Source organism: Aureivirga marina (assembly GCF_015767265.1).
Taxonomy (GTDB): domain Bacteria; phylum Bacteroidota; class Bacteroidia; order Flavobacteriales; family Flavobacteriaceae; genus Aureivirga; species Aureivirga marina.
The window spans coordinates 115344-172315 of sequence record NZ_JADPIB010000009.1 but is presented as its reverse complement, the minus strand read 5'-3'; the positions used below and the strand labels follow the sequence as shown (position 1 = coordinate 172315).

General features: G+C 28.8%; 52 protein-coding genes (1 of these 52 only partly in view). 20 read left to right on the top strand and 32 right to left on the bottom strand.

Annotated features, from left to right (window positions below):
- Positions 1–949 precede the first annotated feature (949 nt).
- Positions 950–1624: a hypothetical protein gene (locus I1A51_RS16525; protein ID WP_196895933.1), complete on the bottom strand. Its 675-nt coding sequence runs from the start codon at positions 1622–1624 to the stop codon at positions 950–952.
- 162 nt (positions 1625–1786) lie between these two features.
- Here I1A51_RS16525 and I1A51_RS16520 point away from each other — a divergent pair, with 162 nt between their 5' ends.
- Complete coding sequence (locus I1A51_RS16520; protein WP_196895932.1) at positions 1787–2545, top strand: response regulator transcription factor; 759 nt, start codon at positions 1787–1789, stop codon at positions 2543–2545.
- On the opposite strand, the gene I1A51_RS16515 is transcribed toward I1A51_RS16520, so the two are convergent.
- The 3 genes from I1A51_RS16515 to I1A51_RS16505 form a co-directional block, all read right to left on the bottom strand.
- Complete coding sequence (locus I1A51_RS16515) at positions 2542–3297, bottom strand: ThiF family adenylyltransferase (protein WP_196895931.1); 756 nt, start codon at positions 3295–3297, stop codon at positions 2542–2544. The two genes, I1A51_RS16520 and I1A51_RS16515, sit on opposite strands and share 4 nt — an antisense overlap.
- Before the next feature lie 192 nt (positions 3298–3489).
- The gene (gene mfd, locus I1A51_RS16510) at positions 3490–6825 is read right to left on the bottom strand and encodes a transcription-repair coupling factor (RefSeq protein ID WP_196895930.1); all 3336 of its coding nucleotides are present in this window, start codon (positions 6823–6825) and stop codon (positions 3490–3492) included.
- Positions 6826–6882: 57 nt separating this feature from the next.
- The gene (locus I1A51_RS16505) at positions 6883–8058 is read right to left on the bottom strand and encodes an aminotransferase class I/II-fold pyridoxal phosphate-dependent enzyme (RefSeq protein WP_196895929.1); all 1176 of its coding nucleotides are present in this window, start codon (positions 8056–8058) and stop codon (positions 6883–6885) included.
- A 204-nt stretch (positions 8059–8262) separates the two neighbouring features.
- Between I1A51_RS16505 and I1A51_RS16500 the strand changes: the two genes are divergently transcribed.
- From I1A51_RS16500 to I1A51_RS16475, 6 genes are all read left to right on the top strand, one after another.
- A complete protein-coding gene (locus I1A51_RS16500; RefSeq protein ID WP_196895928.1) occupies positions 8263–8670 on the top strand; it encodes a hypothetical protein in 408 nt (135 codons plus the stop codon).
- A gap of 56 nt (positions 8671–8726) precedes the next feature.
- Positions 8727–9314 carry a penicillin-binding protein activator LpoB gene (locus I1A51_RS16495; RefSeq protein ID WP_196895927.1) on the top strand — a complete coding sequence of 196 codons (588 nt, stop codon included), beginning with the start codon at positions 8727–8729 and terminating at the stop codon, positions 9312–9314.
- 99 nt (positions 9315–9413) lie between these two features.
- Positions 9414–10820, top strand: coding sequence for a COG3014 family protein (locus I1A51_RS16490; protein ID WP_196895926.1), 1407 nt, complete (start codon positions 9414–9416; stop codon positions 10818–10820).
- 172 nt (positions 10821–10992) lie between these two features.
- Positions 10993–12441: an MBOAT family O-acyltransferase gene (locus tag I1A51_RS16485; RefSeq protein WP_196895924.1), complete on the top strand. Its 1449-nt coding sequence runs from the start codon at positions 10993–10995 to the stop codon at positions 12439–12441.
- Positions 12442–12446: 5 nt separating this feature from the next.
- Positions 12447–13424 carry a hypothetical protein gene (locus I1A51_RS16480; protein ID WP_196895922.1) on the top strand — a complete coding sequence of 326 codons (978 nt, stop codon included), beginning with the start codon at positions 12447–12449 and terminating at the stop codon, positions 13422–13424.
- Positions 13425–13616: 192 nt separating this feature from the next.
- The gene (locus I1A51_RS16475) at positions 13617–14123 is read left to right on the top strand and encodes a DUF3575 domain-containing protein (protein ID WP_196895920.1); all 507 of its coding nucleotides are present in this window, start codon (positions 13617–13619) and stop codon (positions 14121–14123) included.
- A gap of 57 nt (positions 14124–14180) precedes the next feature.
- Here I1A51_RS16475 and I1A51_RS16470 read toward each other — a convergent pair whose 3' ends face one another.
- The 6 genes from I1A51_RS16470 to I1A51_RS16445 form a co-directional block, all read right to left on the bottom strand.
- Positions 14181–15341: a metal ABC transporter permease gene (locus I1A51_RS16470; RefSeq protein WP_196895918.1), complete on the bottom strand. Its 1161-nt coding sequence runs from the start codon at positions 15339–15341 to the stop codon at positions 14181–14183.
- Positions 15334–16464 carry a metal ABC transporter permease gene (locus I1A51_RS16465; RefSeq protein ID WP_196895917.1) on the bottom strand — a complete coding sequence of 377 codons (1131 nt, stop codon included), beginning with the start codon at positions 16462–16464 and terminating at the stop codon, positions 15334–15336. Before I1A51_RS16465 ends, I1A51_RS16470 begins: the two co-directional genes overlap by 8 nt.
- On the bottom strand, positions 16464–17201 hold the full coding sequence (locus tag I1A51_RS16460) for a metal ABC transporter ATP-binding protein (RefSeq protein ID WP_196889968.1): 738 nt from the start codon (positions 17199–17201) through the stop codon (positions 16464–16466). Before I1A51_RS16460 ends, I1A51_RS16465 begins: the two co-directional genes overlap by 1 nt.
- Before the next feature lies 1 nt (position 17202).
- The gene (locus I1A51_RS16455; protein ID WP_196895915.1) at positions 17203–18129 is read right to left on the bottom strand and encodes a metal ABC transporter solute-binding protein, Zn/Mn family; all 927 of its coding nucleotides are present in this window, start codon (positions 18127–18129) and stop codon (positions 17203–17205) included.
- Between the two features lie 101 nt (positions 18130–18230).
- Complete coding sequence (locus tag I1A51_RS16450; protein WP_196895910.1) at positions 18231–19019, bottom strand: transporter; 789 nt, start codon at positions 19017–19019, stop codon at positions 18231–18233.
- Between the two features lie 4 nt (positions 19020–19023).
- Positions 19024–19683 carry a metal-dependent transcriptional regulator gene (locus tag I1A51_RS16445; RefSeq protein ID WP_196895909.1) on the bottom strand — a complete coding sequence of 220 codons (660 nt, stop codon included), beginning with the start codon at positions 19681–19683 and terminating at the stop codon, positions 19024–19026.
- A 180-nt stretch (positions 19684–19863) separates the two neighbouring features.
- Here I1A51_RS16445 and hflX point away from each other — a divergent pair, with 180 nt between their 5' ends.
- Complete coding sequence (gene hflX, locus I1A51_RS16440) at positions 19864–21072, top strand: GTPase HflX (RefSeq protein WP_196895908.1); 1209 nt, start codon at positions 19864–19866, stop codon at positions 21070–21072.
- A 31-nt stretch (positions 21073–21103) separates the two neighbouring features.
- Here the strand turns inward: hflX and I1A51_RS16435 are convergent, their stop codons facing one another.
- The gene (locus I1A51_RS16435; protein WP_196895907.1) at positions 21104–21853 is read right to left on the bottom strand and encodes a hypothetical protein; all 750 of its coding nucleotides are present in this window, start codon (positions 21851–21853) and stop codon (positions 21104–21106) included.
- Between the two features lie 205 nt (positions 21854–22058).
- Between I1A51_RS16435 and I1A51_RS16430 the strand changes: the two genes are divergently transcribed.
- Genes I1A51_RS16430 through I1A51_RS16415 form a run of 4 tightly spaced genes read left to right on the top strand, consistent with a single transcriptional unit; the run spans position 22059 to position 26523 of the window.
- Positions 22059–22622 carry an RNA polymerase sigma-70 factor gene (locus tag I1A51_RS16430; protein ID WP_196895905.1) on the top strand — a complete coding sequence of 188 codons (564 nt, stop codon included), beginning with the start codon at positions 22059–22061 and terminating at the stop codon, positions 22620–22622.
- A gap of 4 nt (positions 22623–22626) precedes the next feature.
- Entirely contained in the window at positions 22627–23553 is a 927-nt protein-coding gene (locus I1A51_RS16425) for a FecR family protein (protein ID WP_196895904.1), read from the top strand.
- Positions 23554–23560: 7 nt separating this feature from the next.
- Complete coding sequence (locus I1A51_RS16420) at positions 23561–25426, top strand: LA_2272 family surface repeat-containing protein (protein WP_196895903.1); 1866 nt, start codon at positions 23561–23563, stop codon at positions 25424–25426.
- A 53-nt stretch (positions 25427–25479) separates the two neighbouring features.
- Positions 25480–26523, top strand: a complete 1044-nt coding sequence (locus I1A51_RS16415; protein WP_196895902.1) for a glycosyltransferase family 9 protein — start codon at positions 25480–25482, stop codon at positions 26521–26523.
- A 60-nt stretch (positions 26524–26583) separates the two neighbouring features.
- On the opposite strand, the gene I1A51_RS16410 is transcribed toward I1A51_RS16415, so the two are convergent.
- The 7 genes from I1A51_RS16410 to I1A51_RS16380 form a co-directional block, all read right to left on the bottom strand.
- Entirely contained in the window at positions 26584–27054 is a 471-nt protein-coding gene (locus I1A51_RS16410; protein ID WP_196895901.1) for an ExbD/TolR family protein, read from the bottom strand.
- Between the two features lie 16 nt (positions 27055–27070).
- Positions 27071–27694 carry an ExbD/TolR family protein gene (locus I1A51_RS16405; RefSeq protein ID WP_196895900.1) on the bottom strand — a complete coding sequence of 208 codons (624 nt, stop codon included), beginning with the start codon at positions 27692–27694 and terminating at the stop codon, positions 27071–27073.
- A gap of 6 nt (positions 27695–27700) precedes the next feature.
- Positions 27701–28159, bottom strand: a complete 459-nt coding sequence (locus I1A51_RS16400) for a hypothetical protein (protein ID WP_196895899.1) — start codon at positions 28157–28159, stop codon at positions 27701–27703.
- A gap of 9 nt (positions 28160–28168) precedes the next feature.
- Positions 28169–28885, bottom strand: a complete 717-nt coding sequence (locus tag I1A51_RS16395) for a MotA/TolQ/ExbB proton channel family protein (RefSeq protein WP_196895898.1) — start codon at positions 28883–28885, stop codon at positions 28169–28171.
- 398 nt (positions 28886–29283) lie between these two features.
- A complete protein-coding gene (locus I1A51_RS16390; protein WP_196895897.1) occupies positions 29284–29697 on the bottom strand; it encodes a DUF6691 family protein in 414 nt (137 codons plus the stop codon).
- A gap of 3 nt (positions 29698–29700) precedes the next feature.
- On the bottom strand, positions 29701–30252 hold the full coding sequence (locus I1A51_RS16385; RefSeq protein WP_196895896.1) for a YeeE/YedE family protein: 552 nt from the start codon (positions 30250–30252) through the stop codon (positions 29701–29703).
- A 15-nt stretch (positions 30253–30267) separates the two neighbouring features.
- Positions 30268–31512 (bottom strand): 3-deoxy-D-manno-octulosonic acid transferase, encoded by a 1245-nt coding sequence (locus I1A51_RS16380; RefSeq protein ID WP_196895894.1) that lies wholly within the window; start codon positions 31510–31512, stop codon positions 30268–30270.
- 118 nt (positions 31513–31630) lie between these two features.
- On the opposite strand from I1A51_RS16380, the gene I1A51_RS16375 reads away from it, so the two are divergent.
- Positions 31631–32638 (top strand): glycosyltransferase, encoded by a 1008-nt coding sequence (locus tag I1A51_RS16375; RefSeq protein WP_196895892.1) that lies wholly within the window; start codon positions 31631–31633, stop codon positions 32636–32638.
- A 66-nt stretch (positions 32639–32704) separates the two neighbouring features.
- On the opposite strand, the gene tsf is transcribed toward I1A51_RS16375, so the two are convergent.
- From tsf to rplM, 4 genes are all read right to left on the bottom strand, one after another.
- Positions 32705–33526 carry a translation elongation factor Ts gene (gene tsf, locus I1A51_RS16370; RefSeq protein ID WP_196895890.1) on the bottom strand — a complete coding sequence of 274 codons (822 nt, stop codon included), beginning with the start codon at positions 33524–33526 and terminating at the stop codon, positions 32705–32707.
- 120 nt (positions 33527–33646) lie between these two features.
- Positions 33647–34390 carry a 30S ribosomal protein S2 gene (rpsB, locus tag I1A51_RS16365; RefSeq protein WP_196895888.1) on the bottom strand — a complete coding sequence of 248 codons (744 nt, stop codon included), beginning with the start codon at positions 34388–34390 and terminating at the stop codon, positions 33647–33649.
- A 178-nt stretch (positions 34391–34568) separates the two neighbouring features.
- A complete protein-coding gene (gene rpsI, locus I1A51_RS16360; protein ID WP_196895886.1) occupies positions 34569–34955 on the bottom strand; it encodes a 30S ribosomal protein S9 in 387 nt (128 codons plus the stop codon).
- A 3-nt stretch (positions 34956–34958) separates the two neighbouring features.
- Positions 34959–35414, bottom strand: coding sequence for a 50S ribosomal protein L13 (rplM, locus tag I1A51_RS16355; RefSeq protein WP_196895884.1), 456 nt, complete (start codon positions 35412–35414; stop codon positions 34959–34961).
- 508 nt (positions 35415–35922) lie between these two features.
- Here rplM and I1A51_RS16350 point away from each other — a divergent pair.
- Positions 35923–37266, top strand: coding sequence for a hypothetical protein (locus I1A51_RS16350; RefSeq protein WP_196895882.1), 1344 nt, complete (start codon positions 35923–35925; stop codon positions 37264–37266).
- 221 nt (positions 37267–37487) lie between these two features.
- Entirely contained in the window at positions 37488–38036 is a 549-nt protein-coding gene (locus I1A51_RS16345; protein ID WP_196895880.1) for a hypothetical protein, read from the top strand.
- A gap of 93 nt (positions 38037–38129) precedes the next feature.
- On the opposite strand, the gene I1A51_RS16340 is transcribed toward I1A51_RS16345, so the two are convergent.
- The 3 genes from I1A51_RS16340 to I1A51_RS16330 all read right to left on the bottom strand — a co-directional run bounded on the left by I1A51_RS16340 (position 38130) and on the right by I1A51_RS16330 (position 40574).
- Entirely contained in the window at positions 38130–39275 is a 1146-nt protein-coding gene (locus tag I1A51_RS16340) for a cystathionine gamma-synthase (protein WP_196895878.1), read from the bottom strand.
- Between the two features lie 79 nt (positions 39276–39354).
- Positions 39355–39810, bottom strand: a complete 456-nt coding sequence (locus I1A51_RS16335) for a DinB family protein (protein WP_196895876.1) — start codon at positions 39808–39810, stop codon at positions 39355–39357.
- A 65-nt stretch (positions 39811–39875) separates the two neighbouring features.
- Positions 39876–40574: an alpha/beta fold hydrolase gene (locus I1A51_RS16330; RefSeq protein WP_196895874.1), complete on the bottom strand. Its 699-nt coding sequence runs from the start codon at positions 40572–40574 to the stop codon at positions 39876–39878.
- Between the two features lie 94 nt (positions 40575–40668).
- Here I1A51_RS16330 and I1A51_RS16325 point away from each other — a divergent pair, with 94 nt between their 5' ends.
- Both I1A51_RS16325 and I1A51_RS16320 read left to right on the top strand, forming a co-directional pair.
- The gene (locus I1A51_RS16325) at positions 40669–41523 is read left to right on the top strand and encodes an alpha/beta fold hydrolase (RefSeq protein ID WP_196895872.1); all 855 of its coding nucleotides are present in this window, start codon (positions 40669–40671) and stop codon (positions 41521–41523) included.
- Positions 41524–41613: 90 nt separating this feature from the next.
- Positions 41614–42927, top strand: a complete 1314-nt coding sequence (locus I1A51_RS16320) for a cryptochrome/photolyase family protein (RefSeq protein ID WP_196895870.1) — start codon at positions 41614–41616, stop codon at positions 42925–42927.
- Positions 42928–42974: 47 nt separating this feature from the next.
- On the opposite strand, the gene aspS is transcribed toward I1A51_RS16320, so the two are convergent.
- The 3 genes from aspS to I1A51_RS16305 form a co-directional block, all read right to left on the bottom strand.
- A complete protein-coding gene (gene aspS / locus I1A51_RS16315; protein ID WP_196895868.1) occupies positions 42975–44735 on the bottom strand; it encodes an aspartate--tRNA ligase in 1761 nt (586 codons plus the stop codon).
- A 96-nt stretch (positions 44736–44831) separates the two neighbouring features.
- Positions 44832–45542, bottom strand: a complete 711-nt coding sequence (locus tag I1A51_RS16310; RefSeq protein WP_196895866.1) for a LytR/AlgR family response regulator transcription factor — start codon at positions 45540–45542, stop codon at positions 44832–44834.
- Positions 45542–46567, bottom strand: coding sequence for a sensor histidine kinase (locus tag I1A51_RS16305; protein WP_196895864.1), 1026 nt, complete (start codon positions 46565–46567; stop codon positions 45542–45544). Before I1A51_RS16305 ends, I1A51_RS16310 begins: the two co-directional genes overlap by 1 nt.
- Before the next feature lie 223 nt (positions 46568–46790).
- Between I1A51_RS16305 and I1A51_RS16300 the strand changes: the two genes are divergently transcribed.
- Together I1A51_RS16300 and I1A51_RS16295 are read left to right on the top strand one after the other, a co-directional pair.
- Positions 46791–47846 (top strand): ABC transporter substrate-binding protein, encoded by a 1056-nt coding sequence (locus tag I1A51_RS16300; RefSeq protein WP_196895862.1) that lies wholly within the window; start codon positions 46791–46793, stop codon positions 47844–47846.
- Between the two features lie 34 nt (positions 47847–47880).
- Complete coding sequence (locus I1A51_RS16295; RefSeq protein WP_196895861.1) at positions 47881–48759, top strand: substrate-binding domain-containing protein; 879 nt, start codon at positions 47881–47883, stop codon at positions 48757–48759.
- 38 nt (positions 48760–48797) lie between these two features.
- Here the strand turns inward: I1A51_RS16295 and I1A51_RS16290 are convergent, their stop codons facing one another.
- Positions 48798–49208 (bottom strand): ester cyclase, encoded by a 411-nt coding sequence (locus tag I1A51_RS16290; RefSeq protein ID WP_196895860.1) that lies wholly within the window; start codon positions 49206–49208, stop codon positions 48798–48800.
- A gap of 272 nt (positions 49209–49480) precedes the next feature.
- Here I1A51_RS16290 and asnS point away from each other — a divergent pair, with 272 nt between their 5' ends.
- A complete protein-coding gene (asnS, locus tag I1A51_RS16285) occupies positions 49481–50914 on the top strand; it encodes an asparagine--tRNA ligase (protein WP_196895859.1) in 1434 nt (477 codons plus the stop codon).
- Positions 50915–51093: 179 nt separating this feature from the next.
- On the opposite strand, the gene I1A51_RS16280 is transcribed toward asnS, so the two are convergent.
- The 3 genes in view from I1A51_RS16280 to I1A51_RS16270 are tightly spaced (at most 20 nt apart) and all read right to left on the bottom strand, a layout consistent with a single transcriptional unit that may run on beyond the window.
- On the bottom strand, positions 51094–54714 hold the full coding sequence (locus I1A51_RS16280; protein ID WP_196895858.1) for an efflux RND transporter permease subunit: 3621 nt from the start codon (positions 54712–54714) through the stop codon (positions 51094–51096).
- Positions 54715–54734: 20 nt separating this feature from the next.
- Complete coding sequence (locus I1A51_RS16275; RefSeq protein ID WP_196895857.1) at positions 54735–55904, bottom strand: efflux RND transporter periplasmic adaptor subunit; 1170 nt, start codon at positions 55902–55904, stop codon at positions 54735–54737.
- Positions 55905–55922: 18 nt separating this feature from the next.
- Positions 55923–56972: the 3' portion of a TolC family protein gene (locus I1A51_RS16270; protein WP_196895855.1), read on the bottom strand. Its footprint extends 297 nt past the window's final position; 1050 of the gene's 1347 nt are visible here — the last part of the coding sequence; its start codon lies beyond the right edge, outside the window — the gene reads right to left on this strand; the stop codon is at positions 55923–55925.

Genomic DNA, 56972 nt, shown 5'->3' with positions numbered 1-56972 from the left:
ACTTTTTTAAAAATTATTTTTTCAACCTTTCTTAGAACTTTTCGCCTTCATAAACTTGGTTGCCCTTGTTCGTTTTAGCGGTTGCAAATATACGCGCTTTTTATTTCCTCGCAAGCCTTTTTGTAAAGTTTTTGCATTTATTTTTGATCGTTTTTAGAGAAGGTTTGGTTTTCAAATATTTATAAGAAAAAGTTTTTTTGTCTTTTTATTTAATAGTTGATTTTTCTTGGGAATTTGGAGTTTTTGGTGTGTTTGGTTTCTTTTATACTATAATATATATAAGGTAGGTTTGGCTTCGGCTGCGCTCAGCCACCATTTTTTGTTTACTTATATTATGTAGTGAGTGATTTTTGTAAATGTTAGCTTCGATTACGCTCAGCCACCTTTGGATATACATATATAATAAATGAAATTTTCGTTTGAGTTTGGCTTCGACTTCGCTCAGCCATCATTTTTTGTTTACCTATATAGTATATGAATTTTGTAAATGTTAGCTTCGGCTGCGCTCAGCTACCTTTGGACTTATATATTATAATAGGTGAAATTTCTTTTGAGGTTGGCTTCGGCTTCGCTCAGCCTCCTTTAGATATATAATAGGTATGTTTCTTCAAATGTTAACTTCGACTGCGCTCAGCCATCTTTTTTATTTACCTATATAATATATAGTATATAATTTTGTTTGGAAAACGATACGTTAGGGATTGTAGTGAAAAGCTTTTGGTTTTGCAAAATTTAGAATTCTAGGAAACAGAGGCGACCAGAGGAAGCCCACGGATGACGTAGGAATTCTTTTTTACAAAATCAAAACTTGAAGCGGAAAGCCCGACCCGAAGTTTTACGGAGGGAAACGCCATATATAGATTATATAATAAAAAGACATCAAACAATCTCATAGAAAATCGTTTAATGTCTTTAATTTCATTTTTATAGCTATTATTTTGTTTTATATTTAATTATAAAGGTGCTTATCAATAGATAAACTATCTGTAATTAAACAACTTATAGTTGAAAGCGATACTAATTCATTTTCAACTAATGATTTATTTTTAAAATAGAAATTTTTCAATCCATCATAAGTCATTGCAATTGGAATTGTTTCAGATCCTAAATAATTAATAGATTTTCCAATAACAGATGCTTCGATACCTAGAAGATTTAGAATTCTAAGTAATTTACTATCACATTCTGCAAATGCTATTCCTGATTTATTTTCACAAATTGGGGCGATTGCACAAATCATCAACTTTTTGAATAGATTTAAATCTCCAACATCTTTTCTAATAGCGAATCTACCAATGTGATAAATATTTTGCAATTCATCTTTAGGAGTAATTAAAAGAGGATTGATTCCAAAGATAATTTCTAGAGGTAATGTATCTATATAATTCCACTTCAAAACTCTAATTGCTCCAGAAATTTTTCCAAAGTCATCTTTTGAAACAAAAATTTCAGAATTTTTATAAAAAGCCATTTCTTGTTTATAAATACTTTCGATGTCTTTTTTATAATCATTTGGTAGCTCATTTTCAGTATGATGCTTAAAATTTTCCATGACAATAAACTCAGCAAATTTTGACATTTGATGTAACTCTAACCTCTCTAAACTATTTCTTGATATTTCCATAATAAATTTAATTTAATTTTAAATTTATTTAGGTATAAGAGATGTTTCATTACACAATTGTGTAGTTATTTTTAATTTTTATTAAATATTTCTTAAAACAAATATTCTATTGCATACTGTTAAAAAAAAAGATATATTTGGTTACATATATAACTCTTTGCTATGGCTGAAATCAATAATTTTTTCTCATTTAGAAACACCGTTGATAAGGTTTCTAATGATGAATATTCGCAGACTTCTAATTATTTGGAAGCTGTAAAAGCTTTTGCCAGAACCACATATAAAAGTATTTATTTAATTGACTACCAAAAGAAAGGTTTTGAATATGTCTCTGACAATTCGCTTTTTTTATGTGGTCATACTTCTGAGGAAGTCAAAAAAATGGGATATGCTTTTTATTTTAAATATGTAATTCCTTCAGACTTAGAATTACTTCTTAAAATTAATACTGTTGGTTTTGAATTCTATGATAAAATTCCACTTGAAGAAAGAAAAGAACATACAATTTCGTATGATTTTCATATAAAAAATCAAGAAGGAAAAATTATTTTAATCAATCAAAAATTAACACCGCTTTTCCTGACTAAAGAAGGGAAAATATGGAAGGCATTATGTATTATTTCTCTTTCAGCAGAACAAAATTCTGGAAATATTAAAATTTATAAAAAAGGAGATAATAAAGTTTATAAATATGATTTAGAAGGTGAATACTGGAAAGCAACTGAAAAGATAAAATTATCTAACAGAGAAAAAGAAATTTTACAATATTCTACTCGAGGTTATACAATTAATGAAATTGCACAAGCAATTTTTGTATCTCCTGATACTGTAAAATTTCATAGAAGAAAATTATTTGAAAAATTAGAAGTAATTAATATTTCTGAGGCAATTGCTTATGCCACAAATAATAGATTAATCTAATTGTTTAAAATCGTTGAAAGATAAAATTCTGGAAATTTTTTATATTCTTTTTCTGTAGCAATATTAAACAGTAAATGTGTACAAATTCCAGCTAAAATCCATGAGGCGATAGATAATTGTGGAGGCGGTAAGCTTCCATTTTCTTTTTTATACTTATCTACAATTTCATCTATCCATGCATGTGGTGTTCCCCAAAATTTCGAATAACCTGTTGCATATTCTACAACATCTAATTCTGTAAATTTATTAGTTTCTTTTTCTAAAACTTCTAAAGACAATCCTGTTGGACAAATAACTGTAACTAATCCTCCCCAGCCTAAATTATATGGATGTAAAACAGGAATTTCATTCTTTTGGCAAATTTTATCAAATAATAAAGGTACATCAGAAGTAAAATCTAAAGCATTAATTGCAATTTTATGTCCCAAGATAAACAATTCTACATTCTCTTCAGTTAAAAAACAATTATGTACCTTAATATTTGCATTTTCATTTATTGATTTCAGTCTGTTTTCTAAAGCTTTTATTTTATCTTTTGTTATATCTTCAAAAGTATAATTTTGTCTATTTATATTTGATTCTTCTACTTGATCTCCATCAATAATTGTAATATTTTCAAATCCAAGACGAAGGGCACATTCAGCAATAACACTACCAATTCCTGCACCTCCTAAGATAATAGGAACATTTTTAATCACTTCTTGTTCTTGTGCTGATATATATAATCGATTTCTACTATATCTGTTCTCCATTTCTATCAATTTATTTCAAAATTAGTATTTATAAGAAAACTTGTTGCTACACTAAAAGGTAGCTTTTTAATAATGCAATTTATATTTAAAAACAATATCAATTTAATAATAAAAAGCTTCATTCTATTGATATTTATCAACAAACATAAAGCTTTTTTTTATAAAAAATCTTATTAATTTTCAATAAAAATTTTATTTAGAAATAGATTTAATTTTTTCCAACGCTTTATTTACATCCGTTACATTTTCAAAGGTTAATAACAATCTTAATCCTTGTTTTGTTTGTTTTTCTTTCATTTTACAAGCAGTAGGATTCATCTGAACAAATTGTAAGATTTTTGTAAATATTTCCGATTGATAGTAATCTGATTGTTGATCTGATACAAAATATCCAATGAATTTTCCTTTTTTCATGATAATTTTTTCAAATCCTAAATCTTTTGCAATCCATTTTATACGAACCATATTTAATAGATCTTCCGCTTGAGAAGGTAATTCTCCAAATCGATCTTCTAATCGAGTTTGATAAGCAACTAAATCTTCTTCTTTATTTAAAGCGTCTAATTCATTATACAATCGTAATCTTTCTGCAATCACATTAATATAATCATCAGGGAAAAGCATTTCAAAATCTGTATCAATTTGAATCTCTCTTACGTATACTTTCTCTGTTTCTTCAGAAGCATATAAATCTTTAAATTCATTTTCTTTTAATTCTAAAATAGCTTCATTTAAAATTTTCTGATACGTATCAAATCCTATGTCATTAATAAATCCACTTTGTTCACCTCCAAGTAAATCTCCTGCTCCTCGAATTTCTAAATCTTTCATCGCAATTTTGAATCCACTTCCTAAATCCGAAAACATTTCCAAAGCTTGCATTCGTTTTCTAGCATCATCCGTCATCATATGATAAGGAGGCGTAATAAAATAGCAAAATGCTTTTTTGTTTGAACGTCCAACTCTACCACGCATTTGATGTAAATCAGAAAGTCCAAAATTATTTGCATTATTGATAAAAATCGTATTTGCATTTGGAACATCTAAACCACTTTCAATTATTGTAGTTGAAACTAAAATATCAAATTCATTATTCATAAAAGAAAGCATCAATTGTTCTAGCTTCTTCCCTTCCATTTGTCCATGACCAATTCCAATTTTTGCATCTGGAAGTAAACGTTGTAACATTCCTGCAACTTCTTTTATATTTTCAATTCGATTATGGATAAAGAAAACCTGTCCTCCTCTAGAAATCTCATATTGCAAAGCATCACGAATAATTTCTTCATTAAAACGAATCGAATGTGTTTCAATTGGATGTCTATTTGGTGGCGGTGTAGAAATTACAGATAAATCTCTAGCAGCCATTAATGAAAATTGTAAAGTTCTTGGAATTGGTGTTGCAGTTAAAGTCAATGTATCTACATTTTCTTTCACAGTTTTTAATTTATCTTTTACAGCAACTCCAAATTTTTGTTCTTCATCAATAACTAATAAACCTAAATCTTTAAAAGAAACATTTTTTCCAACCAATTGATGTGTTCCGATTACAATATCAATTGCTCCTTCTGAAAGTTCTTTTAAAACTTGATTTTTTTGTTTTGTTGATCTAAAACGATTCAAATAATCTATTCGAACTGGAAAATCTTTTAATCGTTCTGTAAAAGTTTTAAAATGTTGAAAAGCTAAAATTGTCGTTGGAACTAAAATTGCAACTTGCTTTCCATTGTCAACAGCTTTAAAAGCAGCTCGAATTGCAACTTCTGTTTTTCCAAAACCAACATCTCCACAAACCAAACGATCCATCGGATTTTCTTTTTCCATATCAATTTTTACAGCTTGTGTTGCACTAAATTGATCTGGTGTATCTTCATACATAAAACTAGCTTCCAATTCATGTTGCATAAATGTGTCTGGTTGAAATTGAAAACCTTTTTGCAATCTTCTTTTTGCATATAATTCAATTAAATTATAAGCAATATGTTTGATTTTAGTTTTTGTTTTTTGCTTAACCTTTTTCCAAGCTCCTGAACCTAATTTGTAAACTTTTGGTGGTTTTCCATCTTTTCCATTGAATTTAGAAATTTTATGAAGCGAATGAATACTGATGTAAAGAATATCTCTATCTCCATAAACCAATTTAATTGCTTCCTGTTTTTTTCCTTCAACATCAATTTTTTGTAAACCTCCAAATTTTCCAATTCCATGATCGATATGTGTAACATAATCGCCAATTTCCAGTGTATTTAGTTCTTTTAAAGTAATTGCTTGTTTTTTCTGAAAACTATTTTTAAGCTGAAATTTATGATAACGTTCAAAAATTTGGTGATCTGTATAACATGCAATTTTATTATCTAAATCCACAAAACCTTGATACAACGGAAAAACAATTGTTTCATAGGAAACTTCTTCTTCCATATCATTGAAAATATCTTGAAAACGTTGTGCTTGTTTTTCATTTGTACAAAAAAGATAATTCTTAATTCCTTCCGAAGTATTTTTCTGTAAATTTTCAATCAATAAATTAAAATGTTTATTAAAAGCTGGTTGTGGTTTTATATTAAATTTTACATTAAAATGTATATTTTTCTCCGTTTTTTTAGTGAAAATTGTTCTAAAATTAGCAAATTCATTTAAAATCAATTTACCATTACAAAACAATTCTTCTGGTTTTCCATGGTTAATTTCTTTAGAAATATTTTCAAATGCTTCTTCTGCTTTTGTAAATAAATTGTCTAAACGATTGGCAATTAAATCGGCATCTTTATAAAGCAAAATTGTCTTCGAAGAAATGTATGAAAGAAAACTACTTCTCTTTTCTTGAAGCGCTTTATTTTCCACATTTGGCATTATTAAAATCTTGGAAATTTTCTCTTTAGAAAGTTGCGTTTCTATATCAAAAACACGGATACTTTCAATCTCATCATCAAAAAATTCAATACGATAAGGTTCTTCATTTGAAAAAGAAAAAACATCTATTATTCCTCCACGAACTGAAAACTCACCTGGTTCTGTTACAAAATCTACTCTTTTAAAATTGTATTCAAAAAGAACTTCATTTACAAAATCAAGTGTTACTTTTTCGTTTGTACTAAGTTTTAATGTATTATTTTCTAATTCTTTTTTAGTAACAACTTGTTCAAAAATCGCATCTGGATAGGTTACAATAATACTTGGTTTTTTTCTAGAATTTATTCTATTTAAAACTTCTGTACGTAACAAAATATTTGCATTATCAACTTCCTCAATCTGATAAGGTCTTCTGTATGAACCTGGATAAAACAATACATCTTTTTGATTGATTAATTGTTCCAAATCGTTCAAATAATAAGCTGCTTCTTCCTTATCATTAAAAATTAAAAGAAAAGGATTTTCAGTTTTTTTAAAAAGTTGCTCAATAATATAAGAAAGTGAAGAACTAACAGTATTCTCTAATTCTATCTTTGATTTCTCTTCAAGTAAAATCGGAACAATTTCCTTTAACTGTTGCGATTTTTCATAAACGGATGAAATAGTTGTTTTATTCAAAAGATTCGCTTTTCCACAAAGATACATTTCTTTGAAAAAAGAAGAAAATCGAGAATTTTAAGAAACTGTTTCGAAGTTTTCTAGTAAAATTTCTGGTTGAAATTCAAAAATTGCTTCCTTTAAAATAGCACAAGCTTCTTGAATTTCTTCTTTTGTATTATAATTATGAATACAAAAACGCAAACGTTCTGCACCTTTTGGAACAGTTGGTGAAAGAATCGCTTTTACATTTATACTATTTTCCTGAAGCTTTTTGGCAATATTTTTTACAAAATCATTTCCACTTAAAACACAACATTGAATTGGACTTTCACTTTTGATAAATTTTGAAGCTAATCCAAATTCCTTAATTGTTTCTTTAAAAAATTGAATTTTATATTTTAATTCCTCAATCGCTGTTGTCTTTTTTAATTCTTCAAAACTTTCTTTAATTGTCAAAAGAGAATGCGCAGACATAGCAGTTGTATAAATAAAAGAGCGAGAAAAATTTATCAGAAAATCAGTAAGATTTTTAGTTCCTAAAATAACTGCTCCATGACATCCTATTGCTTTACCAAAAGTGTGAATTCTAGCAAAAATTTTATCATTTAAACCAAGAAAATCAACAAAACCTTTTCCATTTTCACTATAAATCCCTGTAGAATGCGCTTCATCAACGATTAAATAACAATTATTTTCATTACAAAATTCAGTAATTTCTCTCAAGTTTGCAGCATCTCCGTCCATTGAATAAATGGATTCTACAACAACATAAACATCTCCTTTTGCTCTTTGAAATTTTACTTTTAGACTTTCTAAATCATTATGTTTAAATCCAAAAGCATTTGCATTTGAAAGACGAATTCCATCACGGATAGATGCATGAACTAATTCATCATATAAAATAGTATCGCCACGTTGCGGAATTGAAGAGAAAAATCCAACATTTGCATCATAACCAGAGTTAAAAAGGAGCGCACTTTCTGTTTGGTGAAAAGTTGCTAAATACTGTTCTAATTCTTGATGTAAAGAACTATTTCCAGAAATCAATCGAGAACCTGTACTTCCATTTATGTTTTGAAAACAATGAACTTTCTCTAAAACTCTTTCTGAAATTCGTTTATTCTTTGAAAAACCGATATAATCATTCGAAGAAAAATCAATACAAAAAGAACTTGTTGATAGCGTTCTAAAAGCATTATTTTCTTTTCTATTTTCTAATTTATCAGTTAATTTTTGTGAAATTTCTCTCATGCAGCAAAAATAAGGAAATCATTTATTCTTTTTCTTAAAACTTAGATTCTTATTTCTTAAAAAATCCTCCACTTTTTATATTAAATTTGAATAAAATATATCCATTTAATGAAGAATACATTTTTAATGAAATTAATTGAGTTTTAACAATGTATTGGCATAAAATTTGGATTTTTAAAAAGGAATTTAACGTAAATTTAGATTATGAAAACTTTACCACTAATAGCGCTTTTTATGACTTCGTTTTTGTTTGCACAACAAAATCGTGAAGCATTGGATTATGATCAAAATCCAAACTATCAAATCAGTCAACAAAAATACATGAAGGAATCGCCAAAATATGTTGCTTTACAAGGAACGACATTACAACAAACTTATAAAGCAATTGATCCTTTAGAAGAAAAAAGAGAATTAAAAGCACTTAAAAAAAGATATCGTGCAGAGCGTTTGAAATGGCGACATGAAGAACGAATGGAAAAATATAAAAATGGATATGTAGAATATTATGATGTTCCTAGATCGTCAATTAATTTTGGATGGGGATGGAATAATTGGAACAATTGGGGAAGATATTACAGTCCTTTTTCATTTAATTACGGATTTTGCTATTAAAAAATAGAAATCGAACATAAATAAATTCATTTATCAAAATTAACAGATAAGTAAGTATGAAAAAAATCATTTTACTAGCTTCATTAAGCTTTATTATAGTATTCTCATTAGAATCTTGTTCAAGAAAAATACAACGTGTAAGTCCAGATCAAACAATTGATATTAGTGGAAGATGGAATGATTCAGATTCAAGAATGGTTTCAGAAGATATGATTCAACAAGTTTTATCAGGAGCTTGGTTAGATAGATATAGAACTAAATTTGGTAAAGAGCCTGTTGTTATTGTTGGTTTAGTAAGAAATAAATCACATGAACATATTGATGCTGAAACTTTTATTAAAGACATTGAACAATCATTTATTAGAAGTGGAAGAGTTCGATTAGTAAAAGGTGGAGCTTTCCGTGAAGAATTAAGAGCTGAAAGAGCAGATCAGCAAAATAATGCTTCTATTTCTACAGTGAAAAAATTCGGAAAAGAACTTGGAGCAGATTTTATGTTACAAGGAACAATTAATTCGATTGTAGATGCACATAAAAAAGAAAAAGTTGTTTATTACCAAATCAATTTAGAATTGACAAATATTGAAACAAACGAAACAGTTTGGATTGGTGATAAGAAAATTAAAAAGTTTATTGAAAACTAAAAAGTCAATAAATTTAAAAATGCAAAAACAGTTCTTATAATTATAATTTACATAAATGCTCTCTTTTTAGAGGGCATTTTTTAAAAAGTATGTAACCTGATGAAATATTTGTACTATAGCTTTAGTCTTTGTTTTTTGTTTTTGGTAAGTTGTACTTCTTATCATGAAAAAAGTGCTTCTTATCAAAGTGCTTTAAACAACGGACAGTATAATTTGGCTGATAAAGAAATTGAAAAGAATAAATTTTTAAAGAAGAAAAGAAATCAGCTTTTATATTACATGGAAAAAGGGACTGTTGCTCATGATTTACATCAATATAAAAAAAGTAATGAGTATTTCAATAAAGCAGATTATGCAATTGAAGATTATCAAAAAAATGTTGGTGAAGAAGCTTTGGCTTTATTAACAAATCCTGAAACAAAAGATTTTGTTCCAGAAGATTTTGAAAAAGTAATGATTCATTATTATAAAGCTCTAAATTATACTTTTTTAAACCAGCCTGATGAAGCCATTGTAGAATTAAAAAGGTTGAATTTACAATTACAACAAATAAATGATAAATATCCCGCAGGAAAGAAAAATCGCTATACAACAGATGCTTTTGCTTTAAATTTTCAAGGAATGTTATATGAATCTACAGGAAATATAAACGATGCTTTTATTTCGTATCGAAATGCTGTAGAGCTTTATGAAAAAAATGGTGGAACTTATTTTGGTGTAAAACTTCCAGAACAATTAAAAAAAGACGTAATTCGAACAGCACATATTTTAGGTTTTACAGAAGAAGCCTTAAAATATGAGAAGAAATTTAATTTACGATATGAAAAACCACAAAATACAGGAGGAGAATTAATAATTTTTTGGGATAACGGATTGGTTCCTTATAAAGATCAAACATTTATTAATTTTTCATTTGTAAAAGGTCAAGGTGGAGTTGTTTCTATTGTAAATGAAGATTTTGATTTAATTCTTCCTGTTCCTCTTCCTGATAATAATCGTTCTGGTCGATTTTCCGATTTTGAAACATTCAATATGGCAATTCCAAAATATGTAGAAAGAAAACCAGTTTATACAAGTGGAAATGCTGAAGAAGGTTTGCATAATTACACCTTTGAAAAAGCAGAAGATTTTAATGTTATCGCTTTTCAAACTTTAAAAGATAGAATGCTTCGTGAAATTGGAAAAGCTGCTTTGCGTTTGGCTGTGAAAAAAACAACTGAATATACAGTTCGAAATCAAAATAGAGATATTGGGGCTGTATTAGGTATTTTCAATGCTTTAACTGAAAAAGCAGATACTCGAAATTGGCAATCTTTACCTAATTCTATTTATTATGTTCGAATACCACTTCAAAAAGGAATGAATACAATTAAAGTAAATGTAAAAGGTAGAAATGGTGAAAACTTAACTGAAACTTATCAAATTGATGGAAATAAACAAGTTCAGTTTCTTGATTTTACTACTTCAAAGAGTTATTCCACTCAACAACAGAGACATAACTATTAAAAAATCTATAAAAATATTCCTAAATTTATCAAAACATGTTATTTTTTATTCAATAACATGTTTTTTTAAGCTATTTATAGTTATTCTTGAACGAGGTAATAATATTCTTTATAAATTTGCCCATTAACTGAATAAAATTTCAATTTAAGTTTTATTCCATTTGAATTTATAAATGATTTTTAACTCCATTGACTTTGCATATTTTCTGCCAATAGTATTTATTTTATATTGGTTTGTAACTCAAAGAAACTTAAAAGCTCAAAACATTCTTTTATTAGTTGCTAGTTATATTTTCTACGGCTGGTGGGATATTCGCTTTTTGACTTTAATCGCTTTTAGTTCAGCCTTGGATTATTTTATTGGTCTAAAATTGGGTGAAACAGAAAATCCAAAAAAGAGAAAATTACTTCTTGGTTTAAGTTTATTAGTTAATCTTGGTTTTCTAGGTTTCTTTAAATATTTCAACTTCTTTATTGAAAGTTTCTCTGATGCTTTTACCTTTTTCGGGGGAAATATTGCAGCTTCAAAATTAAACATCATTTTACCTGTTGGAATTAGTTTCTATACATTCCAAACTTTAAGTTATACCATCGACGTTTACCGAAAAACATTACAACCAACAAAAGATCCTATCGCATTTTTTGCTTTTGTCAGCTTCTTCCCACAATTAGTTGCTGGACCAATTGAAAGAGCATCTAATCTTTTACCACAATTTTATAAAAAAAGAATTTTTAATTATGATTTAGCTGTTCAGGGAGGAAGACAAATTCTTTGGGGATTGTTTAAAAAAATGGTTATCGCTGATAATTGTGCAACGTATGCTAATATCATTTTCAACAATTCTGATGATTATTCTGGAAGTACTTTATTATTAGGTGGTGTTTTCTTTGCTTTTCAAATTTATGGTGATTTCTCTGGTTATTCTGATATCGCAATCGGAACTTCTCGCTTATTTGGTTTTGATTTAATGAAAAATTTTGCTTTCCCATATTTTTCGAGGGATATTGCTGAATTTTGGCGTCGTTGGCACATTTCGCTTTCTACTTGGTTTAGAGATTATTTATACATTCCACTTGGAGGAAGTAAAGGTGGAACTTGGATGAAAATTCGAAATACATTTATCATCTTTTTAGTCAGTGGATTTTGGCATGGAGCAAATTGGACTTTTGTACTCTGGGGATTGGTAAATGCAATGTATTTCTTGCCAATTATGCTTTTAAAAAGAAACAGAAACAATATGGAAATTGTTGCTCATAATAAAACTTTACCTACTTTAAAAGAAGCTTTTTCTATGATTGTAACATTTGTTTTAGCAGTTCTCGCTTGGATTATTTTTAGAGCTGAAAATATAACACATGTAAAAGAAATTTTCACTAAAATATTCTCTTCTTCTCTATTTACTAAACCTGAATTTTACAAAATGGAAGTAGCAAATATCATCCTTTGGGTTGTTGCTATCTTTATGTTAATTGAATGGATTGGAAGAAAACAAGAATTTGCAATTGCAAACGCAAAACTTCGAGTTCCAAGAGTTTTAAACTGGAGTTTTTATTTTGTTTTAGTATTTATGATTTTAATTTTCGGTGGAAGCGAACAAGATTTCATCTATTTTCAATTTTAAAAGATATGAAAAAGATTTTTAAAGATATTGGAATTATTGTTTTATTAGGATTTCTATTTGTAATCTTAATGGACACTTGGTTACGCAATCAAAATTCTATATACAAAGCAAAGTTGACAGGATTAGAAAAGAATATTGAAAATATTGAACTTTTAATTTTAGGAAATTCAAGAGCTGGTTATGGAATTAATCCAACTCTTTTCGATCAAAATACTTACAATTTAGCAAATGTGAGCCAGTCTATTTATTTTGATAAAAGAATTACTGAAAAATATCTTGATAAACTGAAAAAATTGAAATATGTTTTACTAAGCATAGATTATCATACATTATATTTTTCTTCTCAAGGTCGAAGAGATTATTGGTCCTATTATGCGCATGATATCAAACATCCTGATAGAAGTTATACAATGCCTACAATTTCTCCTTTTCTTTATGGTTATTCTTCTAAACCTTCTATGGCAATGTTAAAAAGAAGTGTAATCAATAATTTATCTCATAATGATTCCATTTTAGATTTTGATGTTGAAAATGGAATTAACATTGAAATTCCGATGAAAAAAGGTTTCATTACTTATGAAAACACAGATAAAGATGCTTTTAATAAAATTGCTTTTAAAGCTAGAGCAGATTATTTTAATAGAAAAACTTTAAATTCTACAGAAAAAGAAATGGTCATGAAAGATTTGGAAGAATTTATTTCAATTTTAAAAGAAAAAAACATTCAACCTATCTTGATTACTTCACCATGTATCAAAGAATTTAGAGATTTATTAGATGAAAAAGTGAAGAAACAAAATATGAAAGATATCCAATATTTAGTGGAAAAATACCAACTTCCTTATTTCAATTTTTTTGATGGTGAGAAGTTTTTTGACAAAAATGACTTTCATAATTGTGATCATTTAAATCAAAAAGGTGCCAAAAAGTACGCTTCTTTACTTAATGACAGAATAAATTCATTTTATTTTGAAAAAAAATAATTTCACCAAAAAACGCACTACATAAACTGTATTAAATTACGCTTCAATTATTTAAAAATTACATTTCATAATTATTTTTATTTAGAATAATTATACATTTTTCAGTTGCATTAGGGTTTTACTTTCACTTCGTGTTTTAGGTATGGTAATTGGTCATAATTACCTATAAAATCAAACTCAAATATTTTAAACATGAAGAAAATTTTATTCTTATTTTTAATGACAATTTCAATTTCTGCAATGGCGCAGAAAAATAGTGTAAAACTAGGTGCAACTATAGGAAATCTTGGTCTTCAATATGAAAGAGCTATTTCAGATCATTTCTCCATTGTTGGACAAGTTGGTTTCTCTAAAATTGAAATTGAAGAAATTGACTTTGTAGGAAATTCCTACACAAAAGATTCAAAAGGATTAGCTATTTATGTATCGCCTAGATATTATTTTTCTGAAGCATTAAAAGGATGGCATATTGGACCATTTTTAAATTCAATCAACACAAAATATGAAGATGAAAAAACAAATCTATTAATGTATGGAGCTGAAGCTGGATATCAATGGGTTTCAAATTCAGGATTTACGCTTGGAGGTTCTTTAGGACTTGCTGGATTTAACGTAGAATCAGATATTGATGGTGTAGAAGTATTAAATGGTGTAAATCTTCTTCCACAAATCCAAGTTGGAATTGGATATTCATTCTAATAAAAAATTCACATAAAAAAAGTCGTTTCAAAATTGAAACGACTTTTTTATTTATATCTAACCTCTAAACAAGAAAAAACGAGATTTCATCTCTTCTATTTCAGATTTTTTATTTGAAATTATATAAGAAATTGCTTCTTCAGTAAACAATTTTCCTTTGTCTGTCAAAGAAACAATTTGATTATTTATCGTAATCATATTATTCTTCAGTGCTAAATCTACCACTTTCTTAGAAGTTCCTCTTTGCCAATTTATCTCATCTTGTAAATGATCTAAATGTCTTTCACTCTCTTCAGAATGATTGTTTAAATGCAATAAGAAAGTTAATAATGAAACTTCTATTTTTTGTTGTTTTTGTCTATGTAAAACAGCAATAATTCCTTTTTTTGGAGCAAATAAATACGTGATAAAAAATAGAATTCCAAGAACTGTTGTAATTGAACCTGCAATCGAAGCATCTAAAAAATTTGCTACCCAATAACCTACAATCGCAGAAAAAACGCCACTTACAATTGAAATTCCTAGCATTTTTTTCAAATCTTCGGTCAACAAATAAGCTGTAGCAGCAGGCGCAATCATTAAAGCAACTACCAAAATTGCTCCAACAGCATCAAAAGCTCCAACAGTCGTTACAGAAGCAACGGACATTAATCCGTAATGAATAATCGCAGGAGAAAAACCTAAGGCTGCAGAAAGTTGTGCATCAAATGTACTTACTTTTAATTCTTTGAAAAAAGTGATTAAAAGTGCAATAGTAATCAATAAAATCGTTCCAATAACCCAAAGAGATTTTGGACCTAAATCATAATCTTCCCAATAAATTCGATCAAAAGGAGCAAAAGCAATTTCTCCTAAAAGAACTGCATCCACATCCAAATGTACATCGTTAGCATTTTGTGCAATCAAGAGAACTCCGATACTAAACATAGCGGGAAAAACCAACCCAATGGCGGTATCTTCTTTAACCAACCCAGTTTTCTGAATAAATTCTACCAAAACAACTGTAATTACTCCAGTTAAAGCAGCAAGAACAATTAATAAAGGAGAATTAATATTATGAGAAATAAAGAATCCAACTACAATCCCTGGAAGAATCGAGTGACTAATTGCATCACTAATCATCGCCATTTTTCTTAAAACTAAAAATGTCCCAGGAATCGCACAAGCAATAGCTACTAAACTTGCGATTAATTGTATTTCAAATTGTGCACTAGTCATCTTGTTGTATATTTTGTTGGTTATACAAATTAACTGCTTTGTGATATCCTTTATCTGTCAGATTCCACATTTGTCCATTTAATTCAATCCACTGATAAGTTTCCATTTTTTTCAAAGATTTTCTAGAAAAACCTTGGAAATTATTTAAAATTTTAATCTTATGTGGATGTTTAAAATTCTTATGTGTTTTTGCAATTTCATACATAACAGAAAGCGTTTTATGTAACTTCAGATTATTTCTATTTTTCATAAAACGAATCTGACGAAATAGCAATCCTCTTGATGGAGCAAAAATGAAAGAAAACAAAACAAAAACTGCTGCAACAAGAACAATTACAGGACCTGTAGAAAGATTGTTTTGTGTTGCACTGATTCCTGTTCCAATAATTCCAGATAATGCTCCAAAAACTGCTGCAATTACAATCATTTTCCATAAATGATTTGTCCATTGTCTCGCTGCTGCTGCGGGAGCTAATAGCATTGCACTCATCAGAACAACTCCAACTGTTTGCAATCCAAGAACGATTGCTAAAACCATAAAAGTTGTAATTAATATATCGATGACTCTTGTGTTGAATCCTAATGTTTTTGTGTATTCTGGATCGAAAAGTAATATTTTAAATTCCTTCCAAAAGAATAAAAGTATTAAAAGAGAAATTCCTGTAACTCCGGCTAAAATCCAAACATCACTTTCCATTAAAGTTGCTGCTTGACCGAATAAATATTTATCCAATCCAGCTTGATTTGCATTTTCTTGTTTTTGAATATAAGTCAACAAAAGCATTCCAAATCCAAAAAACAAAGAAAGAACCAAACCTAAAGCAGTATCCGATTTTAAGTGTGTTCTTTTCGTAATTCCTTTAATCCAGAACGTTCCTAATAATCCACTAACCAAAGCTCCAATAAGAAAGTAAAAAGAATTTTTAGCACCATGAATCAAGAAAGCCAAAGCAATTCCTGGTAAGGCTGCATGTGAAATAGCATCTCCCAAAAGACTTTGTTTTCTTAAAACAGCAAAACTTCCTAACATTCCACAAATTGCTCCAAGCAAAGCTGTACCAAGTGTGATTGTTCGCAAGGTATAATCGGTGAAAACTAAAGTTATGTAATCTTGTAATCCCATTATTTTTGCATGCTTACTTTATAATTAATACCATAAGTTTTGGTTAAATTATCATCATTGAAAATATCTTTCACAGGACCAGTGGCAATTTTCTTCACATTTAAAAACGTCACCCAATCAAAATATTCAGGTACCGTTTGTAAATCATGATGCACAACAATTACTGTTTTTCCAGCTTTTCTTAATTCTTTTAAAATTTGAATAATCGCTTTTTCTGTAGTTGCATCTACTCCTTGAAAAGGTTCGTCCATCAAATAAATAGAAGCATTTTGAACCAAAGCTCTCGCTAAGAAAATTCGTTGCTGTTGTCCTCCTGAAAGTTGAGAAATCTGACGATTTTGAAAAGGCAACATTCCTACTTTTTCCAAAGCTTCTAAAGATGCTTTCTTTTCTTTTTTTCCTGGTCTTTTAATCCAACCTAAACTTCCATAAGTTCCCATCATTACAACATCCAAAGCAGTAGTTGGGAAATCCCAATCTACACTTCCTTTTTGTGGAACATATGCAACTTTATCACGTTGTTTTTGATAAGGTTTTCCAAAAACTTTTACACTTCCAGCCAAAGGTTTTATAATTCCAAGAATCGATTTTATCAAAGTAGATTTTCCTGCTCCATTTGGTCCAACAATTGCCATCAAAACGCCCTCTGGAATCACTAAATCAATATCCCACAAAACAGGCTTATAATTATAAGCAACCGTTAAATCATCTACTTTTATTGCGTTTTGTTCTTGCATTTTATTTTAAAGCATTAACAATCGTGTTTGTATTATAAATATACATTCCGATATAAGTTCCTTCCTCTGTTCCTTTACTTCCTAAAGCATCTGAGAATAATTCTCCTCCAATTGCCACATCGTGACCTTTAGATTTTACAGCAGCTTGTAAAGCTTCAATCGTCCTTTTTGGCACTGAAGATTCTACAAAAATTGCTTTGATTTTTTTCTCTATAATAAAGTTAGAAAGTTTTTGTACATCTTGTACACCAGCCTCTGTTGCAGTTGATAATCCTTGTAAACCTACCACTTCAAAGTCATAAGCTTTTCCGAAATAATTAAAAGCATCGTGAGCTGTTACTAGGATTCTTTTATCAACTGGTAATTCGTTGATTTTTGTTTCAATTTCTTTTGCTAAAACATCTAATCTTTTTAAATATTCCTCTCCATTTTTAGCATAAAAATCTTTATTCTTTACATCTATTTTCTGTAACGTTTCCGATACATATTGTGTTACTTTTTTCCAGTCCTGAATGCTGAACCAAATATGTGGATCATAGTTTGAATCAAACAATTCAGAAGGGATTAAATCTGTTTTAGAAACAGCATCCGCAACCGCAAAAGTCTTTTTATTTTGATGTTTCATCTTTTCAAAAACTTCTACTAATTTTCCTTCCAAATGCAATCCATTATAGAAAACAACATCAGCATTAAAAAGCTTATTTACATCTCCTTCAGAAGCCTTGAATAAATGTGGATCTACACCTGTTCCCATCAAACCCTGTAATTCAATTTTATCACCTCCAATATTGTGTAATAAATCTGTAATCATCGTTGTTGTGGTTACCACATTTAATTTTTTATTTTCATTTATTTCTTCTTTTTTATTCTCTGTTTTACAACTGAATAAAAGAAAAATAGTAGTTAGTAGTAGTATAATTTTTTTCATTTTTCTTGATTTAATATATTTTCAAAAATTCCCAAAACTCATGAACAAAATGACTATTTCGAACGGTTGATTTCAAGAGAATGGGAATTTTGTGTTCTTTTTTATTTAAATAATCTAACAGTGAATCCAGTACTTATAAAAAAATCTTGATCTGAATTAATTCCTGTTCCTCCAGATAAATCCCATTGGAAAACATCTGTAATTAAATAAGTAAACCCAGCATCAAACAAATGATCTGGATGGCCATTTTCTATTAAAACTCCATAAACTTCAGCAAAAATGGATAATCGATTTGTGATTCCATATCCTAAAGCAGCTGTATAAGCATATCCTAAATCTTCTCCAGCAGCCCAATTTGTTCCAACATTATAACCTAAACTGAATTTATCACTCAAAGTATGTTCAAAAGAAAGACGAGTATCCATTGCAGAACCTTCAGGTTTTAATTCTTTTGAAGCAGTGAAAGGAACATAAACATGTGATAGAAATCCGATTTTAGGTCTCCAACCTTTTTCATCGGCGATGGCAACTTTAAAACCAATTCCCATTGGAGCAAAACCAGAAGATTTAATAGAATTACCTGAAATTCCAGCACTTTTTGGAGTAAATTCTGATTCAACAACGTTCCAAATTAAACGCAATTCAAGATTATCTAATAAACCATAACGCAATAAACTTGTATTAAACGTTGTATTTTTTATTTCTGAAAAATCATTACTTAATTTTTCATATTGAAAACCTGTTTCCCATTGTAAAGCTCCAACTGGAACCACAGACGGAGATTCCGTTTGATCTGGTCTATCTGTGATTAATTCTGGTTTTCCTTGTTCTTGGGCAGTTGCAAAAAATGTTGAGAAACTTAAAGCAACTACTGCTACTAATTTTTTCATTGTATTAATTTTTTTCATTAACATAAATTATTTTCGTAAAGTCGTTGTTTAATAGAAGTATGTTTTCAGCAACTTTAATTTGTGTCATTTTATTTTTTTCATATTGTTTTACAACTTCAATTTCAGCTCCATTATTTAAACCATTTTCTGCACAAAAGTCAAAAAAATCTTTATCTACACTAACCAATCTAGAAATTTGATATTTTTTTCCTTCTTCAGCATTTAATAAAACAATTGAGTGATCTTCTGTATGAATAATTCCATTTACATCTGGAATAGGATCTCCATGTGGATCATATTTTGGAAAACCTAAATATTCATCCATTTTTTGTGCTAAAAAATCTGATGTTTGATGTTCTAATAATTCAGCTTCAATATGAATTTCATGCAAAGACATATTGAATAATTTAAAAAGAAGCGCTTCCCAAAGTCGATGTTTTCTTACAATTCTTAAAGCAAGTAATTCTCCTTCTTTTGTTAATTTTAACTCCTTATATTTTTCATAATTCACTAAATTCTTTTTTGAAAGATTTTTTGCCATATCTGTGGCTGCTGCATTGCTAATATTTAAAAAAGAAGCAATCGAACCAGGTTTCGTGTCTCCTTCATGTTTTCGGCCTAAATTATAGATTGCCTTGATGAAATTTTCTGTTGCTACAGACATATTAAAGTTTTTGTAATAAAATTTTTAAGCTTACTTAAATTTAAAACAAAGATACATTAAATATTTATTTTTATACTTTAAATCTATAATTAAGAATACTTCTAAAAAAAATATAGAAATTTAAAGTGATTCATTTAGAAAGTTTTCCAAGAAACAAAACAATATTTGTAAATTTGCCTTATGATTGAAGAAAAGAAAGTAACATCTGAAAAAACAGTTTTGATAGGTGTTGTAACACAGTTACAAAACGAAGAAAAATCTCAAGAATATTTGGATGAGTTAGAGTTTTTAACATTAACTGCTGGAGGAAATGCTGTAAAACGTTTCGTTCAAAAACTTGAAAATCCAAATCCGAAAACTTTTGTTGGAACTGGAAAATTAGAAGAAATAAGACAATATATTGAAGCAAATAATATTGGAACGGCTATTTTTGATGATGAATTATCACCAGCACAATTAAGAAATATTGAAAAAATTCTTGATTGTAAAATTTTAGATAGAACAACTTTAATTTTAGATATTTTCGCACAAAGAGCACAAACAAGTTATGCTAGAACACAAGTAGAACTAGCACAATGTCAATATATGCTTCCTCGTTTAACACGTCTTTGGACACACCTTGATAAGCAAAAAGGGGGAATTGGATTAAGAGGACCAGGAGAAACGGAAATTGAAACAGATAGACGTATTGTTCGTGATAAAATCGCTCTATTAAAAAAGAAATTACAGACAATTGATAAACAAATGGCTGTACAGAGAAAAAATAGAGGGAAAATGGTTCGTGTTGCATTAGTTGGATATACAAATGTTGGAAAATCCACTTTAATGAATGCAATTAGTAAAAGTGAAGTTTTTGCTGAAAATAAGTTATTTGCAACTTTAGATACAACGGTTCGAAAAGTCGTAATTAAAAATATTCCTTTTTTAATGACTGATACTGTAGGATTTATTCGAAAACTTCCAACGCAATTGGTAGAATCGTTTAAATCAACTTTAGATGAGGTTCGAGAAGCGGATATGTTATTACATGTTGTAGATATTTCACATCCAAATTTTGAAGATCATATTCAATCTGTAAACGAAATTTTACAAGAAATTAAAAGTGCTGATAAACCAACAATTATGGTTTTCAATAAAATTGATAATTATACGCACAAAACTATTGACGAGGATGATTTAACAACAGAAAAAACAAAAGAACATTATACTTTAGAAGATTGGAAACAAACATGGATGTCTAAACTTCAAGATCAATGTATTTTTATTTCTGCGGTTAATAAAGAGAATTTTGAAGATTTTAAAGAAAAAGTTTATCAGGAAGTTCGTAAAATTCATACGCAACGTTTTCCTTATAATGACTTTTTATATAATGAATATACAGAGGAATAAAAAAAGCTGCTTTAAAGCAGCTTTTTGTTTTTTATAAAGAATGATAATATTTAATAACTTCTGAAGCACCATCTGTTTTTGATGCATCAATATCATTATCTTTTATATATTTTTTAAGTTCATTCTTTTTATCTGGAAATAACTTTAATAATTTCTTTTTAGAAAGTTTTGTCTTTACATACTTTCCTTCTTTATTTAAAGCATAAAATGTTCTATACTTTTTCATTTTTGTTCCAGAAGTTTGCTCATTTGAAGCTCCTGTATATCCACCATTTCCAGTGTTTCCAGCTTTTATTTCAACTTCTTTCTTATAAATCTTTCTAATTAAATATGGCTTATTTCCTTCATTAGATGAAAAAACTTCATAAAAACTAACTGAAGCTTCTCCTTGATTTTGAAAATCAGCCTTGTTTATTTTAGTAAATATTCTCATTTTATCTGATCCAGGCTTACGAATCCCGAAACTAGAAATCATTTCACTATCTACTTCAAAAAACTCTGCAGATTTTCCAGATGGACTTTCTAATGTAACTTTACCTGATTCTAAATTAAAATGCATTTTATCTTTAGAATGGTTTACATCATCTTTTAACTGAATATATCCTGTACTCCATTTTTGAAATAAAAAAGGATTTAAATTTTTATTAGATTGAATAGATTGAATTGTTCTTACACTTCCATTTTCAGTAAATCCTAATTGTTGATTAGAAATTCCTGATTGTAATTGTGCAAAACTTAAAAGTGGGGTGATTAATAATGCTAACAATAGGTTTTTTTTCATTTCTTTAAATTTGATTTTAAATGATTAATAATACTGTATTAAAGTTTAGTTGTTATTGCAAATTTAAATAAAGATAGGATACAAATAACGAATAAATCTCAATTTTAGTATAAATTGACTTTTTAAAAGGAATAAACAATCATTTTTCACATATTTGTAATTGAAAAATTAATGTATTAAAGTTTAATTCTACAACAAAAAACAAGTGCAAACAACAGAGAGTTTAACTTCCAAATTCTTAGAAGGCGATATTCAAGCTTATGAATGTATTTTTAAAATGCATTATTCTGAGCTATGTTTATTTGCTACAAAGTTTGTTTCTTGTCCAGATACCGCAGAAGAAATTGTTCAAGATTTATTTTGTAAAATATGGGAAAAAAAGAAATCATTACATATTGAAACCTCTATAAAATCTTATTTATATGGTGCTGTTCGTTTGAATTGTTTAAAATTAATTCGAGACAAAAAAATTCAATCAAAACATATTAAAGAAATTAAGTTAAATTCTGATACAATATCTTTTGAAGATGTAATGGAAAACATTGAATTACAAAAGAAAATTTATGACACTATTCAACAATTACCTTCTCAAAGAAGAAAAATATTTGAATTAAGTCGATTTGAAAATTTAAAATATCGAGAAATTGCAGAAAAACTAGAACTTTCACCTAAAACAATTGAAAATCAGATGGGAAAAGCACTGAAATTCATTCGTGAAAATTTGAAAGATTACTTGAAAATTTTAGTTTTGTTATTTTCTCTAAAGTAATATTATGGAAAACATTGAAGTTTTAATTGTCAAATATTTACAAAATCATCTTTCTCCAAAAGAAAAAGATGAAGTAGATACTTGGAGAAAAAAAAATCTAGAAAATGAGAAAGTTTTTCAAGATATTCAGATCATTTGGAAAGAAAGTAAAGATCTAAAATACTTTGATTCAGATAAAGCTTGGAAGAAAATTAAACCTAAAAAAAAGAAATCAAAATTGATTTATATCACAGGGTTTTCTATTGCTGCTTCCATTGCTTTACTCTTTTCTATTTGGCATTTGAATTCTGATAAAACAACAAACAAAACATTAGAATTTGCTACTTTAGATTTGATTAAAGAAATTTATTTACCTGATAGTTCAAAAGTAATATTAAATAAAAATTCTACTATTACTTTTAATGAAAAACAAGAAAATTCTCGAGAAGTATTTTTAAAAGGAGAAGCTTTTTTTGAAGTCAAAAAAAGTAAAATTCCATTTATTGTTTCTACAAAAACAACAAAAACAGAAGTTTTAGGGACAAAATTTACTGTTCAGACGACAAAAGATTCTACATTTGTATTTGTAGAAGAAGGAAAAGTTTCCTTTAGTGAATTGAATCTTCCAGAAAAAGAAGTGATTTTAACTAAAAATGACATTGGAATTTTCAATAATAACAAACAAAAAATCGAAAAAAAAATAACTACAACAAATCAATTTTCTACATGGTATAACAATACTTTAATTTTTAATCATTCACCTTTTTTAGAAGTAATTTCAATTATTCAACAAAAATTCAACATTCAAATTCAAGTGGAAAATCCAATGCTTGAAAATGAATTTTTTAGTGCAAAAATTCGACAACCAAACAAAGAAAAAGTTTTCGAAGCTTTAAAACTGGCATTTAATTGTGAAATTATAAAATCGGAAAAAGGATATATTATTCGATAATTTTTTAATGAAAAAAACAAAAAAAAACTGTTTATTTCAAACAGTTAGTATTGTTATATATTTATTTTTAATTGGAACTTTTAATATTTTTTCACAACAGAAGAACATCTTAAATGAAAAAGTTTCTGTAGATTTTAATCAAGTTGAAATTACAGAAATTTTAAATCATTTAAGCAATGATTTTCAATTTGATTATGCATTTAATACAGATGTTTTTGAAGAAAATAAAATTTCAATTCACCAAGAAAATCAACCTTTAAAAAATGTTTTAGATGAAATTTGTCTAAAATTGAATACTACATATAAATATAAAAATGGATTTTTAACTTTTAAAGGAAAACCAAAACAACGAAAAGAAATCCATTATTTAAAAGGAATTGTGGTTCGTTCTGATTTAAAAACTCCGATTTCAAATGTAATTATTTCAGAAAAACAGTTTGGAAAAATTGCCAAATCTAATACAAGCGGAAATTTCTCTATCGAAGTAGAAGGACCAATTGATATTGATTTAGATTTATCTTTTGAAAAAAATGGATTTTCAGAGAAAAATATTCATATAATTTTAAATAAATCAAAAGAAATAAAACTGCTATTAAATCCAAAATTAAAAGAACAAAAATCTGTAATTGGAGAATCTTCCGAAAAATTAAAATCCGATATTAAACTAAATATTGAAGATATTGAGCTTAAAAAAGTAGAAAATTATTTCATTAAAGAATTAAATACTTTAAATGGAAAACAATCTGTAAAACCATTTCAAATTAGTTTAATTCCAACAATCAGCACCAATGGAAAAGATCATTATAAAAGTATCAATTCTCTTTCTTTTAATGTTATTGCTGGTTATGCCGCAAGTTTAAATGGATTTGAATTAGGGTTGAATTTAAATATTTTAAAATACAATGGAATCGGAACTCAAATTGCTGGAGTTGGAAATATTATTGGAGGTAATTTTTATGGAATTCAATTAGCTGGTGGATTTAATGTTACATCGCTAAAAACTACTGGATTTCAAATTGCAGGAGGAATGAATAAAAGCAATCGTGGTGTTAAAGGAGTTCAATTTGCTGGTGCAATAAATATCAGTAATAATAAACTTGTTGGAATTCAAAATTCAAGTTTTTTTAATGCAACCAAAAGTGGAATTGGAATCCAACTTAGTGGAATGGTAAATGTGGTTGCGGATGATTTTACAGGAGCTCAAATTGCAGGAGTTGTAAATAAAATTAGTGGAAAATTAAAAGGAATTCAATTCGCAGGAATGTTGAATAATGGAAATGTTCACGGAATTCAAGCAGCACCTTTTAATTATGGTGAGAAAAATAAAGGTTTACAAGTAGGAATTTTTAATCGTACAGTTAAAATGAAAGGAATTCAACTTGGATTTGTAAATGTAGCTGAAGAATATGAAAAAGGATTTCCGATTGGTATTATTTCAATTGTAGAAAATGGAAAACAAGTGATTGAAACTTCTTACAGCACGATAAATCACAGTGAAGTTGCTTTTAAATCTGGTGTCCAAAAATTTTATGGTATTTTTACTTCTGGAAATTTAAATCATAATAATTTTAATAGAATTACTTTTGGTTATGGTTTTGGAACGGAATTTAATTTAAATAAATACCTTGTTTTTAATTTCGAAAAATATGTAAAAAGATTTCATGTAAATAAAGAAGAAGGTGGAAAATATTGGCTTCGTGTAAGTCCAAATCTTTCTTTAAATATTTTAAATAAATTCGGAATAAAAGCAGGTGTTAATTATAATTATATGTTTAAAAATGACATCTTAACGTTTAATTCTAGAAACTTAACATATAAAATCAGTAATAACGCTTGGATTGATTATACTTTTGGTTTATGGATTAATTTATAGTGAATTTTATTCTGGTTTACATTTCTCAATAAATTCAAATACTTATTAAAACAATGAAAACTAATTTACCTAAGCATATATTAGTTATTAGATTATCTGCAATGGGAGATGTTGCAATGACAGTTCCTGTTTTACGAGCTTTCATTAAAACAAATCCCGATATAAAAATTACTGTATTATCAAAAGGATTTTTAAAACCACTTTTTGAAGAAATTCCTAATGTTTCATTTTATGCTGCTGATGTAAATGGAAAACATAAAGGTGTTGGTGGTTTATTCAAATTATATAAAGAGTTAAAAACTTTAAATATTGATGCTGTTGCAGATTTACATGATGTTTTACGTTCTAAAATTCTTCGTTCTTTTTTTAAAATGGATGGAACTGTTGTAAAGCAAATTGATAAAGGTAGAAAAGAGAAAAAAGCATTAACTAGATTAGAAAACAAGGTTTTTAAGCAACTTAAATCAACGCATGAACGCTATACTGATGTTTTTAGAGATTTAGGCTTTACATTAGATTTAAATAACCCTGAGTTTCCTTTAAAACAAAATATACCAGTTAGTATTTCAGAGAAAATTAATTTTAATGAAAATGACAAGCTTATTGGAATTGCTCCTTTTGCACAACATGATGCTAAAATGTATCCAATTGCAAAAATGGAAGAAATAATTTCTTTATTAGAAAAAAGAGAAAATATAAAAATTCTTCTATTTGGAGGAGGAAAAAAAGAAGTAGAGATTTTAACTAAAATTTCTGATAAATATGAAAACGTTTTTAATGTTGCAGGGAAAATAAAACTAAAAGAAGAACTTGCTTTAATTTCAAATTTGAATTGTATGTTAAGTATGGATTCAGGAAATGGTCATTTTGCTGCAATGCTTGGAATTCCAACTTTTACAATTTGGGGAGCAACACATCCTTTTGCTGGTTTTATTCCTTTCAATCAAAAAGAAGAAAATTGGATTTTACCAGATTTAGAAAAATATCCAAAAATTCCTACTTCTGTTTATGGAAATAAAATTATCGAAGGTTATGAACATGTGATGGATTCTATTTCTAAAGAGGAAATAATCGAAAAGATTTCAAAAACTTTATAAAATAAAAAAACCGATAAACAATTAGCTTATCGGTTTTTTTATGTTTTGATTAAATCAGGATTAATCTACGTTTTTGAAAACATCACCTTTACTAGTAGAGTAACTAATTTTAAGTGCATTAATTTCACGTAATTCTGATTTAATATCTGTAATTGTTCCAACTGAAGACTCTTTATCCGCTTTAATTGAAGTAGTCATGAAAGGAACTTCTTCCTCACTATGTTTAGCTCTCTCTGAATAGATAAAACTTCTTACATCTGCTACTCTAGCGATTTTGTCATTTAATTGGATTAAATCACCTTTTATTTTTCCATCTTTTGATTTTCCTACATAAATAGTACTAACCAAACTTTTGTGTTCTAATTTCTTTACTTCTGTTGCGCTTGGTAATTTTGGAGTTTGGATTTTTAAATCCGTCTCACGCATTACTGTACTAACCATGAAAAAGAATAACAGCATGAAAACAATATCAGGTAATGAAGCCGTAGAAATTGCTGGCAATCCTTTTTTCTTCTTTTTAAACTTTGACATTTCTTACTGTTTTTAATTATTTTGTTGGTTCTGCTTCAGAAATAATTTGTGGATATGCTTTCTTTAAAAAGTCAACTTTCGCTTTTAAATCTTCATTTCCTTTATTATTACTTAAATCTTTAACAAGATCAGAATAAGATCTATTATAAAGTTTTTCTCCTAGACGATCTCTTAATACAGTATAAGCTGCTCCTAATTCATTTTGAACAGAAACAAACATACCGTAATCAGTACCTCTATCACTTTGAATTGAAATTACCGCTTTATTAGGGTGGTCAGAAGATTCAGGAGATCTAGCCCCGTTACAATAGTCACAAGGTTGACCTTCTTTACCATCTACTGGATTTCCAATTCCTCCTCCGTTATCGATAAACTCAATAGCAGCTTGTTGTAAATCTTTTAGGTTCATGTGTTCACCTTCAACTAAAAGATCATTGTTTCTATTGATGTTTACCTCAAAAATATTTTTTTGCTTTAATTTAGGAGGCTCAGGTGCATTTTCAGGTTGTGGTTCAGGTAATTTTCTAGAAATACCAGAATCCACGTCCATCGTAGTAGTAACAAGGAAGAATATTAAAAGCAAGAATGCGATGTCCGCCATCGATCCAGCGTTAATTTCAGCATTTTCTCTTCTTGCCATATTTTCTTATTTTACTAATGATTTCAAAAAGTCAACTACTATAAATAAAATTCCAACAGCTCCTAAAATAAAACTGTATGTAATTAATGTACTTACCCATTTAGATGTTGAACTTCCAGCATCTGCTAAAATTTCAGAACCTGCTGCATCCATCACTTGACCTGATGAAGCAGTAGAATAAGCAATTATTAGGATTACTCCTAGTACACCAACCGAAATAAGAGATTTCTTTAAAATTTCTGGTTGTTTTAGCAAATTCACTAGTGAAAACAATACAGTAACAACTGCCGTAATCACTAACATTGCTATAGAAAAAGAAACAAATGGAGATACAATACTTGATTGTGCTGCTAAATCTGTCTTGATAGTTTCATCACCTACCATGATGATTCTAATCAAGAAGAAGAAGGCAACAACTCCAATTACTGCAGCTACACCTGTTAATATTTTTGATAAATTATTCATGTTAATTTCTTATTTTTTGTTTTTCACAAGTAAGTCAATTAATTCGATAGAAGCATCTTCCATTGTGTTTACAATACTATCAACTTTAGAGATGATGTAGTTGTAAAAAATTTGAAGAATAATCGCTACTACAAGACCGAATACAGTTGTTAATAAGGCAACTTTAATACCTCCTGCTACAACTGTTGGAGAAATATCTCCTGCTGCCTGAATAGAATCGAATGCATCAATCATACCAATTACTGTTCCCATGAATCCTAACATTGGCGCTAAGGCAATAAATAAAGATAACCATGAAATATTTTTTTCTAATAATCCCATTTGTACTCCACCGTATCCAACAACAGCTTTTTCAGCAGCATCTACTCCTTCATCCATTCTGTCTAATCCTTGATAGAAGATAGAAGCAATTGGTCCTCTAGTGTTTCTACAAACTTCTTTTGCAGCTTCAACTCCACCTGATTTTAAAGCGTCTTCAACTTGCCCAACTAATTTCTTCTTGTTTGTTGTAGCCATGTTTAAGTAGATAATTCTTTCGATAGCAATTGCTAATCCTAAAATTAATGCTACTAATACGATTCCCATGAAGAAAGGTCCTCCTTCAATAAAACGTTGCTTTAATTCTTGGTGAAAAGTTGCTTCTTTTGCAACTTCCTGTGCATAAGCAGATCCTGTTGTTCCTAAAAACAATAATCCTATTGTTAGGATAGAAAGTACTCTTTTCATTGTGTAATAATTAATTTATTAAATAGTTTACGGGTTAAATATAAATTTATTCTCATTTAAAAAATAAATTAGGGCCTAATGTAAAAACTAAATATTGTACGATTTATTTTTTAACCATTTTACAAGTAAAAACGTTTAATTTTTACTCATTACCCTAAAAAATCTATTTTTAGAGGGTGCAAATAACAAAAAAATGTTGAGTTGTAAAAATTTTCTCTTTCATTTCTCCAAATTTAACACACAAATAATATAGATTTTTAACACTTTTATTTATATAAAGTAAGATGAATTTTAAATCCTTTTTGCTCAACAACAAATATTATGCCCTTTTTTTCTATTTTTTTAAATATCTTATACTATTTAATGCTAAAATAACATTACAGCGGTATGTTTAACTATTAATGCGGTAATTTTGATTTAGAAACGCCATATGTAAATGTTCCTAATAAAGCCCCAATAATTACAATTGAAATTGCTAAAAAATTCTGTCCAATTAAAGCAAACATCGGTGCTGGACAAGCTCCAACCAATGCCCAACCTAATCCAAAAGAAATTCCACCAATAAATGTTCTTTTAAAACCTGGCTTTTTTGGTTCAATTTTAATTTCATTTCCAGAATAATCTTTGATAACTCTTTTTTTAAATAATTGAATAATAATAATTCCTGAAACGATTGCAACACCAATTACACCATACATATGAAATGATTGAAACTTAAACATTTCAAAAATTCGATACCAAGAAGCTACTTCTCCTTTTATTAAAATAATACCGAATAAAATTCCTAAAATTAAAAACTTAATATTTTTCATCTTTTAAAAAAGTAATGGGAAAATTCCCCAAATCATAATTAAACCCCCTACAAAAAAACCAATTACAGCATATAAAGAAAGAACATCTAAATTGCTAATTCCTGTAATTGCATGTCCTGAAGTACATCCTCCAGCATATCTTGCCCCAAAGCCAACCAAAAATCCTCCAAAAAGTAGAATTAATATCGTTTTTAATGAAGTGATTGAACCAAACAATTCACTTGGTAAATAAGTTGCTCCAGCATTATCAAAATGTAATGCTTGCAATTCTGTAACTGTTTTTGGATTTAAATCAATTGTTTTATTTGGAGAAAGAAAATAAAAAGCAATAGCTCCTCCTAAAACAATTCCGAATAAAAATAATAAGCTCCAATATTTGGATTTTAGGTCAATTTTAAAATAATTTGACACTTTACTGGCACCTGCCATTGTACATAATGTTTCTAAGTTGGAAGACACCCCAAATCGTTTTCCAAAATAAAAAAGTAGAAACATTACTGCAGCAATCATTAACCCTGTTGTGTACCAAGGCCATGGTTGAAAAATAATTTCCATTTTATGACTATTAATTTAAAGTATAGATTCTAAATAATTTAAAATGGTTTTGGTTGCACCTAAATTCTCTCTCACATACTGTATTGCAGCATCTCCCGTTTTATTTAAAAATTCTGTATCTGAATACAACTTTTCTAAATAATTATCTAATTCTTCTTGATTAGAATACACCAAACACGCTTTTCTATTGACTAATTCTTTTACTTCATTAAACTTTTTAAAATTTGGCCCAATAACTATTGGCAAACCATATGTAGCAGCTTCTAGTGTATTATGTACACCCGATTTTGTAAATCCCCCTCCAATATAAGCCACATCTGCGTAGCTATATATTTTTGTAAGAATTCCAATAGTATCAATTATAAATACTTGAAATTCTTTTAAACTTTTCCCTTCTTTTTCCGAAAATAAAACCGTTTTTTTCTCTAAACTATCTTTTAATTTTCGAATCGCATTTTTATCCATATTATGTGGAGCAATAATCATTTTTTGGTCCGAGTGCATCTTTTCGTTAATATATCTAATAAGATGTTCTTCATCATCAATCCATGTGCTTCCTGCCACAATTGTATATTTATCTTCTTTAAATTCTTCTATAAATTTTAACGTATTATCTTGTTGCGTGATTTCAAAAACTCTATCGAATCTTGTATCTCCACATTTCACTACGTTTTGAAAGTTTATCGATTGTAATAATTTCTCAGAATTTTCATCTTGTACAAAAAAATATGAAAAACTTTCCAAAGCTTTTCGCATCCATGTTCCATGACTTTTAAAAAAAACTTGATTCTCTCTAAAAATCCCAGAAACTAAGACTGTATCAATATTTCTTTTCTTTAATTCTTGCAAATAATTAGGCCAGAACTCATATTTGACAAAAATTGCAGCCTTTGGTTTAATTATGGAAAGAAATTTTTTTACATTTTTTTTTGTATCCAAAGGTAAATAGCAAATAAAATCGGCTTTTTCGTAATTTTTTCGAACCTCATATCCTGAAGGAGAAAAGAATGTTAAAAGGATTTTATATTTTGGATATTTCTCTTTTATCTTTTCCATTAAAGGTCTTCCTTGTTCAAATTCACCTAATGATGCACAATGAAACCAAATAATTTCATCTTCCCCAGAAACAACTCTTTCTAAGTAATTAAAAACATCTTTTCTTCCATCTATGAATAATTTCATTTTTGGTTGAAATAAAGCAACGGTTTTTAAAACTCCTCCTGTTATTTGAATTCCTAAATTGTATAAGATTGAAACCATGGTACAAAAGTATGTTAAAAGTCTTTCATAGAAAATTTTTGTTAAAATTTCTTTTATTTCATTTCTTAAAAACTCTTTAGAAGATTAGTATCTTTGCTGCTTTTAATTTTATTTCTACATGGAAAAAGTTTATATCGTATTAGTAAATTATATTAATTGGAAAGATTCTGTAGAGTGTTTGGAAAGTATTTTCAAACAAACTTACCAGAATTTTCAAATAATTCTTGTGGATAATTCTCCAAATGATGAAGCTTTATTTCATATAGAAAATTGGCTAACAACGGATAGCAAAAATCTAAAAACAAACTTTGAAGATTTAGTCTTACCTATTTCAAAAAAACCTATTTCTTATAAATTATTATTTGAAGAAGAAGGCATTACACAGAAATATGAAGAGAAAGTTCTAGTTATTAAAGCCAAAGAAAATAAAGGTTTTGCAGCAGGAAATAATATAGCTTTAAAATATATTTCAGATTTTGAAGAAAATCCAAATTCTAATATTTGGCTTCTTAACACGGATACAGTAATTCCAAAAGATGCTATTGAAAAACAAGTTTCTTATTATAAAAAAAATAAAAATATAGGAATTCTTGGTATTCCACTTTTAGAGTATGATTTGCCTGAAACGATTCAAGCAGTAGGTGGTAAATATAATTTTTGGCTTGGAAAAATTTCTTTTTTAGGCTCAAATACACCTTTTAATCAAATTTCAAATCAAATCTCAGAACACATCGATTATCCAATTGGTGCTTCTATGTTTACTTCTTTAAATTTTATTTCTAAAGTAGGATTTTTAGAAGAAAAATATTTTTTATACTTCGAAGAATATGATTGGGTTTTAAGAGGAAATCAAAAAGGTTTTAAAAATGCTTTTTTTAATGATACTTTTATCTATCATAAAGGAGGTGGAAGTTCTGGAGGTGCTGCAAGTAAATTAGCGGAATTTTATGGAATAAGAAGTAAAATATTATTTGCTAAAAAATTTAAAAAAGCATCTATTCCATTTTTATATTTTTCTTTCCTTTTCTTCATTTTAAATCGAATTAGAAGAGGACAATTTGATAGAATTTCAATGCTGTTTAAAATAATAGCAAATCCAAATATTCATTTTAAGGATTTAATTTAAAATATAGATACAAAAAAAGGGAATTCAATTGAATTCCCTTTTTATATATAATTTCAAAAAAATTGATTATCCTAAAGCAATTCTTTTAAAGTCAACAACATTTACATCACCAATTGATTTCACGTACTCAGCAACAGTTTTCTTGTTGTCTTTGATGAACATTTGGTTTACTAATGTGTTATCTTTAAAGAAACGTTTGATCTTTCCTTTAGCGATGTTTTCTAACATTGCTTCTGGCTTACCTTCTTGACGTAATTGATCTTTAGCGATTTCGATTTCTTTCTCGATTACAGCAGCATCAACACCTTCTTCGTTTAATGCGATTGGGTTCATTGCAGCAGCTTGCATTGCAACATCTTTAGCAACAACATTAGCACCTTCTTCAGCAGCTGATAATCCTACTAATGTAGCGATTTTATTTCCAGCGTGAATATAAGATCCTACAAATGGAGCTTCAACTTTCTCGAAAGATTTAATCTCTAATTTTTCACCGATAACTCCTGTTTGCTCGATTAATTTATCAGCAACAGTCATTCCACCAAAATCAGCAGCTAAGAACTCTTCTTTGCTAGCGTAATCTAAAGCTAAATTAGCTAATTCAGTAGCTAAAGCAACGAAGTTATCATTCTTACCAACGAAATCAGTTTCACATCCTAAAACGATAGCAGCACCTACAGTGTTGTCAGCGTTTACTTTTGCGATTGCAGCTCCTTCAGTAGACTCTCTGTCTGCTCTTTTTGCAGCTACTTTTTGTCCTTTTTTACGAAGAATTTCAATTGCTTTATCGAAATCTCCTTCAGCTTCAACTAATGCTTTTTTACAATCCATCATTCCAGCACCAGTTGTTTTTCTTAACTTATTTACGTCAGCGGCTGTTATTTTTGCCATGGTATTTTCGTTTAAATTTTTTAATAAATAAAGGTTACTACCAATTTTAATTGATAGTAACCAAAGATATATTTTTTCAAAAACCCTAAAATTAATTTAGAGTTAATATTTTTCTACAAATTATTCAGCAGAAGCTTCTTTAGCTTTCTTTTCTTCGTTAGCTTTTTCTCTGCTAGCTTTTCTTTCAGCTAAACCTTCTGCGATTGCTTCAGTTACATATCCTAAAACTTTGTCAATTGACTTAGAAGCATCATCATTTGCAGGAATAACAAAATCAATTCCTTTTGGATTTGAGTTTGTATCTACCATTGCAAATACTGGAATGTTTAATTTTTGAGCTTCTGCTACTGCAATGTGCTCTTTCTTAACGTCTACTACAAAAAGAGCTCCAGGTAAACGAGTCATATCAACGATAGAACCTAAGTTTTTCTCTAATTTCTCTCTTTGACGATCGATTTGTAATTTCTCTCTTTTAGATAATGCAGCAAAAGATCCATCTACTTTCATTCTATCAATTTGAGCCATTTTCTTAACAGCTTTACGGATAGTTACAAAGTTTGTTAACATTCCTCCTGGCCATCTTTCAGTGATGTAAGGCATGTTTACAGCTTTTGCTTTTTCAGCGATGATTTCTTTAGCTTGCTTTTTAGTAGCAACAAAAAGAATACGTCTTCCTGAATTAGCGATTTTTCTTAATGCATTAGACGCTTCTTCGATTTTTGCAGCAGTCTTATATAAGTCGATAATGTGAACTCCGTTACGCTCAGTATAAATATACGGAGCCATGCTAGGATTCCATTTTCTTGTCAAGTGTCCGAAGTGTACACCTGAGTCTAATAATTCTTTAATATCTATGTTTGCCATTTTGTTTCTTGTTTACGTTCCGTTGAGATAGCAATACATAAGTAGCAAGTTTCCTTAGTCTTATGCATTTAGATGCTAAACATAATTTCTAGACAAATCTAGAACAACGGCAACTGAATTTTTTGTTTTTTGTAATAATCTTGTATATACAAAGTATAATACGCGATATAAAAAACGATTAACGTTTTGAGAATTGGAATTTCTTACGAGCTTTCTTCTGTCCGAATTTCTTACGCTCAACCATTCTTGGATCTCTTGTTAATAATCCTTCTGGTTTTAATACTGTTCTGAACTCTGGGTTAATTTCTGATAAAGCTCTAGAAATTGCTAAACGAATAGCCTCAGCTTGTCCAGTGATTCCTCCTCCGTAAACGTTTACTTTTACATCATAAGCTGCTTCATTTCCTGTTAAAGCTAAAGCTTGTCTTACTTTGTATTGTAAAGTTGCAGTTGGAAAATAATCGTTTAATTCTTTTTTGTTTACTGTAATGTTCCCCTCTCCTGCTGAAAGGTAAATACGAGCTACAGCTGTTTTTCTTCTACCTATTTTATGAACAATTTCCATATATTATTTAAGGTCGTTTAAGTTAATAGCTTTAGGAGCTTGAGCTTCTTGATTGTGCTCTGATCCTTCGTATACGTATAAATTTCTGAATAAAGCGCTACCTAATTTGTTCTTTGGTAACATTCCTTTTACAGCTTTCTCAACTAAACGAGTAGGATCTTTTTCAAACATCTCTGTCGCTGTAAGTGATTTTTGTCCTCCTGGATAACCTGTGTGACGGATGTATGATTTCTCAGTCCACTTCTTTCCAGTTAAATTGATCTTCTCAGCGTTGATTACTACTACATTGTCTCCGCAATCTACGTGAGGTGTATAATTAGGCTTATATTTTCCTCTAATTAGTTTTGCAACTTTAGAAGCCAAACGTCCTAATGTCTCTCCGTTAGCATCAACAAGGATCCACTCTTTGTTTACAGTGTTCTTGTTTGCTGATACTGTTTTGTAACTTAATGTGTTCACACTAATCTTATTTGTCAATTAAACATTCCTATCCCGTAATCGGGTCTGCAAAGGTATAACTATTTATTAATATAGCAAATAGGTTTTTTATCATTTTTTTTCGCCCAATATTTTTTAACATTTTATAAAAATTATTTTCTAACTTCTTGTGACTAAAAAAATTAAAGCTGACTTCCTTTCTCTATTTCTATTCTCTATTTCTTTCCTTATTTTCTCTTCTAATTTTATGCTTCAATTTTATCTCTTCTTCTTTATTTTTACCTTTAATTTTTTGTAACATCTAGATTTCTAAAAACTTAATTATTTTTCAGTCAATTCTTTCTTCTTTCCTTTTTCTAGAAATATTTTTTAAAAAAATGTATCGATATTCTTAAAATCAATAATTCACTAATGAATCTTGTTAATTTTTTCTTCTTAAAAAGATAATTAAACGGTAATTACTTATTTTTTAACAGAATATCTATATAGAATTAAGGAAATTTGATTTTCATCCAAAAACAAATAAATCATGAAACCTCTGCCCTATCTCGCAATCCTAACCTTACTTTTGCTTTATTACGGCTGCACAAAAGACAATGATTTACATGATGTTCAAAGCGGAAATGATTCTGACATGAATGCTAGATTAGCAAATGATGAATGTGTAATCGCTGAAATTTACCTCACAACACAAGAGGAAGTTGATAATTTTCACTGTGAAAGTGGTAACGTTACCGGACGTATCATCGTTTCTGGTGAAAATATTTCTAACCTAAGTAATTTATCTAACACAATTGAACGACTTAATGGCGAATTAGTCATTATGAAAAATCCAGCTTTAGACTCTGTTGCTGGTTTTGATAAAATTGATAGAATATATCATCGCTTGGTAATTATTGAAAATCCAAACCTAAAAATTATTGATGGTTTTAATGGAATGATTGCTACAAACTCAATTACTATTTATGATAATCCTGCTCTAGAATCTATTCAAGGTTTTGTTGGATTAACAGATATGGGAGCACATTTACAAATTAGAAATAATGAAAGTTTAAATGAAATTACTGCTTTCACCGCTCTCGGAAGATTAAATGGAAATATTCATTTTACAGATTTACCGAATCTAGAATCAATGGATTTCTTCGAAAATCTTTTTGCTTTAAATGGAATTGAAATTGAAAATACTGCTGTTAAAGATGCTTCTTGGATTAATCAATTAGGTGACGGAAACCTAATTCAAGACAAAGTAAAAATCGTAAACAATCCTGAAATGTCTATTGAATATAACAATCGACTCTGTAAATGGATTTCTAATATTTCTGATTTTAATAATAATGTAGAAATTCATGGAAATAAAAGTTATATTCTAGACAAAGAATATTTAAAAAACTCTCCTTGTAAACGAATCAAAGTTCGTTACCAAGTTCATCACAACGAAAGAGTTAGTCAAGCAATTCACACAAATATGGGTGGACGCTATTTTGATGAAAATGGAAATCAACAAGAATTAGGTCGATTAAGATGTCATACAAATTATACTTCTAATGAAGTTTTTGTTCCAAGAGGAAATCTTGTTTCTGGTGATGCTGCTTGGGAATCGACTTTAATTATTTTTCCAATTTATGAATGGAAACGACTTTGGGCGGAATATGCTGGAAAAGAAGATAAACATGAATATCCTCTTGCAGAAATCGTAATCGATGGTCGTCATCAAGAATTTATTAATCCTGGTTATAAACCCACAATTACTGTTACCAAAAAATACAAAGATCTTGATGGAAATGTAAAACATACAATCGAAAAACGTTTTCATTTCTATGAACATAGTACAAGTCCAGGAGATTTAAAAGAACCTCATAATATTTTCTATTAATATTAAAAATTGGGTAGATTCGATTTCAGCTATTTTTATTTGACTTCCGATTTCGTTTCTACTCAGTTTTTCTTTTATTTATTGAAATTGTTTAAAAAAATGAATAATCTTAAATATTAAAATTCAATTATACATTTTCAAACAACTTCATTATTATTTAAAGGAAATTGCAATCGAAATCTATATTTTTTAGATTTGAAAAAATTCAAATCTTGTTAATTATGCTAAAAAAATACATTCTAATTTCATTTTTTACATTTCCACTCTTTTTTGCTTGTGAAGTCAATCCCTTAAAACAAGCCGAAGAAGAAGCAACTAAAAGTTCTAAAGAATTTTTCCATTGGTATTCTAAAAATAAAAAGGAATTACTAGAAAAAAGAAAAGCGATTGTTTTTGTTGATGATGATGGCTTTTATGCTGTCAATATGTTTAAAATCGATGAGTATGTTGCTTTTTTAAATGAATCTGGAAAATTCAGTGATGATTTTATTCAAAAAGAAAAAGATTATTGGCTTGGAGAATGTTTAGACATTGTTTTTAAAACACAAAAAGAAGGTACTAAAAGCGAAACAATTGCTTTTCCTTGTCAATTTGAAGAAAATCCTTTTTATTTTTCTTCTGAAAATTTAACGGATAACCATATAAACAATTTAATTATGAAAACTGATTCTATTTCTTTAGAAACAGCAATTTTAAACTATGAAAACCATAATTTGAAACTTCATAATAAAGATGGAAAATGGAAAGTCATGGACTGGGCAACAAACTAAATACTTTTCGTTTTCAAAAAAATATCCCAATTCCAAAAAAACAGAGTTGGGATATTTTATAGAAAATAACTAATCAATAGTCTTCAATTTCTTTTATAATAAAGCTAAAGCTTGTTCAAAATCTTGTATTAAATCTTCTTTATCTTCAATTCCTATACTTAAACGAATTAATGAATCTACAACACCAATTCTCTCACGTTCTTCTTTTGGAATGGAAGCATGTGACATCGAAGCTGGATGTCCTATTAATGATTCCACACCTCCAAGCGATTCTGCTAAAGTGAAAATTTTTAAGTTTTCTACAATTTTAATTGCGTCTTCCATTTTATTTCCAACAGTTGTAAAAGAAATCATTCCTCCAAAATCACGCATTTGTTCTTTTGCAATTTCATGATTTGGATGTGTTTTAAAACCTGGCCAATAAACATTTTCAACTTTCGGATGTGCAGCTAAATATTCTGCAATTGCTTTTCCGTTTTCGCAATGACGTTGCATTCGAACATGTAAAGTTTTAATTCCTCTTAAAACTAAAAAACTATCCATTGGTCCGCAAACTGCTCCAGAAGATTTTTGAATAAAATACAATCTATCTGCAATTTCTTTGTCATTTGTAATTAAAGCTCCCATCACAACATCAGAATGTCCTCCAAGATATTTCGTTGCAGAATGCATTACAACATCTGCTCCTAAATCTAATGGATTTTGTAAATAAGGTGTCGCAAAAGTATTATCCACAACTAAAAGTAAATTGTGTCTCTTAGAAATTTCTACAGATTTTTTTATGTCAATAATATTTAACATCGGATTTGTTGGAGTTTCTACCCAAACCATCTTTGTATTTTCATTGACATAATTTTCAATATTTTCTGCATTTTCCATTCCTATAAAATGAAATTTGATTCCATATTGCGCAAAAATTTGTGTAAAAATTCGATACGTTCCTCCGTATAAATCACTCGTAGAAATTACTTCGTCTCCTGATTTTAATAATTTAACAACACAATCAATTGCAGCCAAACCTGAACCAAAAGCCAATCCAAATTCTCCATTTTCTATACTTGCAAAAGAATTTTCTAAAGCAGTTCTTGTCGGATTTGCACTTCGAGAATATTCATATCCTTTGTGTTTTCCTGGCGAAATTTGCGCATATGTAGAAGTTTGATAAATTGGAGGCATTACAGCTCCAGTCGAAGGATCGTGTTCTTGCTTTCCGTGGATTACTTTTGTATTAAATTTCATTTCACTTTCTTTTAATCTTAAAACAAATCAGATTTCTTTATTTGTCGAAATAAAATGCTTTTTCTTATTTCTTTTTAAATTAAATCAACTTTTTTAAAGCCAACATAACTCCTAAATGAATTCCTTCGTGATAATTATTAAATTGTAAAGCAGATTCAAAAGAATCTAAACCGACATTTGCACTTGTCATATATGGCTGGAAATTCTTAAAATGTCCTTCTTCATATAATTTTTGTGTTTGTAAAGGAATATCAATAAACAGTTTTTTTTGTTCTTCAAATAAATCCAATTCAATTTTATGTTTTGGGAAAGTTGCTTTTCGATAACTATCTATAAATTCATCAGAAACCAAACAAGTTTCTCCTGATAATCGATGACAAAGTAATTGTTGCGTTACTGTCAAATGGTTTAAATTCCAAACAATATTATTTTTAAATCCTTTCGGAATTGTATTTAATTCTTCAATCGATAAACCTTCTATCAGTTTTAAAAAAGTTTGTCTTGTTTCATGTAAAACTTTAAATGCGTCTTTCATTTTTTCGATTTTTTTCGTGTCAACGCAATTTATCAAAAAATAAAAGATAAACTTCTATAAAAAAGTTAATCTACAAAATCTTCTATGCTATAAATAACTTCCATCGGTTGTTCTAAAGGTAACATATGACCAGTTTCTTCAATTGTGAAATGAATTGCATTTGGAATTTTTTCTTGCATTAATTTCATACTTTCTATTGATATTAATGCATCTGCTTCTCCTGATAATAATAAAGTTGGAACTTTCACTTCATGTAATCTATCTGTTAAAGATTGACGAAAAGAAGTTGCTATTAATTGTCTTAACAAAACTTCTTTTCCTAAAACTCGATCCATTTCTTTGATAACTTTAACAATATTTTCATTAGAATAATGCTTCGGATGTAAAAATTGTTCTATTCTCAAAGTTGCTATTCCTTTATATGAATGTTTTTCTAAAAACTTAATTGTACTTTTTCGTAAAGCAATTTCTTGGTCATTTAAGCCTTCAGAATCTACAGCTAATAAAATTAATTTGGAAACTTTCTTCGGAAAATGAATCGTATAATGCAATGCTGCAAAAGCTCCCATCGAAAATCCAACTAGAATTGCATCATTTTCTATTGAATTATCAATTATTTTATCAATTTCATCAAAAGAAGTTGCTGAAGTTGTATCAATATAAACCGTTTCTATTGAAGAGCTTAAAGCAAAAACTTCTTGCCATAATTTCTCATTACACATCGTTCCTGACAAAAAGTAAACTTTCTTTTTTGTTTCATTCATTTTACGAAAAATTAAATTTTTACAAAATTACAATAGATTTATTGCTAAAAAAATTGTATTTTGAAGCAATTTTTTAGAGTAATTTTTTTGTAAGATGACCCCAAATTCTCCAAAAACAATCACGGAAAGCAGATTTTATAATTATAGAAATGCTCGAATTCATTATTCTATCTCAGGAAATATGAAAGGAAAGACAATTGTATTTCTGCACGGCTTTTTGGAGAATTTTTTTATGTGGGATCAAATGATTCCTTATTTTGAGAAAAAATATAAAATAGTTCGAATTGATCTACTCGGACACGGAAAATCTGAAAATATTGGATACATTCACACTATGGAACAAATGGCCGATGCCGTTAAACAAGTTCTAAAATCTTTAAAACTTCGAAAATATTATTTAGTTGGTCATAGCATGGGAGGTTATGTTTCGCTTGCAATAGCAGAAAAAAATCCAAAAAATGTACATGGTATTTTCCTGATGAATTCTACTCCTTTTGCCGATTCTGAAGAAAAAAAATTACAACGTGAACGCTCAATTAACGTTCTTCGAATGAATCCTAGAATTTTTATTCGTATTAGTATTGCAAATTTATTCTCTAAAAAAGACAAATTTAAACTTCAAAAAGAAATCCGAATCTGTACAGATCAAGCTTTAAAAACAAACCTTCAAGGAATTATTGCTGCAATAAACGGAATGAAAGAAAGAAATAATCGTATTTCTGTTGTTGAAAACGCTGAATTCCCCGTTCTTTCTCTTTGTGGAAGAGAAGATTCAATTATTCCAACCGAAGATTTAGTTAAAAAATTAGACAAACACCATATTCCAAACCGAGTTGTTGAAGGCGGACATATGAGTCATTTCGAAAGCTTAGAGGAAACAGTTTCTATTTTAAAAGATTTTCTAAAAAGAAAAAAATCAGTTGAAAAACTGGAAAATGAATTTGTTTAATTTTCTTTCCAATTAATTCTTTATTATTTCTTGGCGGAATTGAATATCTTTAATTTTTATTGATTATTCATTTTAGATTTTATTCTGTTTATGCAAGAAATTACAATTCATTGGTTTCGAAGAGATTTAAGATTATTGGATAATACTTCTCTTTTTCATGCTTTAAAAAACAATAAAAATATTCTTCCAATTTTCATTTTTGACACATTTATTTTAGATGAATTATCTTCTAAAAAAGATACTCGTGTTTCTTTTATTTATGAAACTTTAAAAAATATAAAAGAAGAACTTCAAACAAAATTTCAATCAGATATTGCTGTTTTTTATGGAAAACCAATGGAAATTTTTCAACAATTAGTAAAAAAACATAAAATAACAGCTGTTTATACAAACGAAGATTATGAGCCTTACGGAAAAAAAAGAGATCAAGAAATAAGCGATTTTTTAATTTCTAAAAACATTTCTTTTCATTTATTTAAAGATCATGTCATTTTTAAGAAAGGAGAAATTTTAAAACCTGATGGAAAAATTTACAAAGTTTATACACCGTACATGCGAAAATGGAAGGAAAAAATGTATCAAACAGATATCAAAGAATTAAATCTAGAAATAGTTTCTTCTAATTTTATTCAAAATGTTTCTTTTCCTTTTCCAAGTTTAGAATCTATTGGTTTTGAAATTTCCAATCAAAAAGTTTTATCTTTTCAAATGAGTAAAACTCTTTTAAATTCTTATGCCGAAAAAAGAGATTTCCCTGCAATTGAAGGAACTTCTTTTATATCTCCTCATTTACGATTTGGAACTGTAAGCATTCGAAAATTGGTGAATTATGCAAAAGAAACAAAAGATCCAAAACAGATTTATTTAAATGAATTGATTTGGAGAGAATTTTTTATGCAAATTTTTGACGCTTGTCCAGAAACAGAAAAAGAACCTTTCAAAAAGCCTTATAATAATATTTTATGGAGAAATAATGAAGAGGAATTTAAAAAATGGTGTGATGGGAAAACTGGTTATCCGTTAGTCGATGCTGGAATGCGAGAATTAAATGAAACTGGTTATATGCATAATAGAGTTCGAATGGTAGTTGGAAGTTTTTTATGCAAACATTTATTAATTGATTGGACTTGGGGAGAAAGGTATTTTGCAGAAAAATTATTGGATTTCGAACTTTCTTCTAATGTTGGGAATTGGCAATGGGTTGCTGGTTGTGGCGCAGATGCAGCTCCATATTTTAGAGTTTTTAATCCAGAAACACAATTGACAAAATTTGATAAAGATTTAAAATATGTCAAAAAATGGATTCCAGAATTCGGAACAAACAAATATCCAAAACCAATTGTAGAACATAAATTTGCAAGAGAACGCGTTTTAAAAGCATATAAAGATGCTTTAGGGAAATAAAAAAGGGTTACATTTTGTAACCCTTTCTATTATATATTTTAAATTAATTAAGCTTCTTCTTTCTTTACTAAAGCAATGTTAAGCTCATTTAATTGTTCTTGATCCACAAAATCAGGAGCATCAATCATTACATCTCTTCCTGAGTTATTTTTCGGGAATGCAATGAAATCTCTAATTGTTTCTTGTCCTCCTAAAATTGCTACTAATCTATCTAATCCGAAAGCTAAACCTCCATGTGGTGGCGCCCCGTATTTGAAAGCGTTCATTAAGAATCCAAATTGCTTTTCAGCTTCTTCTTTTGTGAATCCTAAATAATCGAACATTAATTGTTGTGTTTCTTTATCGAAAATACGAATAGATCCTCCACCAATTTCATTTCCATTTAAAACTAAATCATAAGCATTTGCTCTTACTTTCCCAGGTTCTGTAGGAAGTAAATGCATATCTTCTGGTTTTGGAGAAGTAAATGGATGGTGCATTGCGTGATAACGCTCAGTTTCTTCATCCCATTCTAAAAGAGGGAAATCAATTACCCAAAGAGGAGCAAACTCATCAGATTTACGTAAACCTAAAGTTTCTGCCATTTCCATACGTAAAGCACTCATTTGCGTACGAACTTTGTTTGTTTCTCCAGTTAAAACTAGGATTAAATCTCCTGGTTTTGCACCTGTAGCATCAGCCCAAAGTTTTAAATCTTCTTGTCCGAAGAATTTATCTACAGAAGATTTGAAAGTTCCATCTTCATTGTATTTAGCAAAGATTAATCCGCTAGCTCCAATTTGTGGACGCTTCACCCATTTAATTAAATTATCTGTTTGTTTTCTTGTATAATCTGCACATCCTGGAACAGCAATTCCAAGAACTAATTCTTGATTATCAAAAACAGCAAATCCTTTGTTTTGAGCAACTTCATTTAATTCAGCAAATTCCATCCCGAAACGAATATCAGGTTTGTCATTTCCATATGTTTTCATTGCGTGCTCATAAGTCATTCTTGGGAATTTATTTACTTCAACACCTTTAACTTCTTTTAATAAGTGACGAGTTAATCCTTCGAAAGTATTCATGATATCTTCTTGCTCTACGAAAGCCATTTCACAGTCAATTTGTGTAAATTCTGGCTGTCTGTCTGCGCGAAGATCTTCATCTCTAAAACATTTTACAATCTGGAAATATTTATCCATTCCACCAACCATCAATAATTGTTTGAAAGTTTGCGGCGATTGTGGTAATGCATAAAATTGTCCTTCATTCATACGAGAAGGAACAACGAAATCTCTTGCTCCTTCTGGAGTAGATTTGATTAAATATGGAGTTTCCACTTCAATAAATCCATCACCAGATAAGAAATTACGAACTTCTTGTGTTACTTTAGATCTGAAAATTAAGTTGTTTTTTACAGGGTTTCGACGAATATCTAAATAACGATATTTCATACGAAGATCTTCCCCACCATCTGTTTCATCTTCAATAGTAAATGGAGGCGTTTCTGCTTCATTAAGAATCGTTAAATCTTTTACTAAAATCTCTACATCTCCAGTATCTAAATTTGGATTTTTAGAAACACGCTCGATTACATCTCCAGTAATTTGAATTACGAACTCACGTCCAAGTGATTTCATTTTTTCAATAGTTTCTGGATTTGATTCCTCTGTATTTACCATTAATTGAGTAACTCCGTAACGATCACGAAGATCTACCCAAATCATAAAACCTTTATTTCTTATTTTCTGTACCCATCCGGCCAAAGTTACTTCTTGACCAACATTTGACATACGTAATTCTCCGCAGGAATGACTTCTATACATTATAATTGTTTATTTTGAATGCAAATTTAAACAAATTGAATTTAGTGAGTCAAATTTTATGTAATGATTTGAGAATTAAAATTAAATCCTCTTTTATTAAAACAATTCTTTTAAAACTTTTTCTTTATAACTTGCTCCAATTGGAATAATTTCATCTTGTAAATGAATTCGATTTCCCTCCAAAGCTTTCACTTTATTTTTAGCAACAATATATGATTTGTGAACTCGAATAAATGTATTTTTTGGCAATTCTTCTTCTAATTTTCGCAATGAACTTAAAGCCATAATTTTTGTCGAATCTGTATAAAAAATCACATATTCTTTCCTACTTTGGATATAAAGAATTTCTTCATAAAAAACACGATGAACTTTATAATCAGCTTTGACTAAAATAAAATTAGTTTCTTCTTCTCTTTTCTTTTCTTTTTTAATTGGAGAATTTTTAGGATTTACAATTTGATTTACTTTATGAATTGCTTGCACAAATCGCTCAAAAGAAAATGGTTTCAACAAATAATCTACAGCATCTAATTCAAAACCTTCTAATGCATAATCTGCATAAGCTGTAGTGAAAATTACTTTTGGTTTTTGTGCTAATGTTCTTAAAAAATCCGTTCCCAACATATCTGGCATTTGAATATCTAAAAACAATAAATCCACAGAATTTTCTTGTAACATTTCCATTGCTTCTATCGCATTTTTACATTCTCCTAAAACTTGTAAAAAAGGCAACCGATTTGCATATTCTTTAATAATTAATCTTGCGATTTCTTCATCATCAACAATTAAACAGCTTATCATTTTCATCAAACATCCAATTTTAAATCAACAATATACGTATCATTTGTATAGAAAATATCCAATTTATGCTTGCTTGGATAAAGAATTTCCAATCTTTTCATCACATTTATCAAACCAATTCCTCCAACTTTATCTTTTTCAAAATGCATACTTGGAACTGTATTCTCCACTCGAAAATGCAATTGCTTTTTCTTTGAATCATACTTTAATTCTATTTCAATTTTTCCATTTTCTTTATCTTCAATTTTACTATGTTTAAAAGCATTTTCTACAAATGGAATAAATAGCAAAGGAGCAATTTCAATTTTTCCAAAACTTTCATCAAAAAAAGTAGAAATATTCATTCCTTTACTATCTTTTAATTCAAATAATTTAATGTAATCTTTTATGTATGCTATCTCTTTTTGCAGAGGAACTTTTTCCGAATTGGAATCATATAACATATATCGCAACATTCCTGAAAGACGTAAAATATTCGTAGAAGTTTTATCAGATTTAATCAAAGCCAAACCATAAATATTATTCAAAACATTAAAGAGAAAATGTGGATTTATTTGTGATTTTAAAAATTTTAATTCTGTTTTTAATTTTTCATTTTCTCGTTTTCGCATCAAATTCGAAATTTCTACTAAAGTATTTCCAACAAAAGCCAAAAGAAACGGAAGAAGGTATTTTATTCTGCGAATTTCAAATCTAGAAGTTTCTACATTTTTAGAAAAAGGTAGAATTTGTAATTGAAACCATTTCGACCAAGGAAATATTGAATTACTTGCAATCCAAATTGTAAAAGCCAATAAAATTATTCCTAAAATCAAGAATAAAATCACTTTTTTTTGAAAATAAAATCTAGGTAACAAATAATTCTGATTGATAAAAATCACTAAAAAAATTCCGAATAATTGAATTAAAAATGTTTTTAAAAAATCATGAAAACTAATTATCCCTATGTTTATCAAAAGAGAAATGATAAACCATAAAACTCCCCAAAGTAACATTTGAGAAATTGTATTTTTAATTTGAATTTGCTTCATGATGGTAAATTTCTCTTTAATTTACGATATTCTATAAATATTTCTACCAACAATTAAATCATTTCAATGTAAACTTCAATTTCTTCAAAAACATATTTTCACATTAGTTTTTTAGACAATTCTATTCTTTGTTGAGAAAATCTTTAGATAGGTTGATTAATTTTCTTTTTCACAAAATGGTTTTACAATTTTGATTTAATAACAATCAATTTAAAACTATAAAATGAAGAAAATAAAAAACAAAATATTCACAAAAACAATGTTGTTTAGCTTTTTAATTTTAAGCTTTTTCACAACAATTTCAAGTTGTTCTTCAGATGATGATTCAAATCAAACTGTAGAAAAAAAGAAAGTAAGATTATTTATTCCTAATCCAGAAAAAGATAATTTGCAATTATTGAATTTTTGGATTGCGCAAGGTGCAGGATTTTTTGAAGAAGAAAATTTAGAATTAGAAATTACAACTGGAAGTCCAAAAAATCCGCAAGCAATGAATGGTTCGGATATTTTAATTCAAACGACTCCCCATTTCTTGGCTTCTGTTGCAAAAAATGAATCTATTGTCGGTTTTGCTAAATTATTTCAAAATGATGCAGCCAATATTATTCTTAAAAACTCAATTGCTACGGAAAGAAATTTAAGTTTAGAAATGCCTTTAAAAGATCGTTTATTAGGTTTAGAAGGATTAAAAATTGGTGTAGCAAAAGGTCCAGATCCTAGATTAGAATTATTGTTTTCATCGCAAGGATTGGATTTAAATTCTATTGCAACAAAAGTAATTGTCGAAGGTCATGATCAAAATGATGCTTTTGAAAATGGTGAAATTGATGCAATTTTTGTGCATACACCTTATTTAGAAAATGCAATTATAAATCAAAATGCCATATTATTAGTTGATATTTCAGGAGGAGAAGTTCCTGCTTTAGCAAATATGAATCTTCATATTCTTGCTGCAACGAATGTTTTTTCAGAAGAAAATCCAGAAATTTTAAAAGCCTTTTCGCAAGCTATTTGTTCCGCACAAACTTTAATTCATTCGGATAGAAATGGAACAATTCAAGCTTTAAAAGATTCAGAATTTTCAGCTTTTAACGAAAATACAATTCATACAATTTTGGATATTTATGAAGAAGCAATTCCATCAAATCCGAGTTTATTTTTGGATTGGGAAAGAGAATTAAATTTATTTCCTACAGGTCCAAATCTTCCTGAAATTACAGTTGGCGATTTAATTTCTCATTCTAATAATTCATTTACTGAAGAATTAAATTGTGAATAAAAAATGTGCTATTTATTAATTTAAAACAGAAAAAATGAAAAATTTAGTCTATACATTTTTAATCATAAGTTTGATTTTTTCCACAAGTTGTAAAAATCAATCAAAAGAAGAAAATCTTTCTAAAACAGAAGAAAAAACAATTGTTCGAAGCAAACGAAAAGATAATTCTATCATTCGTTTAGCAACTGTAAACACACCAGATTATAGTGGTTTAATAGATTATTTATTACCACAATTTGAAGAAGAAACAGGATTAAAAGTAGAGCTTTATAGCGGTTCGGATGTGTATTTAAAAGCAATGGAAGGCGAAGCGGATTTGGTAATTTCTCATTTTGGAAAACATGGTGTGGAAGAGTTTGTTTCTGAAGGTTGGGGAACTTGGCCAGAAATGGTTTTTGCAAATCAAGCAGTAATTATTGGACCAAAATCAGATCCAGCTGGAATAAAAGGAATAAAAAATGCTTCAGAAGCTTTGAAGAAAATTGCAGAAACAAATTCTATTTTTATCAATAATGCAATTCCAGGAGTATCATTTTTAGCAGATATTTTTTGGGATTTAGCAGGAAATTCAGAAAAAGGAAATTGGTATTTAAAAGAACCTGTTGCAATGAAAAACGCTGCGAAATTAGCAAATGAAAAGAATGGATATTTTATTTGGGGAGCTTCACCATTTTTAAAATATGATGCAAAAGAAAAGACAAATTTAGAAATTTTAGTTGCAGCAGATCCAATGTTTCAAAGACGAATGTCAATTACTTTAGTTCAAAATGAAAAAGTAGAAGGTGTAAATACAAAAGGAGCAGAATTATTAAGAAATTATTTATTACGAACTGATACACAAGCAAAAATTGCAAAATTCCGTTCTAAATGGAGCGATTTACAACTTTGGTGGCCAGCAGCAAGAGATAATTAAAATTTAAAACATCAGATTTTAAAATCTGGTGTTTTTTTTTAGCGAAGTAAATCTAATCTTGTATCTAAATTTGAAATTCCCCAATGTTTCCAAATTTTATGTTTTTTCAAATAATAAATATTAAAGGACGTCCAAGATATTTTTTTTCCTCTTGCTCGAATTCCTAAAAAATCTTCACCATCGTGTGTTCCAGAAATTTCTATTGCTAAAAAGACTTTATCTCTTTCAGAAAAAATCTCTTTAATTTCTACATGAAAATCGCTAAAAGAATTGTGATATAATCCAGAAAAAGTTCTTAAATCCTTTAATTTATTTTCACCAAAAAGTCCAGAAGTTGTTCCAGTACTTGTTGCGTCAACATGAAAAACTTCTTCAGCTAATTCAGGTCGATTTGGATTTAAAATTTCATTGATAAACCAAATTACTACATCTTTATTCTTCTGTGACATAATCTTTAGAAATCTAGGATTTATTAGAATCTACCTTAAATTTATTTATTTTTTTATTGTTTTTCTTGAAAAAAGGCTCTTTTTAACAGGATTTTACAATTATAAGTTATTAAAAATCAAGCTTTATAATTCATTTGACATTTTTATTCAAAATATATTTTTAAGTAAAAAGTTAAAATGGCTCTTAAAACCAAAAACACTCATTATAAGTGTAGTAACGAAATTGATTTTTTAATCCTAAAAAAGTATATTTGCGATTCAAAAGATAAAAGATGAAAAAAAGCAGTGTTGCTGAATTATTGAATTCAGACAAAATTTTACAAGAAGTACATTTAAAAGGATGGGTTAGAACGTTTAGAAGCAATCGTTTTATTGCTTTAAATGATGGTTCAACAATTAAGAATATACAGTGTGTTGTTGATTTTGAGAATACAAATCCGGACTTATTGAAAAGAATATCTACAGGAGCTGCTATTTCTATAACTGGTACTTTGGTAGAAAGCCAAGGAAAAGGACAGACTGTTGAAGTTCAAGTAACTGATTTGGAAATTTTAGGAGATTCAAATCCAGATGAATATCCAATTCAACCGAAGAAACATACTTTAGAGTTTTTAAGAGAAAATGCACATTTACGTATTAGAACAAACACGTTCGGAGCAATTATGCGTTTACGTTCTGCACTTTCTTTTGCTGTTCATAAATATTTTACAGAAAATGGATTTTACTATTTCCATTCACCAATTGTTACAGGATCAGATGCAGAAGGAGCTGGAGAAACATTTAGAGTTACGACTTTAGATCCTAAAAATCCGCCTTTAACAGAAGAAGGAGATGTTAATTATAAAGAAGATTTCTTCGGAAAAGAAGCAAATCTTACGGTTTCTGGTCAATTAGAAGCAGAAACTTATGCAATGGCTTTAGGGAAAGTTTATACATTTGGACCTACTTTTAGAGCTGAAAATTCGAATACAACTCGTCACTTATCAGAATTCTGGATGATTGAACCAGAAGTTGCATTTAATGATTTAGATGCAAATATGGATTTAGGAGAAGATTTTATCAAAAGTGTAATTTCTTATACTTTAGAAAACTGTAAAGACGATTTAGAATTCTTGGAGCAAAGATTAATTCAAGAAGAAAAAGGAAAACCTGCTGCACAAAGAAGTGAAATGGCATTGATTGAAAAACTTCGTTTTGTAGTAGATAATAACTTTAAAAGAGTTTCTTATACAGAAGCAATTGAAATTCTTAGAAATTCGAAACCAAATAAAAAGAAGAAATTCCAATTCCCAATCGATGGATGGGGAGCTGATTTACAAAGTGAGCATGAGCGTTTCTTAGTTGAAAAACACTTTAAATGTCCTGTAATTTTATTTGATTATCCAGCAGATATTAAAGCATTCTATATGCGCTTAAATGAAGATGGAAAAACAGTTCGTGCAATGGATATTTTATTCCCAGGAATTGGAGAAATCGTTGGAGGTTCTCAAAGAGAAGAGCGTTTAGATGTTTTAAAACAAAAAATGGAAGAAATTGGAATTGATGAAAAAGAATTATGGTGGTACTTAGATACACGTAAATTCGGAACAGCAGTTCACAGTGGATTTGGTTTAGGATTTGAGAGATTAGTTCAATTTGTAACAGGAATGGGGAATATTAGAGATGTAATTCCTTTCCCTAGAACTCCACAAAATGCAGAATTTTAAGAGATAATTCTATATAAATAAAAAAGCCTGTTTCAATTATGAACAGGTTTTTTTTATGCTTAATTTTTCTTTTTTTACTATTTCTTATTTAAGAATTCACAATAAATATTAAATACAAAAAAAGGCTATCTCACAGGAGAGATAACCTTTTTTCAGACTCACTAACTTAGAAAATAATTCTAACTTTCTTTAAATCTAACCTTAGCTCGATTTAATAAATAGAACATAACAGGTACGATAACTAAAGTCAAGAAAGTTGCGAATGTCAGACCGTAAATAATCGTCCATGACATCGGCTTCCAGAAAATTGAATTATCCCCTCCAAAATAAATCTTAGGATCAAACTCAGTAAATAAGCTGAAGAAATCAATGTTAAATCCAATAGCCAGTGGAATTAATCCCAGAACAGTTGTAATTGCAGTTAATAGTACTGGTCTCAAACGAGATTTTCCTCCTGCAACAATCACCTCAAAATAGTCGTCTACGCTTAATAAATCGTCATCACCTAAGTTTAACTCTTCTTTCTTTCTATCAATTAATAGTTGTGTATAATCAATCAGTACAATCGCATTATTTACTACAATTCCGGCAAGTGAGATAATACCAAGCATTGTCATAATAATTACGAAACTCATTCCAGACAGAACTAAACCAAATAATACACCTATAAAACTCAAGATTACTGCAGTAATAATAATAACTGGTTTTGAGATCGAATTAAACTGTGCTACAATAATCAGCATAATAAGTGCGATGGCAATAAGTAACGCTTTTGTTAGGAAACTCATGTTTTTCTGCATCTCTTCCTGTTCCCCTGTGAATTTATAGGTAACATTATTTGGAAGTTCATAGTTCTTGATAACATTATCAATTTTTCCAACAACTTCGTTCGCATTAAATCCTCCAAGAACATTTGAATAAATTGTAATCAAACGTTTTGTGTTTTTACGTTTAATAGAACTAAAAGTTGCTGTTTTTCTCTTCGAGATAACTGAAGAAATTGGCACACTGATAAGTTTTCCTTGGTTGTTTCTAAAAGTAATAGATTGATTGAATAATTTATCTTCATCATAACGGCTGTCGTTATCAAAACGAACATATATGTCATGATCATCTTTTCCGTCTTTATAAGTTGAAGCATCAATACCGTAAATTGCTTGACGTAAAGCCATTCCAATTTGTGCTGTACTTACTCCTAATCTTCCTGCTTTTTCTCTGTCAACATAAACTTCTAATTCTGGTTTATTTACGTTTACATCTAATTTCAATTCTTCAATTCCAGGAATATTTTGTTCATTAATGAAATCACGCATTCCAGATGCAACTCCCATTAATTCATTGTAATCTTCTCCACTAATTTCTAAGTTAATTGCATAACCAGGAGGTGGTCCATCTTGGTTTTTATCTACAATTACAGAAACTCCAGGATATCCTTTCACAGCTTCACGAATGTCTTCCATCACCTCTTTACTGTCCATTCCTCTACGATATTTAAACTCTCGGAACATTACAGTAACTTTTCCTTTTTGTGGCATTTCGTTAGAAGCTCCTCCATCAGTTTGTGGATTTCCAGCTCCTTGTCCAACTTGTGAAATGATTGATTCCGCCATATAATTATATGGTTTTCCATCTTTTTCTACATCATAATCACTAAGAACCTTGATTACTTTTTCTTCAATATTTTCCGTAACTTTTCTTGTCTTTTCAATATCCGTTCCCTCAGGATATTCGATATAAACAATTACTTGATTTGGATCATTTTCTGGGAAGAATTCTGTTTTAATATTAGAAATTCCAAATACTACAAATGAAGCAATTAATAATCCAAATGTTCCAAAGAAGAATTTATAAGAATTACTTCCTCTTAAAGCAAATTTTAAGAAAGCTTCATATTTATTTTCTAAAGCAGGTAATAATTTATATTGGAATTTTTCTGATGCTGGTAAAAGGAAATACTTATGAATCCAAAGTAAAATAGCTAAAAGAATAAATAAATTACCAAATCCAAAGAATGTTTTTGCCGAACCAAAACTTAATAATAATAGGATAATAGCTCCTGCAATCATTCCCATTCCTTTTTTCAATAATGCAGTTTTAGAACGATTTTTCCATCCAATAAAACTTGCTATAAATCCTCCAATTAATAAAAATGCTCCAATTCCTTGTAATCCTACATTTGTTTTAAGAAGACCAGAAACTGTCAATAAAATTCCAAATCCAGCTAACAAACCACTGATTCGAATTAAAGAAGCTTTTGTCATTTCTTTTTCTTCTGTTTTCATAAATACAGAAGTCAACATTGCATTAATAATTAAGGCAACAAAAAGTGAAGAAGCTAGAACAGTTCCTAGAGTTAATGGGAAATAAATCATGAATTTACCCATTACACCTGGCCATAATCCTAATGGTAAGAATGCTGCAAGTGTTGTTGCTGTTGAAGCGATAATTGGCCAAGCAATTTCTCCAACACCTTGTTTTGCCGCTTCCATTCGTGGAACACCTTGATCCATCAAACGATAAACGTTCTCAACTACAACAATTCCATTATCTACCAACATTCCTAATCCCATTACAGATGCGAAAAGAACCATTGTATTTAATGTAATATTCATATCCATTGATCCACCAATCATTGGAAGAATCATAAATGACATTAACATCGAAAGTGGAATCGCTATACCAACGAACATTGCATTACGGAATCCTAAGAAGAACATTAAAACACCAACTACTAAAAGAATACCGAAAATGATACTATTTTCTAATTCAGCAACCTGAGCTTCAATCTTTGTTGATTGGTCATTTGTAATAGAAATATTTAATTGTTCTGGGAACGTTTCTTTTTGTGCTTTTTGTACAATTTCACGAATTTGTTCCGCAGCAAAAATCATATTTTTACCACTTTTCTTCTTAACATCCAGCATCACTACTGGTTGTTCGTATTCACGTGCATACGTTGTTTTATCTTTTTCACGATAAATAACTTTTGCAATATCTTTAATGAAAACTAATCCGTCTTCTCTTTTTACAACAAAGTTTTCAATCTCTTTTGGAGCTTTAATTTCTCCAATTACACGAATATTTCTCTTTAAATCATTTGTAATAATATTTCCACCAGAAATAGTTACATTTTCATTTTGAATTGCTTGAATAACTTGTCCTAAAGAAACATTTGCAGCAGCCATTTTATTAATATTTACAGCTACTTCTACCTCTTTATCTTGCACACCAAGAATATCAACTTCTTTGATTTCTGGTAAGTCTTCAATTTCATCTTCTAAATATTCAGCGTAATCTTTTAATTGTTGTTTTGTAAAATCTCCAGTTAAATTGATATTCAACATTGGAGTTGCTTCTGAAATATTTAAATCAAAAACATTAGGTTCTACTTTTGCACCTGAATCCAACGTTGGCCAATCATCTTTACCTTTTACAATGTCAACTTTATCTTGAACTTTTAACTTCGCTTCATCTGGTGTAATATCTTGATCAAATTCTACAACAATCATTGAATAATCTTGTAATGAATTCGATGTAATTTTATCTACACCACTGATATTTTTAATCTCGTCTTCAAGTTCTTTTGTAATTAATTTTTCTACATCTTCTGCAGCATTTCCTGGATATACTGAACTCACATAAATCTTAGATTCAACAATCTCTGGAAAGGCTTCTCGAGGAAGATTCATATAAGACATCAATCCACCGATTAAAAGTATTGCCATAATTACAAATACTGTCATTCGGTTGTTGATTGCCCAAGAGGAAATTCCGAAATATTTTTTTATGTTATTTTCCATTGAAACAAATTCGATTATAATTATTTAATCTTTACTGTTAATCCTTCACGCATAGATTTTGCTCCTTCATCTACTACAGATTCATTACTTGCGATTCCTTTTGTTACTTCAATAAAGTTCTCGTAGTTTTCACCTGTTTCGATTGCTCTTTTCTCTAATTGCGCTTCACTTTTAGCATTTTTATCTTTTAATACAAAAATGTACTTCTCACCTCTTGAATTTTCTTGGATAATATTATCTGGAATAATCAATGCTTTTTCATTTGTATAATCATTGATTTTCAAGTTTGCGATTAAGTTTGGCTTAATCATATTGTCCTTATTTGGTAAAGAAACTTCAATTGTAAAAGTTCTGTTGTTTGGATTAATATAATGTCCAACTTGTCTCACTTTTGTAGAAATTTCTTTTCCAATAGATGGAAGTGTTACAATAACTTCTGTTCCTTTTTTAATTTTACTTAAATAGTTTTCTGGAACTTCCGCTTTAGCGTACATATTATTTAAATTGATAATACGGATTAACTGGCTTTGTCCTGGAGAAACAACATTTCCTTGCTCAGTAATTACATCATCAATAATTCCTGAAATCGGAGCTTTGATTGTATTTTTAGCCAACTGAATTTTGATTTGCTCAATTGCTTTTTGTTGTGCTTCGTAATTACTTTTTGCTTGTAAATATTGAATTTCTGAACCAATTTTTTGATTCCATAATTTTTCTTGTCTTTCAAAAGTAGTTTTTGCTAAAGCAGCTTGCACTTCTAATTGTGCTAATTGCTGACTTAATCCTCCATCATCAACAATTGCTAACGTTTGTCCTTTTACTACTTTTTGTCCTTCCGAAACTAAAACTTGTCTTAAAATCCCAGAAGTTTCAGGATAAATAACAATATTTTCTTTCGTTTGAACATCTCCTTGGATATTTACATAATGCTTAAACAACTGTGGTCTAACCATAAATTCTGTAACAATAGGATGTGATTTAACGGTATCTAATTTTGAAATTGCTGCTTCTAATTTTGCAATGTCTTTATAGATTTCGTCATATTCTTTCATCACTTCCTCTTTCTTGGCAGTGATTTCTTTTAAATTCTTACTTTTAATTACATCATCAACAGATTTTCCTCCTCCTTCATTCGGTGCACAAGAAGCTAATAATGCTGTAAGTAAAACAATACTATATATTTTTTTCATCTTTCCTTAATTAATTATTTATTGAACTGAAACATTTAAAGCTTTTTCTAAAGCTGCTTTTTTAGAAATTACCTCTAGCATTGCTTGAAGTAAGTTTTGTTGTTGTGTATATAATTGATTTTGTGCTTGTAACAAATCGAAACTTGTAGAAATTCCTTCAAAAAATTTCGTTTGTTGTTTATTTTCAATTCTTTCTGCTAATGTCAGATTTTGTTTTGCTGTATTAAATTGATCGATACTGAATTGATATTCTGTTCTAGCTTGGTCAATTCCTAGTTTTAATTGTTGTCTAACATTTTCTAATTTGATTTCCGCAGAATTTAAAGCAATTTTAGCTTGCTTTGTCTTTGCTGCTCTTCCGAAACTACTGAAAACAGGAACGTTTAAACGTAATCCAAAAGAAGACATATCAAACCATTTTTGTTCTCTTTCATGAAAATTAAATTCATCAGAGTTTCCAGAATATCCAAAGTTGATAAAAGCATTTAAAGAAGGTAAAGCTCTACTTTTTTCCAAATTCATTAAAAGTCTTTTCGATTCTCTGTCTGTATCTGCAATTCTGTAATCCACTAAATTTTCAATAGAAAAATCTGTTGTTAGTAAATTAAAATCAATATTCTCAATCACTAAAGCATCAATATTTTCTGTAAGTGTCAATTTTGTATGCACATCTTGTCCTAAAGTGATATTCAACATTTGATATGCGATATCTCTAAGACGATTTGCTCTGTTTAACTGATTTTCTACTGTTGCTAAAGTAATTTGTAACTGCTCCACATCTTCTTCTTCGTTCAATCCGTTTTTAAAGATTTCTTGTGCTTGAAAAAGATTTTTCTCTAAATTTTCTTTATTATTCTCTAATATCGAAACATTTCTTTCTGCGATTAATACATTTCCGTATGCATTAATTGTCGCTTCCTTAATTCCTAATTTTGTTTTTTCCTTTGCTTGCTCTGAAATTTGCAAATACGTTTTTGCAGATTGTAATCCTACAATATAAGAACCATCAAAAATCAACTGATTTAAAGTTGCTGTAGCTCCCATTGTATATTTTGTACCAAAAGTAAC

Bases quoted from the DNA above. Each gene is read 5' to 3' on its own strand.
- I1A51_RS16525 (WP_196895933.1), bottom strand. From the start codon at position 1,624: ATGGAAATATCAAGAAATAGTTTAGAGAGGTTAGAGTTACATCAAATG.
- I1A51_RS16520 (WP_196895932.1), top strand. From the start codon at position 1,787: ATGGCTGAAATCAATAATTTTTTCTCATTTAGAAACACCGTTGATAAG.
- I1A51_RS16515 (WP_196895931.1), bottom strand. From the start codon at position 3,297: ATGGAGAACAGATATAGTAGAAATCGATTATATATATCAGCACAAGAA.
- I1A51_RS16505 (WP_196895929.1), bottom strand. From the start codon at position 8,058: ATGAGAGAAATTTCACAAAAATTAACTGATAAATTAGAAAATAGAAAA.
- I1A51_RS16500 (WP_196895928.1), top strand. From the start codon at position 8,263: ATGAAAACTTTACCACTAATAGCGCTTTTTATGACTTCGTTTTTGTTT.
- I1A51_RS16495 (WP_196895927.1), top strand. From the start codon at position 8,727: ATGAAAAAAATCATTTTACTAGCTTCATTAAGCTTTATTATAGTATTC.
- I1A51_RS16490 (WP_196895926.1), top strand. From the start codon at position 9,414: ATGAAATATTTGTACTATAGCTTTAGTCTTTGTTTTTTGTTTTTGGTA.
- I1A51_RS16485 (WP_196895924.1), top strand. From the start codon at position 10,993: ATGATTTTTAACTCCATTGACTTTGCATATTTTCTGCCAATAGTATTT.
- I1A51_RS16480 (WP_196895922.1), top strand. From the start codon at position 12,447: ATGAAAAAGATTTTTAAAGATATTGGAATTATTGTTTTATTAGGATTT.
- I1A51_RS16475 (WP_196895920.1), top strand. From the start codon at position 13,617: ATGAAGAAAATTTTATTCTTATTTTTAATGACAATTTCAATTTCTGCA.
- I1A51_RS16470 (WP_196895918.1), bottom strand. From the start codon at position 15,341: ATGACTAGTGCACAATTTGAAATACAATTAATCGCAAGTTTAGTAGCT.
- I1A51_RS16465 (WP_196895917.1), bottom strand. From the start codon at position 16,464: ATGGGATTACAAGATTACATAACTTTAGTTTTCACCGATTATACCTTG.
- I1A51_RS16460 (WP_196889968.1), bottom strand. From the start codon at position 17,201: ATGCAAGAACAAAACGCAATAAAAGTAGATGATTTAACGGTTGCTTAT.
- I1A51_RS16455 (WP_196895915.1), bottom strand. From the start codon at position 18,129: ATGAAAAAAATTATACTACTACTAACTACTATTTTTCTTTTATTCAGT.
- I1A51_RS16450 (WP_196895910.1), bottom strand. From the start codon at position 19,019: ATGAAAAAATTAGTAGCAGTAGTTGCTTTAAGTTTCTCAACATTTTTT.
- I1A51_RS16445 (WP_196895909.1), bottom strand. From the start codon at position 19,683: ATGTCTGTAGCAACAGAAAATTTCATCAAGGCAATCTATAATTTAGGC.
- hflX (WP_196895908.1), top strand. From the start codon at position 19,864: ATGATTGAAGAAAAGAAAGTAACATCTGAAAAAACAGTTTTGATAGGT.
- I1A51_RS16435 (WP_196895907.1), bottom strand. From the start codon at position 21,853: ATGAAAAAAAACCTATTGTTAGCATTATTAATCACCCCACTTTTAAGT.
- I1A51_RS16425 (WP_196895904.1), top strand. From the start codon at position 22,627: ATGGAAAACATTGAAGTTTTAATTGTCAAATATTTACAAAATCATCTT.
- I1A51_RS16420 (WP_196895903.1), top strand. From the start codon at position 23,561: ATGAAAAAAACAAAAAAAAACTGTTTATTTCAAACAGTTAGTATTGTT.
- I1A51_RS16415 (WP_196895902.1), top strand. From the start codon at position 25,480: ATGAAAACTAATTTACCTAAGCATATATTAGTTATTAGATTATCTGCA.
- I1A51_RS16410 (WP_196895901.1), bottom strand. From the start codon at position 27,054: ATGTCAAAGTTTAAAAAGAAGAAAAAAGGATTGCCAGCAATTTCTACG.
- I1A51_RS16405 (WP_196895900.1), bottom strand. From the start codon at position 27,694: ATGGCAAGAAGAGAAAATGCTGAAATTAACGCTGGATCGATGGCGGAC.
- I1A51_RS16400 (WP_196895899.1), bottom strand. From the start codon at position 28,159: ATGAATAATTTATCAAAAATATTAACAGGTGTAGCTGCAGTAATTGGA.
- I1A51_RS16395 (WP_196895898.1), bottom strand. From the start codon at position 28,885: ATGAAAAGAGTACTTTCTATCCTAACAATAGGATTATTGTTTTTAGGA.
- I1A51_RS16390 (WP_196895897.1), bottom strand. From the start codon at position 29,697: ATGAAAAATATTAAGTTTTTAATTTTAGGAATTTTATTCGGTATTATT.
- I1A51_RS16385 (WP_196895896.1), bottom strand. From the start codon at position 30,252: ATGGAAATTATTTTTCAACCATGGCCTTGGTACACAACAGGGTTAATG.
- I1A51_RS16380 (WP_196895894.1), bottom strand. From the start codon at position 31,512: ATGGTTTCAATCTTATACAATTTAGGAATTCAAATAACAGGAGGAGTT.
- I1A51_RS16375 (WP_196895892.1), top strand. From the start codon at position 31,631: ATGGAAAAAGTTTATATCGTATTAGTAAATTATATTAATTGGAAAGAT.
- tsf (WP_196895890.1), bottom strand. From the start codon at position 33,526: ATGGCAAAAATAACAGCCGCTGACGTAAATAAGTTAAGAAAAACAACT.
- rpsB (WP_196895888.1), bottom strand. From the start codon at position 34,390: ATGGCAAACATAGATATTAAAGAATTATTAGACTCAGGTGTACACTTC.
- rpsI (WP_196895886.1), bottom strand. From the start codon at position 34,955: ATGGAAATTGTTCATAAAATAGGTAGAAGAAAAACAGCTGTAGCTCGT.
- I1A51_RS16350 (WP_196895882.1), top strand. From the start codon at position 35,923: ATGAAACCTCTGCCCTATCTCGCAATCCTAACCTTACTTTTGCTTTAT.
- I1A51_RS16345 (WP_196895880.1), top strand. From the start codon at position 37,488: ATGCTAAAAAAATACATTCTAATTTCATTTTTTACATTTCCACTCTTT.
- I1A51_RS16340 (WP_196895878.1), bottom strand. From the start codon at position 39,275: ATGAAATTTAATACAAAAGTAATCCACGGAAAGCAAGAACACGATCCT.
- I1A51_RS16335 (WP_196895876.1), bottom strand. From the start codon at position 39,810: ATGAAAGACGCATTTAAAGTTTTACATGAAACAAGACAAACTTTTTTA.
- I1A51_RS16330 (WP_196895874.1), bottom strand. From the start codon at position 40,574: ATGAATGAAACAAAAAAGAAAGTTTACTTTTTGTCAGGAACGATGTGT.
- I1A51_RS16325 (WP_196895872.1), top strand. From the start codon at position 40,669: ATGACCCCAAATTCTCCAAAAACAATCACGGAAAGCAGATTTTATAAT.
- I1A51_RS16320 (WP_196895870.1), top strand. From the start codon at position 41,614: ATGCAAGAAATTACAATTCATTGGTTTCGAAGAGATTTAAGATTATTG.
- aspS (WP_196895868.1), bottom strand. From the start codon at position 44,735: ATGTATAGAAGTCATTCCTGCGGAGAATTACGTATGTCAAATGTTGGT.
- I1A51_RS16310 (WP_196895866.1), bottom strand. From the start codon at position 45,542: ATGAAAATGATAAGCTGTTTAATTGTTGATGATGAAGAAATCGCAAGA.
- I1A51_RS16305 (WP_196895864.1), bottom strand. From the start codon at position 46,567: ATGAAGCAAATTCAAATTAAAAATACAATTTCTCAAATGTTACTTTGG.
- I1A51_RS16300 (WP_196895862.1), top strand. From the start codon at position 46,791: ATGAAGAAAATAAAAAACAAAATATTCACAAAAACAATGTTGTTTAGC.
- I1A51_RS16295 (WP_196895861.1), top strand. From the start codon at position 47,881: ATGAAAAATTTAGTCTATACATTTTTAATCATAAGTTTGATTTTTTCC.
- I1A51_RS16290 (WP_196895860.1), bottom strand. From the start codon at position 49,208: ATGTCACAGAAGAATAAAGATGTAGTAATTTGGTTTATCAATGAAATT.
- asnS (WP_196895859.1), top strand. From the start codon at position 49,481: ATGAAAAAAAGCAGTGTTGCTGAATTATTGAATTCAGACAAAATTTTA.
- I1A51_RS16280 (WP_196895858.1), bottom strand. From the start codon at position 54,714: ATGGAAAATAACATAAAAAAATATTTCGGAATTTCCTCTTGGGCAATC.
- I1A51_RS16275 (WP_196895857.1), bottom strand. From the start codon at position 55,904: ATGAAAAAAATATATAGTATTGTTTTACTTACAGCATTATTAGCTTCT.